Origin of the sequence: Streptomyces graminofaciens, assembly GCF_030294945.1 — a bacterium.
In the GTDB taxonomy this organism is placed as follows: Bacteria; Actinomycetota; Actinomycetes; order Streptomycetales; family Streptomycetaceae; genus Streptomyces; species Streptomyces graminofaciens.
In genome coordinates this window covers 9,099,063-9,155,811 of record NZ_AP018448.1, presented here as the reverse complement: position 1 = coordinate 9,155,811, position 56,749 = coordinate 9,099,063, and the positions used below count along the sequence as shown (strand labels likewise).

Annotated in this window: 53 protein-coding genes and 2 pseudogenes (1 of these 55 running past the window's edge); 35 read left to right on the top strand and 20 right to left on the bottom strand. The window is 69.6% G+C overall.

Annotated features, from left to right (window positions below):
• Positions 1-270 precede the first annotated feature (270 nt).
• The 8 genes and pseudogenes from SGFS_RS40310 to SGFS_RS40275 form a co-directional block, all read left to right on the top strand.
• Positions 271-645: pseudogene (locus SGFS_RS40310) on the top strand (transposase); the annotation flags it as partial.
• A gap of 76 nt (positions 646-721) precedes the next feature.
• A protein-coding gene (locus SGFS_RS40305; RefSeq protein ID WP_286257214.1) for an IS5 family transposase occupies positions 722-1,539 on the top strand; the annotation gives its coding sequence in 2 pieces (ribosomal slippage) (positions 722-1,103 and positions 1,103-1,539; 819 coding nt in all).
• A 14-nt stretch (positions 1,540-1,553) separates the two neighbouring features.
• Positions 1,554-1,784 (top strand): annotated as a pseudogene (locus SGFS_RS40300) (transposase); the annotation flags it as partial.
• Positions 1,784-2,580, top strand: a protein-coding gene (locus SGFS_RS40295; protein ID WP_434025902.1) for an IS5 family transposase whose coding sequence is annotated in 2 segments (ribosomal slippage) — positions 1,784-2,119 and positions 2,122-2,580 — 795 coding nt in all. Because the reading frame shifts where the segments join, the coding sequence is not laid out codon by codon here. The pseudogene SGFS_RS40300 and the gene SGFS_RS40295, both read left to right, overlap by 1 nt.
• Positions 2,581-3,263: 683 nt before the next feature.
• Positions 3,264-4,769 carry a MarR family winged helix-turn-helix transcriptional regulator gene (locus tag SGFS_RS40290; RefSeq protein WP_286257213.1) on the top strand — a complete coding sequence of 502 codons (1,506 nt, stop codon included), beginning with the start codon at positions 3,264-3,266 and terminating at the stop codon, positions 4,767-4,769.
• Positions 4,766-5,338, top strand: coding sequence for a helix-turn-helix domain-containing protein (locus tag SGFS_RS40285; protein ID WP_286257212.1), 573 nt, complete (start codon positions 4,766-4,768; stop codon positions 5,336-5,338). The genes SGFS_RS40290 and SGFS_RS40285 overlap by 4 nt, the downstream gene beginning before the upstream one ends.
• Positions 5,339-5,520: 182 nt before the next feature.
• Complete coding sequence (locus tag SGFS_RS40280) at positions 5,521-6,237, top strand: ParA family protein (RefSeq protein WP_286257211.1); 717 nt, start codon at positions 5,521-5,523, stop codon at positions 6,235-6,237.
• On the top strand, positions 6,234-6,992 hold the full coding sequence (locus SGFS_RS40275; protein WP_286257210.1) for a hypothetical protein: 759 nt from the start codon (positions 6,234-6,236) through the stop codon (positions 6,990-6,992). Before SGFS_RS40280 ends, SGFS_RS40275 begins: the two co-directional genes overlap by 4 nt.
• Before the next feature lie 155 nt (positions 6,993-7,147).
• On the opposite strand, the gene SGFS_RS40270 is transcribed toward SGFS_RS40275, so the two are convergent.
• Positions 7,148-7,918, bottom strand: a complete 771-nt coding sequence (locus tag SGFS_RS40270) for a transposase (RefSeq protein WP_286251627.1) — start codon at positions 7,916-7,918, stop codon at positions 7,148-7,150.
• A gap of 70 nt (positions 7,919-7,988) precedes the next feature.
• On the opposite strand from SGFS_RS40270, the gene SGFS_RS40265 reads away from it, so the two are divergent.
• The 5 genes from SGFS_RS40265 to SGFS_RS40245 all read left to right on the top strand — a co-directional run bounded on the left by SGFS_RS40265 (position 7,989) and on the right by SGFS_RS40245 (position 12,475).
• Positions 7,989-8,291: a hypothetical protein gene (locus SGFS_RS40265; protein WP_286257209.1), complete on the top strand. Its 303-nt coding sequence runs from the start codon at positions 7,989-7,991 to the stop codon at positions 8,289-8,291.
• Positions 8,292-8,631: 340 nt separating this feature from the next.
• A complete protein-coding gene (locus SGFS_RS40260; protein WP_286257208.1) occupies positions 8,632-9,177 on the top strand; it encodes a hypothetical protein in 546 nt (181 codons plus the stop codon).
• A 48-nt stretch (positions 9,178-9,225) separates the two neighbouring features.
• Positions 9,226-11,568 carry a hypothetical protein gene (locus SGFS_RS40255; RefSeq protein WP_286257207.1) on the top strand — a complete coding sequence of 781 codons (2,343 nt, stop codon included), beginning with the start codon at positions 9,226-9,228 and terminating at the stop codon, positions 11,566-11,568.
• On the top strand, positions 11,565-12,302 hold the full coding sequence (locus tag SGFS_RS40250) for a hypothetical protein (RefSeq protein ID WP_286257206.1): 738 nt from the start codon (positions 11,565-11,567) through the stop codon (positions 12,300-12,302). The genes SGFS_RS40255 and SGFS_RS40250 overlap by 4 nt, the downstream gene beginning before the upstream one ends.
• Positions 12,299-12,475 (top strand): hypothetical protein, encoded by a 177-nt coding sequence (locus tag SGFS_RS40245; protein WP_286257205.1) that lies wholly within the window; start codon positions 12,299-12,301, stop codon positions 12,473-12,475. The genes SGFS_RS40250 and SGFS_RS40245 overlap by 4 nt, the downstream gene beginning before the upstream one ends.
• 63 nt (positions 12,476-12,538) lie before the next feature.
• Here the strand turns inward: SGFS_RS40245 and SGFS_RS40240 are convergent, their stop codons facing one another.
• The 3 genes from SGFS_RS40240 to SGFS_RS40230 form a co-directional block, all read right to left on the bottom strand.
• Positions 12,539-14,464 carry a UvrD-helicase domain-containing protein gene (locus SGFS_RS40240; RefSeq protein ID WP_286257204.1) on the bottom strand — a complete coding sequence of 642 codons (1,926 nt, stop codon included), beginning with the start codon at positions 14,462-14,464 and terminating at the stop codon, positions 12,539-12,541.
• Between the two features lie 3 nt (positions 14,465-14,467).
• A complete protein-coding gene (locus tag SGFS_RS40235; RefSeq protein WP_286257202.1) occupies positions 14,468-16,354 on the bottom strand; it encodes an ATP-dependent nuclease in 1,887 nt (628 codons plus the stop codon).
• Between the two features lie 347 nt (positions 16,355-16,701).
• The gene (locus SGFS_RS40230) at positions 16,702-16,920 is read right to left on the bottom strand and encodes a helix-turn-helix domain-containing protein (RefSeq protein WP_286257200.1); all 219 of its coding nucleotides are present in this window, start codon (positions 16,918-16,920) and stop codon (positions 16,702-16,704) included.
• Between the two features lie 494 nt (positions 16,921-17,414).
• On the opposite strand from SGFS_RS40230, the gene SGFS_RS40225 reads away from it, so the two are divergent.
• Positions 17,415-18,437, top strand: a complete 1,023-nt coding sequence (locus SGFS_RS40225; RefSeq protein WP_286257199.1) for a tyrosine-type recombinase/integrase — start codon at positions 17,415-17,417, stop codon at positions 18,435-18,437.
• A 159-nt stretch (positions 18,438-18,596) separates the two neighbouring features.
• On the opposite strand, the gene SGFS_RS40220 is transcribed toward SGFS_RS40225, so the two are convergent.
• Both SGFS_RS40220 and SGFS_RS40215 read right to left on the bottom strand, forming a co-directional pair.
• Positions 18,597-19,604, bottom strand: a complete 1,008-nt coding sequence (locus SGFS_RS40220; RefSeq protein WP_067252051.1) for a M56 family metallopeptidase — start codon at positions 19,602-19,604, stop codon at positions 18,597-18,599.
• A 4-nt stretch (positions 19,605-19,608) separates the two neighbouring features.
• Entirely contained in the window at positions 19,609-20,034 is a 426-nt protein-coding gene (locus SGFS_RS40215) for a BlaI/MecI/CopY family transcriptional regulator (protein WP_067252049.1), read from the bottom strand.
• 140 nt (positions 20,035-20,174) lie between these two features.
• On the opposite strand from SGFS_RS40215, the gene SGFS_RS40210 reads away from it, so the two are divergent.
• Positions 20,175-21,563, top strand: coding sequence for a glycosyltransferase (locus SGFS_RS40210; RefSeq protein WP_286257196.1), 1,389 nt, complete (start codon positions 20,175-20,177; stop codon positions 21,561-21,563).
• Positions 21,560-22,282 (top strand): polysaccharide deacetylase family protein, encoded by a 723-nt coding sequence (locus SGFS_RS40205; protein WP_286257194.1) that lies wholly within the window; start codon positions 21,560-21,562, stop codon positions 22,280-22,282. The genes SGFS_RS40210 and SGFS_RS40205 overlap by 4 nt, the downstream gene beginning before the upstream one ends.
• Before the next feature lie 110 nt (positions 22,283-22,392).
• Here SGFS_RS40205 and SGFS_RS40200 read toward each other — a convergent pair whose 3' ends face one another.
• Complete coding sequence (locus tag SGFS_RS40200) at positions 22,393-24,165, bottom strand: hypothetical protein (protein ID WP_350284050.1); 1,773 nt, start codon at positions 24,163-24,165, stop codon at positions 22,393-22,395.
• Between the two features lie 178 nt (positions 24,166-24,343).
• Between SGFS_RS40200 and SGFS_RS40195 the strand changes: the two genes are divergently transcribed.
• The 5 genes from SGFS_RS40195 to SGFS_RS40175 are packed head-to-tail and all read left to right on the top strand — an operon-like array spanning position 24,344 to position 28,331.
• Entirely contained in the window at positions 24,344-25,012 is a 669-nt protein-coding gene (locus SGFS_RS40195; RefSeq protein WP_286257193.1) for a DedA family protein, read from the top strand.
• A complete protein-coding gene (locus SGFS_RS40190) occupies positions 25,009-25,614 on the top strand; it encodes a phosphatase PAP2 family protein (RefSeq protein ID WP_286257191.1) in 606 nt (201 codons plus the stop codon). Before SGFS_RS40195 ends, SGFS_RS40190 begins: the two co-directional genes overlap by 4 nt.
• Positions 25,611-26,342 (top strand): phosphatase PAP2 family protein, encoded by a 732-nt coding sequence (locus SGFS_RS40185; RefSeq protein WP_286257189.1) that lies wholly within the window; start codon positions 25,611-25,613, stop codon positions 26,340-26,342. The genes SGFS_RS40190 and SGFS_RS40185 overlap by 4 nt, the downstream gene beginning before the upstream one ends.
• A complete protein-coding gene (locus SGFS_RS40180; protein ID WP_286257188.1) occupies positions 26,296-26,958 on the top strand; it encodes a response regulator transcription factor in 663 nt (220 codons plus the stop codon). The genes SGFS_RS40185 and SGFS_RS40180 overlap by 47 nt, the downstream gene beginning before the upstream one ends.
• Positions 26,955-28,331 (top strand): sensor histidine kinase, encoded by a 1,377-nt coding sequence (locus SGFS_RS40175; RefSeq protein ID WP_286257187.1) that lies wholly within the window; start codon positions 26,955-26,957, stop codon positions 28,329-28,331. The genes SGFS_RS40180 and SGFS_RS40175 overlap by 4 nt, the downstream gene beginning before the upstream one ends.
• A 6-nt stretch (positions 28,332-28,337) precedes the next feature.
• Here the strand turns inward: SGFS_RS40175 and SGFS_RS40170 are convergent, their stop codons facing one another.
• The 3 genes from SGFS_RS40170 to SGFS_RS51900 all read right to left on the bottom strand — a co-directional run bounded on the left by SGFS_RS40170 (position 28,338) and on the right by SGFS_RS51900 (position 30,025).
• On the bottom strand, positions 28,338-29,228 hold the full coding sequence (locus SGFS_RS40170; RefSeq protein WP_286257185.1) for a COG4705 family protein: 891 nt from the start codon (positions 29,226-29,228) through the stop codon (positions 28,338-28,340).
• Between the two features lie 154 nt (positions 29,229-29,382).
• Positions 29,383-29,742 carry a COG4705 family protein gene (locus SGFS_RS51905; protein ID WP_434028136.1) on the bottom strand — a complete coding sequence of 120 codons (360 nt, stop codon included), beginning with the start codon at positions 29,740-29,742 and terminating at the stop codon, positions 29,383-29,385.
• A gap of 61 nt (positions 29,743-29,803) precedes the next feature.
• Positions 29,804-30,025 (bottom strand): hypothetical protein, encoded by a 222-nt coding sequence (locus SGFS_RS51900; RefSeq protein ID WP_434028135.1) that lies wholly within the window; start codon positions 30,023-30,025, stop codon positions 29,804-29,806.
• 169 nt (positions 30,026-30,194) lie between these two features.
• Between SGFS_RS51900 and SGFS_RS40160 the strand changes: the two genes are divergently transcribed.
• Positions 30,195-31,271 (top strand): bile acid:sodium symporter family protein, encoded by a 1,077-nt coding sequence (locus SGFS_RS40160; protein ID WP_286257184.1) that lies wholly within the window; start codon positions 30,195-30,197, stop codon positions 31,269-31,271.
• Between the two features lie 27 nt (positions 31,272-31,298).
• On the opposite strand, the gene SGFS_RS40155 is transcribed toward SGFS_RS40160, so the two are convergent.
• Together SGFS_RS40155 and SGFS_RS40150 are read right to left on the bottom strand one after the other, a co-directional pair.
• The gene (locus SGFS_RS40155) at positions 31,299-31,988 is read right to left on the bottom strand and encodes a response regulator (protein ID WP_286257183.1); all 690 of its coding nucleotides are present in this window, start codon (positions 31,986-31,988) and stop codon (positions 31,299-31,301) included.
• Positions 31,985-33,667: an ATP-binding protein gene (locus SGFS_RS40150; protein WP_286257181.1), complete on the bottom strand. Its 1,683-nt coding sequence runs from the start codon at positions 33,665-33,667 to the stop codon at positions 31,985-31,987. Before SGFS_RS40150 ends, SGFS_RS40155 begins: the two co-directional genes overlap by 4 nt.
• Before the next feature lie 233 nt (positions 33,668-33,900).
• Between SGFS_RS40150 and SGFS_RS40145 the strand changes: the two genes are divergently transcribed.
• The 3 genes from SGFS_RS40145 (at position 33,901) to SGFS_RS40135 (ending at position 36,813) form a co-directional block, all read left to right on the top strand.
• A complete protein-coding gene (locus tag SGFS_RS40145; protein WP_286257180.1) occupies positions 33,901-34,761 on the top strand; it encodes an ABC transporter ATP-binding protein in 861 nt (286 codons plus the stop codon).
• Positions 34,758-35,639 carry an ABC transporter permease gene (locus tag SGFS_RS40140; protein WP_286257178.1) on the top strand — a complete coding sequence of 294 codons (882 nt, stop codon included), beginning with the start codon at positions 34,758-34,760 and terminating at the stop codon, positions 35,637-35,639. The genes SGFS_RS40145 and SGFS_RS40140 overlap by 4 nt, the downstream gene beginning before the upstream one ends.
• A gap of 85 nt (positions 35,640-35,724) precedes the next feature.
• Complete coding sequence (locus SGFS_RS40135; protein ID WP_286257176.1) at positions 35,725-36,813, top strand: ABC transporter substrate-binding protein; 1,089 nt, start codon at positions 35,725-35,727, stop codon at positions 36,811-36,813.
• 209 nt (positions 36,814-37,022) lie between these two features.
• On the opposite strand, the gene SGFS_RS40130 is transcribed toward SGFS_RS40135, so the two are convergent.
• From SGFS_RS40130 to SGFS_RS40120, 3 genes are all read right to left on the bottom strand, one after another.
• Positions 37,023-37,187, bottom strand: a complete 165-nt coding sequence (locus SGFS_RS40130; protein ID WP_286257175.1) for a hypothetical protein — start codon at positions 37,185-37,187, stop codon at positions 37,023-37,025.
• Between the two features lie 135 nt (positions 37,188-37,322).
• Positions 37,323-38,708: a sensor histidine kinase gene (locus SGFS_RS40125; RefSeq protein ID WP_286257174.1), complete on the bottom strand. Its 1,386-nt coding sequence runs from the start codon at positions 38,706-38,708 to the stop codon at positions 37,323-37,325.
• A 113-nt stretch (positions 38,709-38,821) separates the two neighbouring features.
• Positions 38,822-39,517: a response regulator transcription factor gene (locus tag SGFS_RS40120; protein WP_286257173.1), complete on the bottom strand. Its 696-nt coding sequence runs from the start codon at positions 39,515-39,517 to the stop codon at positions 38,822-38,824.
• Between the two features lie 155 nt (positions 39,518-39,672).
• Between SGFS_RS40120 and SGFS_RS40115 the strand changes: the two genes are divergently transcribed.
• Genes SGFS_RS40115 through SGFS_RS40100 form a run of 4 tightly spaced genes read left to right on the top strand, consistent with a single transcriptional unit; the run spans position 39,673 to position 44,534 of the window.
• Positions 39,673-40,467, top strand: coding sequence for a hypothetical protein (locus SGFS_RS40115; RefSeq protein ID WP_286257172.1), 795 nt, complete (start codon positions 39,673-39,675; stop codon positions 40,465-40,467).
• On the top strand, positions 40,467-41,147 hold the full coding sequence (locus SGFS_RS40110) for an ABC transporter ATP-binding protein (RefSeq protein ID WP_067252023.1): 681 nt from the start codon (positions 40,467-40,469) through the stop codon (positions 41,145-41,147). Before SGFS_RS40115 ends, SGFS_RS40110 begins: the two co-directional genes overlap by 1 nt.
• Positions 41,128-41,904, top strand: a complete 777-nt coding sequence (locus tag SGFS_RS40105) for an ABC transporter ATP-binding protein (protein ID WP_079079059.1) — start codon at positions 41,128-41,130, stop codon at positions 41,902-41,904. Before SGFS_RS40110 ends, SGFS_RS40105 begins: the two co-directional genes overlap by 20 nt.
• A 5-nt stretch (positions 41,905-41,909) precedes the next feature.
• On the top strand, positions 41,910-44,534 hold the full coding sequence (locus tag SGFS_RS40100) for an ABC transporter permease (RefSeq protein WP_286257168.1): 2,625 nt from the start codon (positions 41,910-41,912) through the stop codon (positions 44,532-44,534).
• 73 nt (positions 44,535-44,607) lie between these two features.
• Here the strand turns inward: SGFS_RS40100 and SGFS_RS40095 are convergent, their stop codons facing one another.
• Both SGFS_RS40095 and SGFS_RS40090 read right to left on the bottom strand, forming a co-directional pair.
• Positions 44,608-46,197, bottom strand: coding sequence for an alkaline phosphatase family protein (locus SGFS_RS40095; protein ID WP_286257167.1), 1,590 nt, complete (start codon positions 46,195-46,197; stop codon positions 44,608-44,610).
• A gap of 282 nt (positions 46,198-46,479) precedes the next feature.
• Positions 46,480-47,796, bottom strand: coding sequence for a HAMP domain-containing sensor histidine kinase (locus tag SGFS_RS40090; RefSeq protein ID WP_286257165.1), 1,317 nt, complete (start codon positions 47,794-47,796; stop codon positions 46,480-46,482).
• A gap of 155 nt (positions 47,797-47,951) precedes the next feature.
• Between SGFS_RS40090 and SGFS_RS40085 the strand changes: the two genes are divergently transcribed.
• Genes SGFS_RS40085 through SGFS_RS40065 form a run of 5 tightly spaced genes read left to right on the top strand, consistent with a single transcriptional unit; the run spans position 47,952 to position 53,495 of the window.
• Complete coding sequence (locus SGFS_RS40085; protein ID WP_286257163.1) at positions 47,952-48,650, top strand: hypothetical protein; 699 nt, start codon at positions 47,952-47,954, stop codon at positions 48,648-48,650.
• 4 nt (positions 48,651-48,654) lie between these two features.
• A complete protein-coding gene (locus tag SGFS_RS40080; RefSeq protein WP_286257162.1) occupies positions 48,655-49,395 on the top strand; it encodes an ABC transporter ATP-binding protein in 741 nt (246 codons plus the stop codon).
• Entirely contained in the window at positions 49,382-50,044 is a 663-nt protein-coding gene (locus tag SGFS_RS40075) for an ABC transporter ATP-binding protein (RefSeq protein WP_286257161.1), read from the top strand. The genes SGFS_RS40080 and SGFS_RS40075 overlap by 14 nt, the downstream gene beginning before the upstream one ends.
• Complete coding sequence (locus SGFS_RS40070) at positions 50,041-52,692, top strand: FtsX-like permease family protein (protein ID WP_286257159.1); 2,652 nt, start codon at positions 50,041-50,043, stop codon at positions 52,690-52,692. Before SGFS_RS40075 ends, SGFS_RS40070 begins: the two co-directional genes overlap by 4 nt.
• A 56-nt stretch (positions 52,693-52,748) precedes the next feature.
• Positions 52,749-53,495 (top strand): response regulator transcription factor, encoded by a 747-nt coding sequence (locus tag SGFS_RS40065; protein WP_286257158.1) that lies wholly within the window; start codon positions 52,749-52,751, stop codon positions 53,493-53,495.
• A gap of 114 nt (positions 53,496-53,609) precedes the next feature.
• Here the strand turns inward: SGFS_RS40065 and SGFS_RS40060 are convergent, their stop codons facing one another.
• On the bottom strand, positions 53,610-53,813 hold the full coding sequence (locus tag SGFS_RS40060; RefSeq protein WP_286257156.1) for an acyl-CoA carboxylase subunit epsilon: 204 nt from the start codon (positions 53,811-53,813) through the stop codon (positions 53,610-53,612).
• 1,060 nt (positions 53,814-54,873) lie between these two features.
• Between SGFS_RS40060 and SGFS_RS40055 the strand changes: the two genes are divergently transcribed.
• The gene (locus SGFS_RS40055; protein WP_286257155.1) at positions 54,874-55,710 is read left to right on the top strand and encodes an ABC transporter permease; all 837 of its coding nucleotides are present in this window, start codon (positions 54,874-54,876) and stop codon (positions 55,708-55,710) included.
• Between the two features lie 54 nt (positions 55,711-55,764).
• Here SGFS_RS40055 and SGFS_RS40050 read toward each other — a convergent pair whose 3' ends face one another.
• Positions 55,765-56,697: a lysylphosphatidylglycerol synthase transmembrane domain-containing protein gene (locus SGFS_RS40050; RefSeq protein WP_286257153.1), complete on the bottom strand. Its 933-nt coding sequence runs from the start codon at positions 56,695-56,697 to the stop codon at positions 55,765-55,767.
• Positions 56,698-56,708: 11 nt separating this feature from the next.
• Positions 56,709-56,749 carry the final stretch of a hypothetical protein gene (locus SGFS_RS40045; RefSeq protein ID WP_286257152.1) on the bottom strand. Its footprint extends 1,447 nt past the window's final position, so the window shows 41 of its 1,488 coding nt (coding positions 1,448-1,488); its start codon lies off the right edge, out of view; it ends in the stop codon at positions 56,709-56,711.

The window sequence follows — 56,749 nt, the reverse complement described above, 5'->3', positions numbered from 1 at the left end:
ACTGAGCCCATGACCATGCCACATGGCAGTCAGATTTTCACACAACTAAAGCCAGCGGTTGGCGAGTTGGCGGCACAAATCGACACAGGACGGGAGGGCACCTCAGTGCTCTACCTGTATCCCGCTCAAGGCAACGCTGCTCAACAAAATGGCGCCCCGCGTCCACACACGCCCAGTGGCTCCAACCCCGAAGACGGACCACGCCCACCTGCTGGGCAGCGTTAGGGCTGTCCTGGCAGGCGAGGTGCACGCCTTCGCCGGCGACGACCGGCTCTTCGCAGACCCCATCGCCAGACCCATCAGCGACTCCAGCGCCAAAAGCGCTTCTCGCAGCCCATGGTCATGATCAGCAAAGGTCCCCGGCCGAGGCCGCTGACCGGGCCGTTCCCGACCACTGGCTGGACGACCTGATCGTCAGTCAGCAGGAAGAACGGCTCCGCCATCGGAATGCTGGTCGAACGCAGCACCCGCTTCGGCATGCTCATCCATCGACCCGCCGACCACACAGCCGTCAGCGTCCGCGACATCCTCCAGGCAACCGTGCAAGCCCTGCCGCCGCATCTGAAGCAGTCCCTGACCTGGGATCAGGGCTCCGAGATGGCCGACAACTACGAGTTCACCATCGCTACGAATGTCCCGGTCTACTTAGGGGTCCTTGCAGAAAGATCGTGTTGTGGCACGGTGGAGATGTACGTGATCCCGTCTTTTGTGGGGTGTGACCATGGCGCGGCGGAAGCCGTGGGAGGTCAGTGACGAGTTGTGGGCGGTGATCGAGCCGCTGTTGCCGAAGCATGAGCGGCGGTTCCGGTACCCGGGGCGCAAGCGGATCGATGACCGCAAGACGCTCCAGGGTGTGCTGTTCGTCCTGTACACAGGTGTCCAGTGGGAGTTCCTGCCTCAGGAGTTGGGGTTCGGTTCCGGTCCTACCTGCTGGCGGCGGCTGGCCGAGTGGCAGGAGGCCGGGGTGTGGGAGGAGCTCCAGCGGGTGCTGCTGGACGGGTTGCGGGCGGCGGACCGTCTCGACTTCTCCCGCGCCACGATCGACGCCTCTCATGTGCAGGCCAAGCGGGGGCGAAGCAGCCCAAAAGTCGGTCCGAGCCCGGTGACCGCGCACGGCCGGGCTCGAAGCATCACGTGCTGACCGACGCCCATGGCACTCCACTGCGGGTGTCGCTGACCGGCGGTCACCGCCACGATGTCACCCAGCTTCTGCCACTGATCGACAGCCTTGGGCCGGTGCGGGGCAAGCGGGGCCGGCCCCGGCGCAAGCCCCGCACGTTATACGCCGACCGAGGCTACGACTACGACGTCTACCGCCGCCGACTCCGCGAGCGCGGTATCACCCCGAAGATCGCCCGACGCGGCCAGCCGCACGGCTCGGGCCTGGGCAGGGTCCGGTGGGTCGCCGAGTCCGCCATCGCCTGGCTCCACGGCCCCCGCCGCCTACGGACCCGCTGGGAAGTACGCGACGACATGCACGACGCCTTCCTTCAACTCGCCCACTGCATGACACTCGCGCGCAAGCACCCGGCTTTCTGAAAGCACCCCTTAGCGACCCGGCCAGCCCCTGCCAACGCGGCTCCAGCGAGAACACGAACGGCCTGCTGCGACAGCACTTCCCCAAGAGCAGCGACCTGTCCACCCACACCCGCCGGGACCTCGACGCCGTCCCTGTCGAACTGAACAATCGCCCACGACAGACGCTCGGCTGGAAAACCCCAGCCGAGCGTCTGTCTAAGACGTCGTCTCATTTGGAGTGCTGGGTAGTCTGCACGATGTGGTGATGGTCGAGCGCATGGTGCCGGACGAGTTGTGGGAACTGTTCCAGTGGGTGGTCCCGCCTGCTCCATCGCGGCCGCAGGGCGGCGGTCGGCGGCGGTACGGGGATCGTGAGGTGCTGGCCGCGATCATCTTCGTGGCCACGACGGGTTGCACCTGGCGGCAGTTGCCGCCGGTCTTCGGCCCCTCGGGGCCGACCGCGCACCGGCGCTTCACCGAGTGGACCGCCGCCCGGGTCTGGGCGAAGCTGCACCGCGTCATCCTCGACGAACTGGGCTCGCGCGGAGAGTTGGACTGGTCACGTTGCGCGATCGACTCGGTGAACATGCGGGCCCTGAAAGGGGGGACCTGACAGGTCCGAATCCTGTAGACCGGGGCAAGAAGGGCTCGAAGGTCCACTTGATCACCGAGCGGACCGGTTTACCCCTCTCGGTCGGGATCTCCGGCGCGAACCTGCATGACAGCCAGGCACTCGAGCCGCTGGTGCGCGGCATCCCGCCGATCCGCTCCCGCCGCGGCCCGCGCAGACGCCGGCCGGCCAAGCTGCACGCGGACAAAGGCTACGACTACGACCACCTGCGCCGATGGCTACGCAAGCGAGGTATCCGGCACCGCATCGCCCGCAAGGGCATCGAGTCCTCCACGCGACTCGGCCGACACCGTTGGACTATCGAGCGCACGATGTCATGGCTGGGCGGCTGCCGCCGTCTGCACCGCCGCTACGAACGCAAGGCCGAACACTTCCTGGCCTTCACCGCCATTGCCTGCAGCCTCATCTGCTACCGCAGACTCGCCAAATGAGACGACGTCTAAACTGCTCGCTGCCTGATCAACCGACTACGTGTTGCGACGATCACTGGAATTCGCCCAGTTCCCCTGGAGCTCGGTGCCAGTACTCATCGAGCCCACCGTCCAGCACCGCGCCCCAGTGCGCACACGTGCACACTTGCGCGGAGCTCCAGGGAACTCTCAGGTAGAAGCAAGAAGCGCCCGAAAACACGAGAAGGGCCCCGACCAGGCAATAAGACCAGGTCAGAGCCCTGTTGGCAGACGAGTCGGGCTATACGCCGGGTATTCCTGAGCACCCTTCTGACCTGCACCTTTACGGGCTGGATCGGTTGTGACCTGCTAGGTCGGGTTGCAGAGGCGATCGGAGGCAGTCAGAGGAAACCGCTCTGATTCGACCCGGGTTCGACCCGAGCTGCTCGGAGCCAGTCAGAGGCAATCGCCCTCTGTTTGGCCCCGAATCGGCCGAGGTCAGGGCGGTGTCGAACGGATCTGGACTCCTCTGGCGACACTCCGAATCGATCTCGGTCGAGCCGCGATGGGGACGCCTGCCTCTGATGCGGGGCCAGGCATACGAAGGCCTCCAGGACGGCAATCCTGGAGGCTTCGCTTGGCACCGATTGGAGGTCGGTTCCGGACACCGCCTGTGGTTTTAGCGGGCCCAGGTGGCGTCCACGTCCTTGCGAGACGACCCCACAGTGCCACACCACACCCACCAGGCAGACTCACCCCGACGACCAATTCACCCGAGCGAGCGACTGGGTCTTCACCGGCTGCCTCCCGCCGCGGCCGATCTCGTCCTGCTCGGCGACCTCACCGGCCGCTACGCCACCGGCAGTTACAGCCGGCTCGGCTCCGACCGTCGGAGCGTGGTCCTGCGTGCGGATCGCCAGGGCGCGGCCGAGCACGGCCACAGGATCACGGCGGCCATCGCCTGCCACGTGGCCCGCGCCGGCGGCACCGTCGGCCAGCTGACGCAGCTCCTGCTGCACCCCGAGCACGAAGGCGGACGTCACGCCCGCAACATCGCACTGCGCTCCGGGCAGTCCCGCGCCCTGGACTACATCCGCCGGGTGTGGGCCAGCGCCTCGGACGCAATCAGCACCACCATCGCGCTGAGTTCCCGGCACGAGGCGTACGAAGTCCTCGCCGCACTGCGCGACCGGATCGAAACGACACCGTGGCGCGGGGAACGGGGCCGGACCGCGCTGCGGGTGCTGCGGGCGCACCTGAACTTCGCCGAGATCGCGGGCGGCCCGCTGCACCACGCCAGTGAGCGGCAGACCGCGGAGGAAGCCGGGGTCTCCCGCACGACACTGAGGGTCGTCTACGAGACGGTCCTGCGACCGCGTGGCTGGCTGCGGCGTCTGCGGGTGGGCCATGGCCGGGAGGGCTCCACCTGGTACCTCGGCGACGGCACCATCCCCGGTCACGGCGACCACGCTCTGCTGTCTCGTTTCCGGTCCACTCGGTTCCCCCCCGACCCGGCACTTGAGGAGTGGACCACCCCTGAGACGGCCACGACGGCCGACATCGACTCCACCGTCCTCGGCCAACTCATGGGCCACGACGCCTTCACCCACCACGCCCTCGGCAGCGCCGCCCTCGTGATCATCAGCGCCCTGCACCTGCGCCCGGACCAGACCGTTGCCGAGCTCGTCGGTACGTCCTCGGTCTCCCGCGCCACCACCTACCGGACCCTGAAGCGCCTGGCCGACCACGGCCTCGTCCAGCACACCGGGGAGACCTGGACCCTCGCGCCACGCGCGCTGGAGGGCTTCGGTATCCACCTCCCGGACGCCGACAACGGCCACACTGCAGCGCCGGCACAGGGCTGGGACAAGGTCGCCGAGCACCACGGCACCAGCGGCATCGCGGCCCGGCGCAAGGCACTGCACGCGGCGGAGCGTGCGGCCTACCAGGAGGCACTGGACCGGCTTTCGGAGCACCGAAGCAGGGCTCTCGTGATCGTCCGCGACGGCCGTCAGGTCCTGGTACCAGTGCCGCGCCCCGACGAGATCCCGCCCACGTGGCACGCCCCCGACGGGCGCGTCCTCGACCCGGTCACGGGACATTCGGCCGCCGACTGGCGGGTCGCCACCGACGGCCGCCTGATCCTCATCACGCCCGCCGACCAGCGCAGTTACGACGAGCTGGCCGCTGCCCATGCCGAAGCCCTCAGCGAATGGGAGTCCGTCGCATGAACCCACGTCCCCCGGTCACCTCCGACGCGAGCGAGGCGGTGACACCTGAAAGCCTGCGCAAGCAGTACGAGTCCGGTGCCACGGTCGACGAACTGGTCACCGCCAGCGGCCTGTCCTACGGCACGGTCCTCAACCGGCTACACGACGCCGGGACCGAGATGCGCACGTCGTGGCAGACCCGCCGAATGCGCCAGGATCCGCAAGCGCGCCAGCGTCTCGCGGCTCACCTGCGCACCCTGTACGAGCAGCGCGGCGCAACGCTCACCGAACTCGCCGCAGCCGCGGGAGAGACGAGGCGCGGTGCCCGGCGCCTGCTGATCGAGGCCGGCGGCAGCGTGCGCGCTACGCAGGAAACCCTGCGGATGCGCGCCGCAGCGCGGGCCGCTGAGCGGCGGAAGCTCGCGGTGTCCCTGCGGGCGCGGTACGAAGCCGGTGCCACGGTCCCGGACCTCGCCAGGGAGCACAGCTACTCCGTCGCCACCGTCTACCGGCTCCTGCACCAAGCAGGCACCCGTATGCGGCCCCAGCACAACCACGTCCCTACTCGCCGTGAGGGGGAACGGCCATGAGCGCACCAGACGGAGCTCTTCATCGCTCCGCCCACCGCATTCCTCAGCTGCGCCACCTGTCCGAAAGCCATCCCGGCTGCAGCCACGGCGCGCGGGCACCTCCCCTGTCCGCATGCAGACGCACCTACCGATCAGCACCGCACGAGACAACACCCCTTCCCCTTTCAGGAGATCAAGCACACGTGAACGAGAACACCCGTCACAAGACCATGGCCGCAGCCACAGAGCACGTCTGGGACGCGTTCGTGATCGTCGTCGGCATGCTCAAGGGCGGCACCGGCAAGACCACCTCGGCCTGGTTCATCGCCCTCTACTACGCCGTCGTCCTCGGCCTGCCCACGTTGCTGCTGGACGCCGACGCGACCAGTCAGTCCGCCTACGACTGGTTCAAGGTCGCCCAGGCCGCCGGCTTCGAGATTCCCGAGAACCTGGTTGTCGAGCGGTACCCGTTCGACGACATCGCCGAGTACATCCGGGTCAAGCGCGCCGAGTTCGGCGCGATCGTGGTCGACGCCGGCGGCGGCAGCGCCCGGATCTTCCACGAGGCTGTTACCGAGGCGAACCTGCTGCTCGTGCCGGTCGCCCCCACCAAGATCGAGCGCCGCAAACTCGTGGCCACCTTCGACGAGGCCGAGCGCGCCGCCGCACGCAACGAGCACGGCGTCACCGCCCACGTCGTCATGGTCAAGGCCGACGACCGCACCAGCCTGCCTCGCAACGCGAAGGACAAGCTCCTCGACCCCGCCGAGGGCGAGGGCATCGGCCCGGACCGCGACGAGGCGTTCCCACTCGCCGAGACCACCATCCACTCCTGGGTGCACTACATGGAGGCCTTCGGCGAGATCCCGACCGAGCTGAGCGAGTACGCCAAGCTGATGAAGGAGCTGACCGCAGCATGACCGAACGCATGAAGCCCCCCGCACGCCGCACCGGCGGTCGTGCCTTGGGCGGAGCAAGGAAGACGACCCCTCCGCCTCCTCCCCCGGCCGCCGAGCTCACCCACGAGCAGTTCGCTGCCGAGGAAGCCGCCGCCCAGGGCGACGGCCGTCCCCCTGCAGGCGAGCCGCAGGTTCAGCCCGCTCCTTCGACGGTTCCCATCGAGCGGTCGGCACGGGGCCGGACCGAGACGGCGCTCGAAGCGGCGCGGCCCTCCACCCAGCCGACCGCCGAGGTCACGCAGAGCGGCCTCGTGTCGGAGCTGGCCACGAGTCAGCCGGTTCGCCCGGCCGTCGTCGCCCCAGACGCGGGGGCCGGGGCCCCTGGCGAGCCGGTGGAGCGGCAAGCCCCGCCTGTGGTCCCGGCTGCCGAGGTGGCCATTCGCCCGGCAGTTCCACCGATGGCAGGCGGCACGACGTTCCCGGTGAGGACCGAGGGCCCGGGATACCAGGAACAGAACGCTCGATCGCAGGAGGCGTCCAGCGTGGGTACGCCGTATGCGCACGGGCCCGGTCGCCCCTCGGACGTTCCCGACGTTGCCGTCCTTCTCAACCAGCGCATCATCGCGCGCGAGAGCCTCGACTCGTCGGTTCCCGCGGCGCTGAAGCTGAAGAAGCGCATCAAGCGCTTCGCGCTGGACAACGAACTCGATCACCTGCCCATCGGCGACATCGTCTCGGTCGCGCTGGACGAGTGGCTCACCGCCCGCGGCTTCTGAACACGACCGCAGCGCGCAAGGTGGCCGCATCCACGCCAGGGCGCGGCCACCTTCCCTGCCGACTATTCCAATAGCCCAATAGGCGGATAGCTATCCGCCTAAGCGTTGTCCCGTAAATGATCTACGACGTGTTTGTTGACCTGCCTGCTTCTGCGTCAGCCGGCGAGGGTGAGGTTGTGCAGGCGGGCGATGCCGAGCATGGCGTGGTGGACGCCGTCGCCCTTGAGTCGGCAGTCGCGGAGGATCTTCCAGGTCTTCATGCGGGCGAAGGCGTGCTCGACGCGGGCACGGACCTTGCGGTGGGAGGTGTTGTGTTCCTCTTTCCAGGTGGGGAGTTCGGTCTGGCCGGGTTCGCGGCGGTGCGGGATGATCAGGCCGGTGCCCCGGTAGCCGCCGTCCGCGATCACCGTGGCGCGGCCGACGGCGTCCTTCGCGCCGGACAACTCCCATGCCTTGCAGTCGTTGCGGTTGCCCGGCAACGGCCGTCCAACTGCTACGACCAGCCGGGTATCGGCGTCGATGACGACCTGGTGGTTGGTCGAGTACCGATAGTTCTTCGACTGCTCGGCGACCGTGTGGTCGCGAGTGGGGACGAGGGTGCCGTCAACGATCAGCACGGCGTCACGGCGGAACCGTTTACGTGGCTGCAGTGCCAGCGCCGGGCCGAGGTGATCGACGATCCGGTCGGCCGCGGACTTGGACACCCCGAACAACGGCGCCAGTTGGCGCAGGGTCAGGTTGGTCCGCCAGTACGCGGCGACCAGCAGGACCCGGTCCTCCAGAGGCAGGCTCCACGGGCGGCCCCTGCGGACCGGATCCGCGCTTTCGCGCCGCAGCGCGGTGATTAGCTTGCCGAACTGACGCGGGCTCAGCCCGGTGAACGGGGCTATCCAGGACGGCTCCGACGCCGTGATCACACCAGACACGACAAGATCATCTCATCCGTGACCAGCAGTTACGGGACAGCCCTTAGGAGGATCAACCGGAGCAGCGCTCGTGCCCAATCACTCCCGTCACGCACGCCTACTACGTGAAATCGCCGACGCTCTGGACACTGAGTTCCAGCCAACCGACGACGCTCTCACGCCACACCCGGACACGCTGGACATCATCAGCAACCGGCACACGAAACGCGGACAACTCAACTACGCCGTCCCCGATGTCCTCCAGCTCCATCGACGCATCCGCCGCTACAACGCCGAGACCGACATCGCCCACGGAGACATCGTCGCCCTGGCCCTCGACACCTGGCTCCGGGCAAAAGGCTACCCACCCGATCCCGATCTCTCTTGCCCATGACCTGCGTCCTGCAAGTCGGCGGCTACGATGCGCCCTTTGCGCCATTCATTCAGGACCGCTTGCACCGTTGTTACCCATGTTCCGATTCTCGAATTGCACCCACCGGACGTGCCACCGTCGGGGAGTTTCAACCTCAGGTGACTCAGCACTTGACTCCCGCCACAAATCGGGAACACCCGTGCGAATTTGGTGCCGCCTCCGGGGGCATGAATTCACCTGACCGAATATGGCAGCTGTATGTTTGGCGCGAATACGCCTTTGTCTCCGCCTCCTGGACGCTCGTAGCCTTGTGGGATCTTGCGGCCTTGCCGTGACCTAAGTTCACCGTTCGGGGGATTCAATGGGAGATCAGCTGTCGCTCGCGACAGTGGCCACGTCAGCCATGCCTCAGGTATTCGCGTTTCTCTTTGGCCGCCTCGGTGCTGTGCTCGACCGCCGTAGCGGAAATGACACCGCGGCCTCGACCGAGCCGGCAACCTGCCCAGTCCTGGTTGAACCGGAAGCTCCCCTGCTCATCCACGACGAGGAGCTGACCGAGCAGCGGATTCGCCGGCTGGAAGCTGTGGCCCGGGAATTGGCCGTCTACCACCGCAACCCCGCTCTGATTCGACACGATGACGAGCACCTGCTGCAAGCGATGAGTGAACTGCGCGACGACCTGGAGGCGATCTACGGGCAGCCTCTGTCCTTCACGGGCGAACGGCGTTCTGCACCGGGCGTGAGGGTCAGGCAGTTCCTTGACGAAGTCGAGGAAGACGGGGTGGCCCGGGCAGTCAAGGTTGGACGGGTGACCGCCGAAGCGTCAGCCGACATCGAACAGCGGACCAGAGTTGTGCGCCAGGGCGGCGAGGTCACTGCACTCGAAATCGACGGCACGCTCGGATAGCTCTCGCAGTCCGAGTGGGATTCCGGGCGGCACACCACGGGGGTACGGGTGAACGATCAGCAGGACTATGGGCTCAGGCCACCTCACGAGAACGGCCAGCGGTCCGAAGGCCCGCGCTGGGGCGAGACCAGCTCTTTCACATCCACGGACACATCGCAGACGCCAGACACCGTATCGCCGGACGCGGATGAGCAACTGGATGAGGAACTGCAAGAGCGCCTCAAATACCTTCTGGACGCGGAGGCAGTTAAGCGTCTCCGGCAGATGGCCCTGCTCAACCTGGGCGAAATGAACGCCCTGAAAGTCACGGCGAGTTTCGAAAACCCACTTGATCACAATGAATTTTCGGACACCTACCTCAATGCGCTGCGCACCGTTTACGTGCGCCCCGATGGAGGTGACTCGTTCGACGAAATCTATCAGCGGTGGAAGAACCCCGGATCTGTCGTGGTACTCGCCCAGAAGCCGAGCACGGGGCGCACGACCACCGCGTGCGCGCTCCTCACGCAATTGCGTCATGAATTCCCGGCCGTGCGTGTGGGACCGCTCAGCTTCGGCGGTGGTCTGGAGTTCCCCTTGCGCCGCCTGCCGCAGGCGGAGAACCGCGGCTACCTGCTCGAACTCCCGCCTGATGAGGAAGGCTTCGAGATAGCCGATACGTTCGGTGCGACGATCGAGCGATTGCAGTACACGCTGAAACGTCGCAGTGCCCGGCTCGTGGTGCTGAGCACACCGGAGCAGTGGCGCCGCGTGGGCGGTGGTGCACCTGAGGGCATCAAACCCTCCCTGGGGGTGCCCTCGCCATTGGAAATCGCCCGCAAGTGGCTGGGCGCGGAGGGTCCACCTGATCTGCCGGTCGACCGATGGTTGACCGATGACGACATCATCGCCTTGCTGAATGGTCAGCCGCCGGTGGAGGCCCTGGAGATCGTCAGTCTCATTCTGGACGCCCACCATGCCAACGACAGCAACCTGCCCAACCTGGAGGCGCTGGCACGGAAACGGAAGAGCGGCGGTGACACACCGTTCGACCGGCAGGTTCTCAGCGTCATCGCGGCCCGCAACAACTGGCGTCCCCAGCTTCTGGCTTGGCACAAGGAGTCCGGCCGTACCAGCTTCCAGCGCAACTTCCTGCTGGCCTGCGCCACCTTGCGCGGAGCGTCCGTTGCGCACGTCTACGCCAGCACGGCCGACCTGGCATCCGTCTTCGGGGACGGTGACCCATCCCTGAGGGGACAGCAGGAACCCGGCGTCATCGAGATGGTCGACTCGATCAAAGCCGAACTGCTGGCCGACGACACCGTCACCTTCAACCGCCCCGAATGGGACGACGCGGCACTGGAGTACTTCTGGGTCGATCGGCCCCTGTCCCGGGTGAAGTTCCTGGAGTGGCTGGCCGACGCCCCCTTGAAGAAGCCCAAAGCCGCGCTCGAAACGCTCACTGACGCAGAACGGCAGACGATGGCCGAGCGCATCGGGAGCTTCGCCCTGCGGTGGGCGGTACGTCATCGTCGACAAGAACCACTGCGTCAGCTGGTCTGGCGCTGGCACAACACCCCGCTGTGGCCATCGGCCGTGGAACTCCTCACGTCAGCCTGTCTACAGACGGCCAGCGCCTCCTACATCCACGAAATGCTGCTGCAGTGGGCCAGGACCGGCAACGCCGCCCAACTACTGGCCACCGTGCAGGTGTGCGCCGGGGAGTTCGGGGTCCTCCACACCGGCAAGGCGCTGCGGCGGCTGCGCCATGCAGCCGGCTCGGGAGACCCGGAAGTACGCCGAGCGCTGCAAGGAGCTGTGCACAGTCTGTGGAGCGATCCCAGCGCGCGCCGGACTCTGTTCGGCTACGTCATCGACTGGTGCAGGGATGGTGGGACCAAGCTGGTAGCCGGGCAGGAAGCATTCAGGGCCCTGGCCGAGTCGACGCATCCCGATGCTCCCACGCTCCCAGCCCTGCTCCCCCACAACGACGAGGCGGAATTCACGGCTCCCGTCCCCGATCTGATCGTCGGCTGGCGAGCACTCCTTCAAGGTACGGAGGGATTCGAGCGGGACGGCCAGGCATCGGCAGTCGTGCGTCTGTGGCTGGAGGCGGCGCTCAGTCATCCCCACATACACGCTGATGTGCTGAAGGTCTTGAGCACAGCGGTGAAGCTCCCGGAGCAGGCCGACACGCCAGGCGAGAGCCCCCGCGACCGGCTGCGGGCAATCGCACGGCAATGGGCCAAGACCGCCGCCCTCCAGCAATCGGCAGGCCGCATCGAGCTCCCGTCTGCCGGGCTGGCTCACCGTGCCGTGTACACGGAGCTCACGCAACTACTCGACGACGGCATCATCGAGACCTTCCAGCAAGCCCTAACTGAGGCCGGCAACGAGGAAGAGCCTGCATGATGCGACGCCGCACGCGCCGCGACAACCCTTCCGAGCTGGCCCGTCAGACGTGGACCAGCGTCTTCCACGACCGCCCGGAAAGCCGTGATGCAGGCCTGTCATTCGATGCAGTCATCCGCGTTGAATGGCGTCACTCACCGCATGGTCCGACGAACCCGGACGCCCGCCATGCAGCAAGCCGTGTCGCACGGCTCATGGTGGAAAAGCAACTGGCCAGCGACTCAGTGCTCCGCATCGCAGCCGCCGAACAGGAACTCGCAGCGGCGCTACGTGACCAACTGCCCCTCCACCGTGACGGCATTGAACTACTCAAGGTCAGCGTGACCCTGCGCGTCGACGACGACGCAGCGGAAGGCGCTCGCCTCATAGAGCGCGCCCGGCATGAGTTCGAACTCGACGAGATGGACCGCCGTCAGGCTCGCGCCCGCGTGGAGTTCCTGCGCGACGAACTCCTCGCGAATCCAGCAGCGGCACGTTTGTACATGCTGCTCCAACACTCCTCCCGCATCGGCGGCCCACCCGAGGGAAGCGATCCCGAAGAGCTGGTTCGGCAGATCCATCAGTGGCATCCGCATTCCCGCTGGGTGCTGATCGCCCAGACACTGCACACGTTCGTCGGCAGGCTCACTGAAGACAACGCGCAGGACTTCCTGAAAATCCTGCGCAGCGCGATGACCACACTCGGCCACCGGCACCTGGCCGAGGAGATCGCGGCCGCCGAGGAAGCGGAGTGAGCCTAAGCCTGCTGCGCTGGGTACTGGACCCGCGCACGAGCCTGCTCGCGCGCCGCATCCGCAAGAACAGAGATTACGAAATGTCCCCGGATGCAGCCTGGCGGCTGGCCCGTTTACGGCTGCACCCCGACGAGGCGCCCTACCGCAACCATGGCCACGGCCCGCCGTCATGACCATCGCCGGCTGACCGAGCTCAGCGCCTTCGCTCGCACCTTGCTGACCGCTTGAGCTCCGAATCACACGGTGGGGATCGCATTGCGCGCGTGGATGTCGTGGACAGACCAGCCGCGGGCCGTGATCGCCTCGACGTACGGTTCGGCTCGTGTGCGGTGCGCGGCGAAGGCGAGCAGGTGAGTGGGGCGGGTGGCGCCCACAAAGACGAGTTGCGCTGCGCGCTGGATCGTGACCAAGGCTTTGGAGGCGTCCTGCTGTCGGCTCAGGAGTCCGAGGACCTCGTGTACGTCGTACTTCTTGCCGCTGCGTTCAAGGCATTCAAGGATGAGCGTCGCCGCATGAGTTTCGCCCTTGGCACTCTGGATCGATCCCGCAACCGACGCCACCACCCCCTGGTCCGCATCAGCCGGCGCCTCAACCACAGCGACTGGCTGGGCGACGTACGGGATGTGAGCAAGGGGATCTGCGAGACGGGCGACACCCTTCAGGGGGCTCTGGGTCAGGTCGGGCAGGAGCCGCAGAAGCCGGGCGGTGAGGACAGCCCATTCGACGTGGCTGTCGAGGGGGCTCGTCAGGAGGTCGTGCAGGAGCAGGCGTGCCCTGCCTCCGGCGGTGGCCGGGTCTCGATCCAGTCGCCTCAGCGGGGGCAGGACGCCGGAACTGGCGAGTCGGGCTACGGCACGGATTGCGTTCCACAGGAGTGTGATCGCTGCGTGGTTGTCGCCGGATTGCCGCTGGGCCTGGGCGGCGCGTGTCGTCGTGATGAGACTGCCGGTTGTCTGGACCGGCGTGGTGGTGAAGCCGGGTACGTAGCAGGAGAGGGATTGTGGAAAGGCCTTGGCGCTTCCCCGCGTGAGGCGGGCGCCCAGGACGCGGGGCGGGTTGTCCAGCAGCAGCTGGCGGGGGACCGTGGCCGCTGCCATCCGTTCGAAGGCCGGTACGACCTCGGCGACGGTGTCGTCGTCGAAGAGCAGGAGGGCGACGGTCCCGTCGTGGCCAGCGCCGTCGATGCGTTGGCTGCGGTGGACCGTGAGGTCGCTGGCGAGTGCTGCGATCTTGCTGCCGAACCGGCGGCTGACGGGCAGTTGAGCGGCCTGCGGCAGGGGGAACGACGAGGGCTGTGCGGCATCCGGTGCGTCGGCGAAGATGCGCTGGTTGACGTCGCCCACGCGCTGAACGACCGCGCCCGGCGGGCCGAAGACCTTGTCGAGCAGGCGTTGTTGGAGGTCGCTGGTGTCCTGCATTTCGTCCAGGAGGACGAAGGGGAAGCGGTGGGCGGCGGCCAGCGCGAGCTGGGGGTGCTGGAAGAGGTGGTGCTCGGCGAGGGCGAACATGTCGTGGTAGCGGAAGATGCCTCGCTCGGTGAGCGCTTCCTTGAGGGCGGCGAACTGTTGGCCGCTGTCGCTGGATGCTTTGAAGGGAGGGGTGCCGTCAGGTCCGGTCGCGACCAGGTCTCCGGCGTCGCAGACGTAGCGGGCCTCGGCGACCAGTGCGGGGCCGTTCGTGCGGTGCCCGAGTGCGGTGTTGAGTTTCCGGAACCGGGGGTGGCGTTCGAGCAGCCGGAGGGCTTCGTCCGCGTAGGCCTGGTCGTCGACGGTCTGGACTTCAATGCCCCGGGACCGTAGGGCCGGCAGGGCGAGAAAGGTGTTGGTGAAGGCCTGGATCGTGCCGATGAAGTGCGGGTACTGCAGCAGGCGGCGTCCCGCCGGTGTGACGGTGAGGCGGTGGGTGATCTCGTCCTTGGCCGTATTGGTGTGAGACAGGACGCAGATGCCGCGTGTGGGCGAGGCCCATGCCTGGCCCAGGAGGGCGAGCTTCAGACCGATCAGACTGGTCTTTCCCGAGCCGGGAGCTGCCTGGAGGTCCAGGGATTCCAGGCTCTGGATGAAGTTCCACTGTTCCTGGTGCGGCAGGTCGAGGCCGAGCTGCTGGGCGAGGGCTTCGACCTTGTCCTTGATGAAGGCGTCGGGCGCGTAGAGACTCGTCATCGCTCAGACCTCGCTGCACAGGTACGTGAAGGCGGCCACGAGGTAGGGCGGCAGATCGTCCTCGGTCACGGAGGTGGTCTGCAGGAGGCGGGCCGCGTGTTGGGCGGCGATCGGCTTGTTGCCCCTGCCCAAGCGCAGCGGCTCATAAATGTCCAAGGCCGCCTTTTCCAGGGGAACGTTGCTCTCCCGCCACTTCTTGACCTCCTCCTGCGCCAGTCGGTCCAGGTCGGCGAGCCTGTCCGCGGTGGGCCAGGTCGTCTTGGAGGCGACGGCGGCACGGACGGCCTGGTGCATGAGGGTCGCCATGGTCCAGGACGCGGCGGCCAAGTCGTACTCCAACGTCCAATGGTCGGAGACGAAGGTACGCACATGGCCGCTGTCCTTTATTTGCAGCGTGGCGACATGTTCGCTGATCTGCTGCGAGGTCATCTCCGCCGAGCATTTGAGCTGCTTGCGCATCTCGTCCGAGGTGCCGGCGGGAACCAAGTCCCTGTCCCGGATGCAGGCCACCGCGACCGGTATCTGCTCGCCCTCGCGCTGGAAGATCCGGCTGTAGCGGAAGAGACCGACGCCGCCGACATTGACGACGCTGACGCCGCATTCGCTGAACGACCGGCCGACCGCCTGTGCGAGGGCGGGCAGGAGAATGGCTTCGGCGTCGCCTTCGACGATGGCGACGCTGCGGGCGAAGAACAGGTTGGCCTTGGTCACGTCGAGGAAGCGGGTGAGGAAGGCGTAGTCGCCCTCATCGAGCTGGGTCAGGCCCGGTGCCAGGCGGAAGGTGGATCCGCGGGCGACGAGGGTGAGATGTTCGACCGGAATGGCCGAAGCCAGGTTGGGGCTGTGGGTAGTGAGGATGACCTGGACCGGCGGCGTCTCCGCTGTGTTCGCGGTCTCGGCACGATCCCGCAGGAGGTCCATGATGCGGGTCTGGAGCTGCGGGTGGAGGTGGGCTTCGGGTTCCTCGATCAGCAGCAGGGGCGCGAAGGCGCTGTTGCCAAGCAGGAGCAGTTCGGCCGCCATGAAAAGGGCGTTGTTGTAACCCAGACCGTGCCTGGTCCACTCCCCCGTGCCCGCGAACAGCGTGAGCTCCAGCCGCTCCAGCGCACGGGCGAGCGTGGCATCACCCGCAACGCCGATCTCACCGCGCAGGACGTCGGAGCCGATGGAGAACTTCTGCAGGTAACCGGTGTTGATGTCGTCCCGAGCCGTCTTGACGGCCTTGTTGTCGCTGATGTGCCGTTCCGCGCGGCGCAGGATGCCGACCAGGGTGGAGGCGCTGCCGCTCTCCTCATCGAAGTCATCCTCACCTTGCTCGCGCATGGCCGGGTAACCGGCCAGGATTTGCGACAGCCGCGATCCCCGCCCGGAGCGCAGCTCCGCCTCGGCATCCCGCAACGGACGCAGGTAGGTGGCTTTCAGCAGTTCACGCGCGGCACCGTCCAGGGCGGGCCCCTGCCCATCGCGGCCGGTGCGCGTGGTCACCGCGACGCGGTGGGGCCGCAGCGGGTCCATCAACTCCGCCTTGACGGTGACGTAGAGGGCGACGTTGCCCTCATCGTCCGTGGTCAGCAACTCAAGGAAGACGGCTTGCTCCGCCGTCGTAAGGTCCCTGAACCCGCAGGTGATCTTGAAGGTGCCCGCGCGGCCGTCCGGTCCGACGTGGAAGTCGTCGCGCGTGATGCGGTAGAAGTCAGCCGCGGTCGTCAGCAGGCACAGGCGGATCGCATCGATGATGGCCGTCTTGCCGCTGTCGTTCTCGCCGACCAGGACGTTCGTGGCGGGACCGAAGTCCAGGCTCAGGCTGGCGTCCCTGTCGCCGTCCTTCTGCGGCACCGCGCCGAAGATCCGGAAGTTCTCCGCATACAGACAGGCAAGGTACACCGACATCCCCCGAGCGATGAGGCCCGCGCCCTCGACGACACAGGCGGTTGTAAACCGCCTCAAGTGCCCCACCCGCATGCGGTTCTGACGCATCATACGATTCATCGCGGCACTCGTGCCTCGTTAGTGGAATCCCTCCCCTTGACTGGAAATGGACACGTCAGGTCGCCAACTCCAGACAGCAGTGCGCGACCGTCATTGCGGCACAGCCGGAAGAGGGAGATGGACCCTCACGACTGGCAGGTGCCACAGCAGGGCACCTCCTACGCACAGGGCGCGTCGACACCGCGCGGAGTGAGCGCCTTTACGGGCACAGCCTTGGAAAAACACGATCGTTTGATCACCGACCCGCATTACCGGGGCTCGGATTTTCCGGATTCTTCCCGTGCGATGTGGTTAACGAGTTCTCCTGGCTGCACGTCGAGTCCAGCTGCAATATCCAAGAGGGTGAGCACACTGGGGCTGCGCTGGCCGTGCTCAATGTAGATGAGGCCGCGAAAGCTCATTCCACTGCGCTCTGCGAGTTCTTCCAAGCTGTAGCCCCGCTCTTCCCGGAGCCGTCGGATCTGCATACCGAGGGACAGGAGTCGGGGGTCCGGTGACGGTTCGCGTGCTGGCACACAGCGACTCGACCGGTACGACTTCCCTCAGGCCATGAACAGCTGTGCATAATCAGGCTCTGGGCTGGAAATCCTGCACGTGAGCACACACGAACAGCCCGGCGGCTACGAAACCCAATCACTCGTGCGACCTACTCGGCACAAACGGATAGCCCACGGCGCGGCAGCGAAGTCCCTAGCCCACAAGCAACGAACGAGAACATATGGCCAGACCGATTTTGCCATTCGACCGATGGCACAAGTCATATCCGAAACCCGACCGGGGTGATACCCCCTGTAAGTGCGGGACAAGAAACCGCCCCCTTTACCCGTCAGCAGATCACGGACGGGGACTCCGCTGGCAGACTCGCCACGTCGATCACCTCGGAAAAGAGCGCAGAGAGTCGTTCGATACATGGCAGGAAGCCCTCGACCGGCTCGCCGAGTTGACCTCCGAGGCTGCGTCCATGACGAGAGGGAACCAACCAGCACACAGTGCGCGAGTAGCCTTCTTCGGCGCGCAGATGATCGACCGAAAGCGTAAGAAGAAAAAGAGAGCGAATACGATCAATACGTACGAGAGTCATCTTCGCAACCACATCCTGCCGTTCGCAGGAAATCGCATACCGACATCGCTACGGCGTAGCGACTCCATGGCCTTCGTGGATCATCTCCTAGAAAAACCCAACCTCAGATCCCCTCGCACAATTGTCCAGATTTTCAAAACCTGGCGCATTCTCATCCACTACATGATGGACGAGAATATTCCGCTGCCTGCAAACATCGTGTCCCGCATCGAGCTTCCCGAGATCAGCGACGGCAGTGGGGACGCCCTCACCCCCGATCAGGTGGCCGCAGCAGCCCTTGCCATGCGGACGATCGAGCCGCGCTACGAAGTCCTGGTGTGGCTCGGCGCGTGCGCAGGACTGCGTGCCGGCGAGGCTCTGGGGCTGACACGGACACGCGTCGGCTGGCAGGAAAATCTCCTGTACGTTCAAGAGCAGCGTCAGCGCGGCAAAGCCGCACCACTGAAGACGAAGGCCAGCTACGCGACTCTGCCCGTGGATCAATTCCTGATCGAGCAGTTGGCGACCCATGCGGCTCACTTCAGCGAGCCGGAACCCGTCACCCAAGCCACCGCACGCAAGCGTCGGGCTCGCCGACACGTCGAGCCAATTGACGAAGACCTTATCGTAACGAACCGATATGGAAGGCCAGTTCAGAGCAGTGATTTCAACGAAAAGTGGCAACGGGTTGTCGCCCTGGCCGGCCTACCCAAAGGCACCCGTTTCCACGATCTCAAGGTGTTTTACACCACCACACTCGGCGGACCAGGCCAGCACGATCCGAAGACGGTTCAAGCCCTTTCTCGGCACGCTCGGTTCACCGAAACATGGGACACCTATGCGCGCCCACCGAGGGCGGCCGAAGGCCTGCGCGTGACCGCATTCGGCGATGCATTCCGTTCAATGCAGCAGAGCAGCGATTGACTGCAGCACGGCCTGCCTGATCGACGAACCTCTCGTCGACTCTCCCCACCGGCGGCGGTTACTTCTTCGCCCTGCCCGGCGTCCGCGACAGCAAGGACTGGTTCGGCCGCGGACTGCGGGCGATCTGACTACGCGTAGCCGACAGGTCCGGCCGCCTCGTTACGGGCGGTGCTCCTGAAGTTCCCGGCGATCGTGTTCCCCGAAGCAGAAGTCGGGCCCATGCCGGTGTTCTCCGGCCGACGGGGCGCTCGCCGTGGCGGCGTACGCCGCGCACTGCGCACTGTCCACCATCTGATCGCTGTCGGATGCAGCGTTGGCGAGGCTCGCGCAGCACGCAGCGAGCAGGAGGCCACCCGCGACCAGGGGGAGGCTCCGGCGCGGGGGCGGCGGGGCCAGCAGGGCCCGCACCCGTTGCGGCACCGCCCCGCCGGTCGCGGCCAGTGCGGCCGGGAACGAGGTACCGGCGGATGCCAGCGCGGCGCGCCCGACGGCGTGCGCGACGATCTTTCGGTCGCCGACGCGCTGCGCGGCCTCTTCGTCGGCCCAGCGTTCCAGGACGAATCCGCCCGCGACGGCCAGCGGCCGCAGCAGCGGGTTCAAGGCCGCCGTGAGCCGCCACAGGATCTGGAAGAGGTGATGGCGGCAGCGCAGGTGAGCACGCTCGTGTGCGAGGAGGGCCTCGCGCTCGCCGTCGCTGAGAGAGCGCAGCATTCCTCGGGAGACCACGATCCGGCCCGGCGACCCGGGCAACGCGAAGGCCATCGGGACGTCGTCGTCGACCACGACCAGCTCCGTGCCCTCCGGCAGCCGGGCGCACTCCCGCCGCGCCCGGACGATGAGGCGGACCTGTCCCACGACGGCCACGCCCAGCGAGACGACGCTCACGGCCAGCATGAGGGCGCTGCCTCCCGCAACGACGAGGTAGACCGGATCCTCGGCTTGCAGGGCGGCCACGGACCAGCGGCCCTCCTCCGCGACTTCCGGAATCTGTGCCACGCCGGTGAAGGCGAGCAAGGCGAGTGCCCCCGCCCAGCCGATCGCGGTCACAAGCGCGGCGCAGGCCAGGGCCCAGGCAGCGCGGCGAGGGGGCAGCGCGTGCGCCAGTCGGGGCGTGAGCACGGCGAGCACAGCCGCGACTACGAAAGGGACGTAGACACTGATCAGCACGGCTTCACGCCCTTCCCGCCGAGCGGTCATCTCCGGTGCGAGCGTCGTGCCCGGACAGGAGCTGATGCAGCACGTGCTCGTCCTGCTCGGACAGTTCCGAGACGAAGCGGGCCAGGACCGCCTCGCGGTCGGAACCACCCTCAAGCAGCGACCGCATGCGCTGGGCGGTGTGCGACGCCTCGTCGCGCACCGGCTCGTACGCGTAGCCGCGGCCCTCGCGGTGGCGGACGAGCATCTCCTTGTCGTACAGCCGGGACAGGATGGTCAGGACGGTCGTGTAGGCCAGGTCGCCCGGCAGCGCCTCCCGGACCTGGCCGGCGGTCAGCGGGCCGTCGGCGCTCCAGAGCGCGGCGAGCACATCGCTCTCCAGTTCGCCGCGGGCTCGCCTGCCGGACGCCTCGCGAGCGCCGCCATCCCCTCGTTCCTGCACCGGATGCCTCCGTTCGCCGACTGTCCGCACAGACTACCCGCCCACCTCCTACTAGTTGTAGGAGGTATGCTCCGGGCTTCGAACCGCGAACTACTACAACTCGTAGAGTTCCATCGCTCCCGTCCCTGCGGAGGAAACCCATGCCCCACCGCGCGAGCACGGCGCCCAGACACACACCCACGGGCGCCCCTCCTCCGCAGTCCGCCGCCACGCCCGGCGCGGGGCGGGTCGCGATCGTCTCCGCGAGCGTCGGGGCCGGTCACGACGGTGCCGCCGCCGAGCTCGCCCGCCGTCTCACCGCGCAGGGGTATGCCGTGGACCGGCTCGACCTGCTGGACCTGCTCCCCGCCCACCTGGGCCGCACGGTCCAGGAGGGCTATCACCGGATGCTGGTGCGGGCCCCCTGGGCCTACCAGCGGATCTACTCCAGCACCGAGCGGGCCGGGGGCGGCGGCCCGGTGGCGCGGGCGCTGCTGCGCACGGCACAGGACCGGGTACTGAGCGCCCTGCCGCCGGGCACCGACGCCGTCGTCTCCACCTACCCCGGGGCCAGCCGAGTCCTGGGCAACCTGCGCCTGGACAGTCGACTGGCCGTGCCGGTCCTCACCTATCTGACCGACTTCTCGGTGCATCCGCTGTGGATCGCACCGGGAGTGGACGTCCACCTCGCCGCTCACGCCGTGCCCGCCGCCCAAGCGCGGGAGGCCGGAGCCCGGGACGTGCGAGTGCGCGGGCCGGTCACGGCCCCCCGTTTCCGGCCCTGCGACGCACGGGAGCGTGGCCGCGCCCGGGAGAGGTTCGGGCTGCCGTCCCACGCACCGCTGGCTCTGCTGGTCGCCGGGTCCTGGGGGGTGGGCCCGGTCCGTACGGTGGCCCGGGAGCTGCGCGACTGCGGCGCAGCCGTCCCGGTCGTCGTCTGCGGCCGCAACGAGGCCCTGGCCGAACAGCTGCGCACCGACGGCATCGACCATGCCTTCGGCTGGGTCGACGACATGCCCTCCCTGATGCACGCCGCCGACGTCCTCGTCCAGAACGCCGGCGGGCTCACCTCCCTGGAGGCATTCGCCTGCGGCCTGCCCGTCGCCAGTTACCGCTGCATACCCGGGCACGGGCTGACCAACGCCGCCGCCTTGGACGAGGCCGGTGCGGCCGTGTGGATACGCGACCCGGCCGACCTCAAGGCAGTGCTGTGCGACCTGATCGACGGCCCGCTCGGACGCCGGCAACGGGAAACGGGATTCGCCCTGTTCGCTCAGTCCCCCGATAGCTGCCCGACGGCGGAGATCGCGCGCGTGCACCGGTCAGGAGCCCCCGGCCGGGGCTTTCGCCCGGTTGCGCAACGGCACCGGACGAAGCGCCGGCTCGCCGCCACGGCCGTCCTCGCGTCCGTCGTGTGCGCCGGCGCCGTCGCCACCGGGGTGGCGACGACCTACGACGGTCCCGACCTCATCCACGCCATCAGCCACCACCTCGACCCGGACGGCTTCCCCCCGGAGCACACCTCCCCGTCGGAAGACGACCACTCGTGAACATCGCCCCGACGCTGCGCACGGCCGCCCGCGCCGCCGTACCCCTCCTCGCCGCCGCCCACGCCGCGCCCGTCGTCTCCACCTTCGGACCGCTGCGCAACCGCCTCATGCCCCGCCTCTCGGGCCGCGGCCGCACCAACCACATCGCCCTGACCTTCGACGACGGCCCCGACCCTGGCTCTACCCCGCACTTTCTGCGGCTGCTCGCCGGGCGCGGAGTGCACGCCACGTTCTTCCTGCTCGGCAGCGAGGCAGACCGCTCCCCCGACCTGGTCCGCGAGATCGCGGCGGCCGGTCACGAGGTCGCCGTCCACGGCTGGATGCACCGCCCCCTGCTGCTGCGTGGCCCGCGCGCCACCTACGACGACTTCCGCCGGGCCCGCGACACCGTCGCCGCGATCACCGGACGGCAGCCCTCGCTCTTCCGGCCCCCGTACGGCGTCATGTCCACCGCGGCCCACCTCGCGGCCCGCCGCCTCGACCTGACCCCGGTGCTGTGGACCTGCTGGGGGGAGGACTGGACGGTACGCGCCACCCCGCACTCCGTCCACCGCACCGTCACCGCCGACCTGGACGGCGGCGGCACGATCCTGCTCCACGACTCCGACTGCACCTCCGCCCCCGGCGCCTGGCGCTCGGCGCTCGGCGCACTCCCCCGGATCCTCGACACCTGCCAGGAACGGGGTTACGACGTCGGCCCGCTATGCGACCACAGCTGACCAGCACGAACGCCGAACAGTCGGGGTACCGGCTCGGCAGCACGCCTCGCCGGCAGCTGCCGCGGCTTCGCCAGGCGCGCCTGCGCGTGTAGGCCCGCCTGGCGCCCTCGCTACTGGATCGCGGGAGGAGCAGCCGGGATGTGGGCCGTGGTGATCGTCATCGGGGTACCGGTGACGGCGATGAGATAGGTCCCGGGACCGTGGCCACCGGGCAGGGCGCGGAACCCTCCCGCGGGTTTCACGTGGTACTCGGCGGAGGCGTGCGGGGCGAGCACTGCGGGGCCGGAGGAGATGGTCCACCAGTTGGAGGCGCCCTGGCCGGTGCGGCTCGCAAAGTGCGGGGTGAGCGCCGTACCGGTGGTGTTGACGGCGCGCACGTCGATGGAGGTGACACCCACGCGCGCGTGGTGCGTGGCGAAGCGCGGCGAGAGGCTCATGCGCAGGGGCGGCGGGCTCGCCGCGGCGATCGCGACGCACACCAGGGCGGGGGCGAGCAATCCGCCCGCCAAGACAGCCTTCGCACGGCCGGTGACGTGGGGAAGTCGCGGCTGCCAGGCGGTGGCGAACGCGGCGGCCGGGACGGTGGCGGCGGCCGCGAGCCACAGTGGGGTCATCATCAGGAAGTAACCGTCCTGCGAGCGGGTGGCGAGGTAGAACACGACCCATGGCAGGACGGTGAGGGCGGGGCCGAGACGCCGGACGAACAGCAGGGTGGCGGCGAGCAGGCCGAGCAGGAGCAGCTGGCTGCCGTAGGAGTAGTAGTCGAGGCGGCCGCTGCCGTCGGTGAAGTAGTAGGAGATGCCCATCAGGCCTTGGCCGTGCAGGATCGCCTTCTGGTCGAGCGGCAGGAGTACGCCCTGCAGCCAGGCGGAGAAGCCCTCGGCGGCGAAGTAGGCGTTGGCCGCTGCGCAGGTGAGAGCGGCGGCAGCCGTGTAGCGGGCGGTCACCGCCAGAGCCCGCCGCGGCCCGAGTTCCCCGCGCCTGACGGCGTACAGGCCGATCAGCAGGAACGGGGCGAGGAACCAGGCGAGCTGCTGGGCCGCGCAGGCAGCGCCCAGGCACGCCGCCCGCACCACTCCCCCCGAGCCGAGACGGCCGCCCTCACCGGTGGCGGGCCAGCGGACCACCACGGGGACGAGCAGGGCGAGAGCCGTGATCGCCGGGTAGCCGGCGTAGGCGTAGTGGGGCAGGAGGCCGAAACCGAGACAGACCGCGGTGGCGGCTGACCTCCAGGGTGCCGGCAACAGGAACCACAGCAGGACCGAGGAGACGAGCAGCGCGGCCGTGGTGACCAGGGTGGCGGCCGCCGTCGAGTGGACGACGGCGTGCACCGGTGCCGCGAGCAGCGCGGTCAGCGGCGGGTAGCCGTAGGCGTAGTCGGCGCCCCCGGACATGGTCTTGGTGATCCCGACGCGCGGCGAGCCGAACAGCCAGGGCCACGGCCGGCCGTAGACGGGATGGCCGTGCAGGATCTCGTTCGCCGCCTGGGCGGTCAGCACTCCCTCGTCGGTGCCCGCGTGATCGAGCAGGTAGCCGCAGATCACCAGGGCGACGGCGGTCATCAGTACGACGACGTCGACCCTGATCAGCGCGCGACGGCTCCGTACGAGGAGGCTGAGAACGGCGCAGACGAGGATCGAGGCGTAACAGACGGAAATGACGCCGGCGACCGCCGGACGTGAGGCCATCGCGGTCGTCCAGGCGGCCCGTGTCCCGATGAACAGGCTGATCGCGGCCACGAGGGTCATCCCGCGATGCAACTGCTGGGGCCCGGCGCCTGGGGCACCGGATACCCGGACCGGGGTCGGGGGCGGCGCCGTCGAGTTCGTGGCCGCACGCCGCAGAGTCCAGGTGCCGGTCTCTGTTCGATAGGTGTCAGCCATGACGCCCGTCTCCTCCGCCTCGTGTTCCGTTTGAGTGGCCGTTTGCATCCGGCCACCCACAGAACATCTACTACATCTTGTAGATGTAGGCTCGGCGAGTGCGGTTCCCTCCAGGCCACGTACACGCGGTTGGGCGAATCGCAGACACCAGATCACCTGCCCGAAAGGCCTCCTCGCCATGACCACACCGTTCCATCCGGCATCACAGCTGGCCGTGAACGTGCTGGACGCTCATTCGCTGCTGGCGGCGTTCGGCGTGCTGGGCGTCGGGGTGGTGATGTTCGCCGAGACAGGGCTGCTGGTCGGCTTCTTCCTGCCCGGCGACTCGCTGCTCTTCACGGCCGGTCTGCTGTGCACGGGCTCGGCGGAGTCGAGTGTGCACCTGTCGCTGGGGCCGCTCCTGATCGCTGCGGCGGCCGGCGCCCTGGCCGGGGCGCAGTGCGGCTATGTGCTCGGCCGGAAGGCGGGCGGAGCGCTGCTGGCCCGTAGCCGCTCGCAGCGTCTGCACCAGGGTGCGAAACGCGCCGAGGAACTGCTGGAGCGGTACGGCCATGCGAAGGCGATCACGCTGGCCCGTTTCGTGCCGGTGGTGCGGACCGTACTCAATCCGGTGGCCGGCGCGCTGGAGGTACCGGTGCGCACGTTCACGTTGTGGCAGATCATCGGCGGCCTCGTGTGGAGCCTCGGACTCACCCTCGCGGGGTACGCGCTGGGCTCGTCGATCCCGAACGTCGACCGCTACCTGCTCCCGCTGGTCGCGTTGATCATTTTCGTGTCGCTGATCCCCCTGGCCGCCGAGGTGTACAGGGCACGGCGGGACGGCCGGCCCGAGGGGGGACACCGGTGATCATGGCTTTCGACGGGTCGTCTGTCGACGGCACCGCGTATCTGGATGTGGTGCGTCTGGCCCGGCATGCGCCGGCCTGGCTGGACGGAGCGGTGTCGTTCTGGTCGACGTACGGGCTCGCGGTCTTCGCCGTGCTCGCGGTCGTGGGCTGGTGGTTCGCTCGACGGGGCGGAGATGCGGCTGCGGTGAGGGCGCTGGCCGTACCAGTGGTCGTGGTCCTTGCGTATGGCGTGGATGCCCTGGTGAAGCTGGCGGTGCGCGAGGACCGGCCGTGCCAGAGCCTTCGAGTGAAGACCCTGGAGACATGTCCGGCGCCCGGCGACTGGTCCTTCCCCAGCAACCACGCGGCGATCGCGGCCGCCGCTGCCGTGGCCCTGCTCTTCGTCTCGCGTCGGCTGGGGGCGGTCGCGGCCGTGGCGGCCCTGGCGATGGCGGTCTCGCGGGTGTGGGTCGGCGCGCACTATCCGCACGACGTCCTGGCAGGCGTGCTGGTCGGTGGCCTCGTCGCACTGATGGCGATGCTCGTGCTGCGACGGTGGTCGCGATCGGTGGCCCGGTGGATCGGCTCCGGCCGCCTGGGGCGACTGCTGAGCGCCTCATGAACCGGCGCGACGCCGCCGACCTGGCCGGGATGGTCGGTCTCGGCGCCTGGGTGGCGTTCGGCGTCCTCACGATGGTGGTGATCGGCCAGGACGGCGCTCAGCTGTGGTCGGACGACGGTTTCCTGGCCTGGTCGCTCGGCCATCGGCCGGACGTCGCCGAGGCTCTGGCCCGAGGGGTGACCGATACCGGCAGCGGTGCCGTCCCATACGTCCTTACCGTGTTGGCCGGCATGGTCGCGGGACGAACCGCACGGCGCCGGATGGGGGCCGCCGCACTGGGCCTTGCCTGTCTGGGAGCCGGTCAGGCGCTGCGCTACGGGGTGATGGAAGCCGTCCAGCGGCCACGTCCCGCCCGTGCCGACTGGGCGGCGTCCGCGGGCGGTTGGGCGTTCCCCTCGGGACACACCACCACAGCGGCCCTCACTGCCGGACTGCTGATCGTCGCGGTCTCACTGCGCGCCCCGCGCGGCGCCACCCCGCTCCGGGTCGTCATCGGGTGCTGGGGCGTGCTGGTGGGCCTGTCCCGGGTCTATCTCGGCGTGCACTGGTTCACCGACGTCATCGGCGGCTGGCTGTTCGCCACCGGATGGCTCGGAGTGTGCCTGTACGCGATGACCCGATGGCTGCCCGCATCGTTCGTCTCCGGTACGCCCCGTGCGCCGGACGATCCAACGGAGGACCATGCGCCACAAGATCCTGGTCGTCGAGGACGATCACGCCCTGCGTGACGTGCTGCGCCGCGGCCTGCTCGACGAGGACTTCGACCCCGTGGCCGCCGCCGACGGCGCCACCGCCCTGCGGCTGGCCACGGACGACATCGCGGCCGTCGTCCTGGACGTCGGGCTGCCCGACGCGGACGGCCGGGACGTGTGCCAGGCGCTGCGTGCGGGCGGGTTCGCCGCCCCGATCATCTTCCTGACGGCCCGCCATCACCTCACGGACCGGCTGTCCGGGTTCTCCGCCGGAGCCGACGACTACCTGCCCAAGCCGTTCCATCTCGCCGAACTCGTCGCCCGGCTGAGGGCCGCACTCAAACGGGCCGCCCCCGCGGCCGTGGCCACCGCCGGAGACCTGGTCCTGGACGCGACCCGGCACAGCGCGCACGTCGGCGACGTCGACATCGACCTGTCTCCCACGGAGTTCCGTCTGCTGGCCACGCTCATGGCCGCAGGCGGGACCCTCGTATCCCGCCGCGACCTGGTCAGGGCCGCCTGGCCGGACGGCGCCCAGGTCAGCGACAACACCCTCGACCAGTATCTGAGCCGACTGCGCCGCAAGCTGCGCGAAGCGGGCAGCGGCCTTGGCCTCACCACGGCACGCGGGATCGGGCACCGGCTGTCATGAACCGGCTCGCGCGCCGTCTGGCGCCCCGCACGTTGCGCGGTCGGCTCTCGCTCGTGGCGCTGACCACCGCCGCGCTCCTGATGACCGTGCTGACCGTCGCGTTCAACACCGCGATGGACCGGCACCTCCAGCACCAGGCTGACGACGAACTACGCAACCGCGCCGCCGCCGTCGCCACCACCGTCGACACCAGCGGGCCCCGAGTGCGGGTCCTGGAGACCGTCAACGACAGCCTGCTCGACGCGAACGTGTGGATCTACACCGGGACACGCCTGCTGGAGAAACCACCGTCCGCCGCAGCCGACAGCGCGCTGACCCAGGCCGCCGACCGGCTCGCGGGGCGGGGCAGGCCGGTCTGCGCGACCGTGCAAACCGACAACCCCCGTTTCGTCCGCCTGTGCTCCCGACCCGTGTCCGGCCTTCGCAGCACCGCCATCGTCGTCACGGCCGTGGATCTCGCCCCGTACCGCAGCTCCGCCGGCACCCTGCTGGCGGGCTCGCTGATCCTGGACGCTGTCATGCTCGCGTGCACCTACGCGCTGACGCGGCTGGCCGTCGGGCGGGCGCTGCGCCCCGTGCGCACCATGACCGACCAGGCCACCCAGTGGAGCGCCGTCGGTTCCGGCCAGCGTTTCGGCGCCGAGGACCAGCCGGCCGAACTGGCCCGCCTGGGCACCTCGTTGGACGCACTGCTGGACCGCATCCGCACCGTGCTGCGTCACGAGCAACAGCTGACCGGGGAGTTGTCCCACGAACTGCGCACCCCGCTCACCCGGATCGTCGTCGAGCTCGACTGGTGGCGGGCCCGCCCTCGCTCGGCGGCCGAGACCGACGCCACCCACGAGGTGATCGCGGAGGCCGCCCAGTCCATACGCACCATCTGCGACACGCTGTTGAACGACGCCCGCGAAGGCGGGCAGACCACCAGCACGGCCGTGGGTGCCGCCGCTGTCGCTCCCGTGCTGCGGCGGCTGGTCGAGGACCTCGACGCACGGAAGCAGCTGAAGACCGTCGTCGACGTGCCGGACCAGGAGCTTGAGGCGGGCGTCGCTTCCGCTCTTCTCGAACGCATCGTCAGCCCGCTGCTGGCCAATGCCGTTCGCTATGCCGACTCCACGGTGACCGTGTCCGCACGGCAGTTGCCCAGCGGCGTCCGCATCGACGTCACCGACGACGGTCCTGGCGTACCGGAGGAGTTCCTCGACCATCTCTTCCAGCCCGGCCGGCGCGCGGACTCCGGCGACGGGCACGACGGGGCGGGCCTGGGACTGCCGCTCGCGCGGCGCCTGGCCCGCGCCGTCGGCGGCGAGGTCTCCCACGACCCCGAGCACACACCGGGGGCACGTTTCCTGGTCGACCTGCCCGCCGGGTGACCGGACTCAGTCGGCCTGCTGGGCGACCGTCTCCCGCTCCGGTGTGCGCGGGACGGCGGTCCTGCGCTCCTGGACCTGTGCATAGGCCATCAGGCCGACCAGAACGGCCAACAGCACGGCCGAGGAGCCCGCGGTACCGAGATCCAGGCCTCCTTTGGCGACCGGCTTGGTCAGGAAGTCACCGGCCGTGGCGCCCAGCGGGCGGGTGAGGACGAAGGCGATCCAGAACAGAAGCACGTTCGGGACGACGGGCACCTTCATCAGGACGACGAGGACGGCGAGCGCCCCGGTCACGAGCAGCGCGCCGCCCGCATAGCCGAGGCCGGAGCTGTCAGAGAGGAAGTCGCCCATCGAGGTGCCGAGGGTGTTGGAGACGAGGATTGCAGACCAGAACAGGGCCTCGCCGCGGAAGGTGACGATGTCGCGGATCTGGAAGGTCATGCCGGTCGCCTTCCAGACGGCGAAGATGATCAGCAGCATCGAGATGAGGATCGCGGCGCCGGTGGGGTAGCCGAGACCCAGGCCCTGCGGTCCCCAGCCGAGTGAAGTGGTGCCGCCCGAGAGGTACTTGGCGCTGGCGTCGCGGTTCATGAAGTCGGACATCGTGGTGCCGGCCATGCTGGTCGACAGGATCACGGTCCAGTAGAAGAACGGGTGGTAGCGGCTGGACCTGAGCTGGACGACCAGCGTCACCACGAAGACGAGGAACAGCGCGATCGTGGTGAGGAAGTAGCCGAGCTTGAGGGTCTGCGCGAAGAGGTCGCCGGCCGTCTCACCGAGGGTGGTGGCGGCGATCTTCATGATCCAGAACGCCAGCGTGACCTCGGGGAGCTTTTTCATCACCGACTTGGTCGTGCTCGCGACGTCGAGATCGGTGAACATTTCCGGTTGCTGCAAGGTGGGGGGCTCCTATGCGGTTGTAACGGCGGGGCGCCCGCCCCGCGATGGGGACGAGCGCCCTGTGCCATGAGGCGACCTCGAAGAGTGATCGCCGCAACCGACCTTGGCAGCGTAAACCTGAACGCATCCTGAACGCCTGCCGCGTGCCTGCTCAGGCCGCGTGCCGCGCGGTGCGCTGAGGCTCCGTCACATCCCTTCGGGTCACGGAGAGATACACGACCAGAGCGAGTATGACCGTCAAGAACAGGGCGCTGGTGATGACGGTGCCGAGGCCCAGGCCGCCGTCGCCGGTGGGCTGGGAGAGGTAGTCGCCGATGGACGCGCCGAGCGGACGGGTGAGGATGTAGGCGATCCAGAAGCTCCACACCGCGTCCAGGCCGAGCTTGAAGTACGCGAGGGCGACTGCGGCGATGGCCAGGCCGAACAGGACCGCGGAGAGCCAGTAGCCCAGGTCCATGCGCTCCGAGACCAGGTCACCGGCCGCGGTGCCGAGGGCGAAGGTGAACAGCACGGCGAGCCAGTAGTAGGACTCGCGGCTCGTGGTGTCGATGTGGTGGATGGACAGGGTCCGCTCACGCCGCGGAACTGCACCACCAGGACGACCGCCAGCAGTGACCGGCCTTCTCGTTGAGCAGGTCGGCCGCGGTCTCGCCGACCGTCGTGCACAGCACCTTGATGACCCAGAAGTAGACGGTGACTTCGGGCACCTTGTTCCAGCCCAGTCGGCGACCGGACGGTGACACCTGGGAGTTGGCCGCCGAGGGCCCGGGCGGCTGTGAGGTCTCGTATGGCATGAGGCCCGACCGTGCCACGGGATACCTGAACGCATCCTGACTGCCGTGCGTCACCGGCTGCCCCATCCGCCTCACCCGAGCACCATGAGTGCCATGACGACTCGTGATCACGGCGCCTGCATAGCGGCGTTCCGCCCCGTCCCCTCCGCCGCCATGGAAGAAGGCCGCCTTGAACCGTCCGCCAGCCTCCCCACCGCCTGCCGACCGGGTGACGGCCTGGCTGCGCCACCGGCTCGGCCGGGCCGTAGTGCTCTCCTACGTCGCCGCCCTCCTCCTGCCCGGCCCCGGCCTGTGGCTGCGCAGCGACCACACCGTGCCGATTGGCACGGTGACCGGCCTGCCCCTGAGCACCGCCCCGCTGCTGCTGTCCCTGGTGCTCTTCTCCGCCGGACTCCAGGTACCGGTCCGCGAACTGGGCCGCCTGCTCCGCAAGCCGACCGCCCTGCTGGCCGGGATGGTCCTCCACCTCGTGATCCCGCTTCTGGTCATCCCCGTCGTCGCGTTCGGACTGCACCGCACCCCTGACAGCGACGGCGGCAGCGGACTGATCACCGCGATGATCCTGATCGTGGCGATGCCTGTGGCCGCCGGAGCCACCGTCTGGACCGGCAAGGGTGACGGTGACCAACCCACCATGGTGGGACTCGTCCTCGCCTCCACCGTCCTCAGCCCGCTCACCATCCCGCTGGTCATCACCACTTTGGTGCCGCTCCTGGACGAGAGCTACGCGGACACGCTCGCAACGACCGGCCGCACGGCCAACGGCGGCTTCGCCCTCGTCACCGTGGTCCTCCCCTGTGCCGTCGGTATCCTGCTCCGACTCGCGCTGCCGACGACGTGGCTCAACCGGGCCCTGCGCGTGATCGTGCCCGTGGCGCTGGCCGGATCGCTCGTCCTGACCTACGTCAACGCCAGTGGCGCCCTGAGCTCCTTCCTCGCCCACCCACGCCCCCTCCTGTTCGCCGCCGCACTGGCCGTGGCTGCGCTCGTCTGCCTGCTGTCCTTCGCGTTGGGCCGGACCGCCGCGCGGCTCCTGCATCTGGACGGCCCCGTCTCCTCCTCGCTGACGCTCGCCTGCGGCATGAACAACAGCAGCGCGAGCGCGGTGCTGATCACCACCACGCTGCCCGACAAACCACACCTGCTCCTGCCAGTGCTCGCCTACGGGCTGCTGCAGAAGACAGCCGCGAGCCGGGTCGTGCAGGCAGCGGGTCGTCGGCACCCGCCCTGCCCCGCGTCACCGTGAACGGGCTCGATGAACAACAACGTCCGCTCAGTGCGTGATGCGGTAGAGGTGCTCGGGGCGGCCGGTGGTCCCGTAGCGAAGTTCAAGCCGGACCATGCCCTCCCTGACCAGGTAGGAGAGGTAACGCTGGGCCGTGGCGCGGGAGACGCCGGTGCGTTCGGCGGCCTCCGCAGCCGACAGAGCGTCGTGCGCGCCGCGCAGGGTCTGGTGCAGCAGGGCAAGCGTCGGCGCGGAGTGGCCCTTCGCAGGGACACGGGGCACGGCCGGCGGCCGGGCGGCGCTGAACAGAGCGTCCACGTCAGCCTGGTCGGTCTCGGGGACCGTACCCAGGGCGTCCATACGGTGCTGGAGCTCCCGGTAGGCGGTGAGCCGCTCGGCGAGGTCGGGCGCGCCGAAGGGCTTGACCAGGTATCCGACGGCGCCGAGCTTCATCGCGATCCGTACCGAGGTGATGTCCCGGTCGGCGGTGATCATGATGGCGTCGGGGCGGTCGCCGCCCTCGTCGCCGCTGAGCCGGCGTAGCACGTCCAGTCCGCTGCCGTCCGGCAGGAAGATGTCGAGCAGCAGCAGGTCGGGGTGGAGGTCGCGCACCGCGGCCAGTGCCTCGGCCACGGTCGCTGCCTGGCCGACCACCTCGAAGCCCCGGACGCGGGACACGTAGTCGCAGTGGATGCGGCTCACTCGGAAGTCGTCGTCCACCACCAGGGTCCGGATCACCAGCGATCACCTCCTGCCACGACGTCCAGTACCGGTGAAGCGGTCGTGAAGAGCGCGCCCCGTGGGCCGGGCGCGGTATCGGGCACCGGCAGCGTCACGGTGAAGACGGCGCCGGGCCCTTCACTGACGGCGATCGTGCCGCCGTGCCGCTGCACCAGCCGGTGGACGAGCGCGAGGCCGAGGCCGCGCCGGGCGGTGCCGCGGTCCGGACGGGTCGACCAGCCGTCCTCGAAGATGGACTCGGCGGTGTCCGGCGGGATGCCGGGGCCGGTGTCGGCCACCTCCACCCGCACCGCGTCGACGGCCTCGATCAGCGACAGACAGACCTCGGCACCACCCGAGGGAGCCGATCCGGTCGCGGACGCGTCGATCGCGTTGTCCACCAGGTTGCCGATGATGGTCAGCAGCCGAGGCAGATGCGGCGGGTCCTCGCCGAGGGCGGAGTCCTCGCTGAGGACGATCCGCACCCCGCGTTCCGCGGCCACCGTGATCTTGGCGACGATCAGTCCCACGAGCAGCGGGTTGCCGATCCGTTCCCGTACGGATTCGGTCAGCGCCTGCTCGGCGCCGGCCGAATCGACGGCGAACTCGTAGGCGGCGTCGTGGTCGCCGATGTCCAGCAGCCCGGCCACGGTGTGCATACGGTTGGTGAACTCGTGCTGCTGGGCGCGCAGCGCGTCCGTCAGCCCGCGCACCGAGTCCAGCTCGCGCAAGAGCCCGATCATCTCGGTGCGGTCGCGCACGGTGACCACGGCGCCCAGTTCCCGTCCGTGGAGGGCGACCGGCATCCGGTTGACGACCAGGCAGTGGTCGTCGGTGAGCACGCTGATGTCGCTGCCCACCAGGGTGCCGTCCAAGGCGCGGCGCAGCCGCCCGTCGGGCAGGACTTCCGCCAGCGTGCTGCCGAGCGCGGTGCCCAGTCCGAGCAGGTCGCGTGCCTCGTCGTTGACCAGCGTGATCCGGCCGTCCGGGTCGAAGGCGACGACTCCCTCACGGATTCCGTGCAGCATCGCCTCCCGGTCCTGCAACAGCCCGGCGATCTCCTCCAGCTCCAGCCCGAACGTCGTCCGCTTGAGCCGTCTGGCCAGCAGGAACGCGGCCGTCGAGCCGAGCGCGACGGCGATGGCGCTGTACAGGCCGAAGGTGGGCAGCTCACGCCACAGCTCACCCAGCACATAGTGCTCGGGGATGCCTGCGGACACCTCGCCGACCAGCTTGCCGGTGGGCCCGTACAGCGGGGCCTTGCCGTTGGCGGAACGCCCCGTCGCGCCCTGGTCGGTGCCGACATGCGTCCTGCCGTCCAGCACCACGATCCGGTCCCCCGTCGGTTCACCGACCAGTGCCGGGTCGGGGTGCGAGTGGCGGATACCGCGCAGGTCGAGCACGACCACGTACGACGCGCCCGACGCCTTGCGGATCCTCTCTGCCACCGTCTGTACGACGTCGCCACCGCCCCCGTACTGCATGGCGCGGCGGATCTGTGGTTCCGCGGCCGTGGTCTCGGCGATGGCCAGGGCTCGCTTCTCGTAGGCACGGTCGATCTCGCCGCGCTGCGCGAAGGCGAACAGCACGAAACCGATCAGCCCGGTCAGCGCCAGGATGGCCAGCTGGTTGGCCAGAATTCGCGCGGAGAGCCGCCCCTTCCCACCGCGGCCGATCGGGATACGGATGCGTCTCACGGGTGTCTCTGCCTGTCGTACGGGGCCCGGGCGCGGCCCCTGCGCCGTACCCGTGGTGGCGTGATTGTGCTCCCGGCACCGGCCTTCTGCCCACCCCCGGCCGCTGAGCAGAACGAGCAAAAGCATGGCTAACACGACTAACGCGGGATACGGATGAAACAGCGACGTAACACCCGCCGGCCCCTAGCGTCTGCCTTCCTCGACCTCCGAGGTCAGGAAGGAGACAGCCTCAGATGGCTTCGCGAAACGATGTTGCGACGAGCCCCGGCGCCGAGAAGACCGGCCGGGACAGCGCACGAGTCGAGATTTCAGGACTCACCAAACGGTTTCTGACTCCCGCGGGTGAGGTGTTCACGGCGCTGCAGGACGTTTCGTTCACCGTGGAGCCCGGCCAGTTCTGCGCGGTGGTGGGCCCGACCGGCTGCGGCAAGTCGACGACGCTGAGCATGGTGTCCGGGCTCGACCGGCCCAGTGAGGGATCGGTCAAGGTCGGCGGCCGTGAGGTGGACAGCGTCACCAAAGGCGTCAGCTTCATGTTCCAGAGCGACGCGCTGCTGCCCTGGAAGACGGTCCTCGGCAACGTGTTGATGGGCCCGGTCTTCCGCAGGGTGCCCAAGCAGCAGGCCCAGGCCTCGGCGCGCGACTGGCTGCGCCGGGTGGGTCTGTCAGGGTTCGAGGACCGCTACCCGCACCAGCTCTCCGGCGGCATGCGCAAGCGCGTGGCGATGGCCGCGGCACTGATCAACGAACCCCGGATCCTAATCATGGACGAGCCGTTCGGCGCCCTGGACGTGCAGACCAAGGCGATCATGTCGACCGAGCTGCTCGGTCTGTGGGAGCAGATCCGTCCGTCGGTCATCTTCATCACCCACGACCTCGACGAGGCGGTGGCGCTCGCCGACCGGGTCGTCGTCATGACGTCCAGCCCCGGCTCGGTCAAGGCGGTCTTCGACATCGACCTGCCCCGCCCGCGCGGCTCGGTCCAGGAGATCCGCTTCCAGCCCCGCTTCATCGAACTTCAGCACCAGATCTGGGACTCGCTGCGCGAGGAGGTGGAGCGCGCCTACGCACGCACCGCAGGAGGTACGGCATGAGCACGACGTCCACCGTCTCCACGGCCCCGGTCAAGGGCGACTCACCCATCTCGGCTGCGGCCGCCGCCAGGAGCGCCGTCCGGCGGCGCACCGCACTGGTGTGGGCTGGGCGCATCGGTCTCGCGGCCTTCGTCCTCGGCGGCTGGCAGGCCTTCACCGCCTGGGGGATCGTCGACAAGTTCTTCTTCGGGCAGCCGTCCGGCATCGCCCAGCGGCTGGTCGACCTGTTCCGGCACGGCACCGAGTTCGGGTCCTTCTACGCCAACATCTGGACCACCATCCAGGAGGCGCTGGCCGGCTTCGCCCTCGGGGCCGTCACCGGAGTGGTCTTCGGCGTCGCGCTCGGTCAGAGCCGCTTTCTCGCCGACGTGCTCGGCCCCTACATCAAGATGGTCAACGCGATCCCGCGGATCGTCCTCGGTTCGATCTTCATCGTCGCGTTCGGTATCGGTGTGCTGCCGAAGATCCTGCTCGCCGCCGTGCTGGTGTTCTTCATCGTCTTCTTCAACGCCTTCCAGGGCGTCCGCGAGGTCGACCGCAACATCCTCGCCAACACCAAGGTCCTCGGCGCCTCGCAGCTGCAGATCATCCGGCACGTCACCGTGCCCTCCGCGCTCACCTGGATCATCGCCAGCCTGCACAGCGCCTTCGGCTTCGCCATCGTCGGCGCGCTGGTCGGCGAGGTGCTGGGCGCGCAGAGCGGTCTCGGCCTGGTCATCAAGACCGCGCAGAACAATTTCGACCCCAACGGCGTGTTCGCCACGATGCTCGTCATCTCGGTCATCGTGCTCGGCGCCGAGTGGCTGATCGGCAAGCTCGAGCACCGGCTGCTGTCCTGGCGCCCGCCGGCCCCGTCCGAGGCCGCCAACACCATCTGACACCTCGCCCTTCCCCCCTCCTTCCCTCAGCACCCTCAGCACCCTCAGCACCCTCAGCACCCTCAGCAAAGGAATGTGATCAGCCATGTCCAGACGACCCGCCGCCGTCGCCGCGTCCGTCCTCGCCGTTCTCGCCCTCGGCACCACCAGCGCCTGTTCCAGCAACTCCTCCGCCTCGACCGGCAGTTCGGGCTCCACGCCGACCGTCAAGCTCATGGCTGGCGGCCTCGACAAGCAGATCTACCTGCCGTACCAGCTCGCCCAGCAACTCGGCTTCTACAAGAAGTACGGCGTCGACGTCCAGCTCAGCACCGAGCAGGACGGCGGTGTCGGCGCCGAGGAAGCCATGGCCTCGGGGCAGGTCGACATGGCGGGCGCCTGGTACAACCACACCATCGAGTTCCAGGCCAAGGGCAAGGCCGTCGAGGACGTCGTCCAGCTGTCCGGTGCACCGGGCGAGCGAGAGATGTGCACCAAGAAGTCGGGCGTCACCTCGGGCGCCGACTTCAAGGGCAAGACCCTCGGCGTCACCGACCTGGGGTCGGGCACCGACACCCTCACCCAGTTCCTGGCCGCCAAGAAGGGCATCAAGACCAGCCAGTTCCACCGGATCGCGGTCGGCGCGGGCTCCACCGCCATCGCCGCGCTGCAGAACGGGAAGGTCGACTGCGTCATGACGACGCAGCCCACGGTCGCCGCGATCCAGAAGAAGGGCGTCGGTACCTCCGCGATCGACCTGGCCACCACGCAGGGTGCCACGGCGGCGATGGGCGGCGCCTATCCCGCGGCCAGTGTGCTCGCCCGCACCGACTGGGTGAACTCGCACAAGGACACGGTGCAGAAGGTCGTCGACGCGCTCGTCGCCACCATGCACTGGATCAACACCCACAGCGCGACCGACATCGCGAACAAGCTGCCCGCGTCGTACGTGTCGAACCAGTTGGTGACCAAGGCCGACTACATCTCGGCCCTGACCGAGGACAAGGGGCAGTTCCTCCCTGACGGCCTCATGCCGGCCGGCGGTCCGAAGACCTCCCTGGCGACGGAGAAACTGGTCGGCAATGTGAAGGGGTCGGTGGACCTCAGCAAGACGTTCACCAACGACTTCGCCCTCCAGGCCAACAAGACCGAGGGCTTCAAGACCACCACGACCCCGGCAGGACCGAACGGCTGAGCCGCACTCATCGCTCAGGGAGCCGCCCAAGCCCAGTCGGCCAGGCGGCTCCGGCCCGTGACCCGCCTCCCAAAAATGATCACCAGGCCACTTTCAAGAGTGGAGAAGGTGGATATAAGCCCCCATACCGTCGAGACGAGAGTGGGGTGGCGTGACGCTCCCCGTCCGCCCCCCGTTCGTCCCCAAATCACCGGCAACGCCGACACTCCTCAGCAGTGGCACCGGGGCATGACGCTGATCGCCACGGTCAGCCTGTTCATCGGCACCCGCTCGGCCCGGACCCAGGCGATGCTCGCGCAACCGTCACCGCCGCGCCCGCCACCCTCGCCCCGCACAGCACCGCTGTGTACGCCGTACGACCACAGGGCTGCCACCGCGCGCTCCCCACCAGCACGGACCAGCACATGTACCTGATCGCCGTCACCGCCAACCCCATGACGATCACCACGGCATCCCTGGGGAACGCCGCCCACCCGGGCTGGCGGAGAGGCACCTACGACACCGATGAATCACGGCAACGCCCCTGGAGGAATCACGGGCAGCCGCACGTGGAACTCGGCGCCGGTCTGAGAATCGGCGACCCACACGCGGCCGCCGTGAGAGGTGACCACGTCGTGGACGATCGCAAGGCCCAACCCGACGCCGCCGGAGTTCCGGTCGCGGGCGGACTGGACGCGGAAGAACCGGTCGAAGACCTGCTCGCGGTGGGTGGGGTCGACCCCCGGACCATCGTCGGCCACGACCAGCTCGGCAGCCGGGTCCGCCTCGACTCGGCCGACGTTCCCGTACCCGCGCCCACTCACATCCCCGACGGGGAACAGACGTACGGCGATCCTGGCGTGCGCGTGCCGTTCCGCGTTGTCGAGCAGGTTGCGCACAACAGCCCGCAGCTGCTGCGGGTAGCCCTGAACGCGGACCGGCGACAGCCCTGACAGGTCGACGTCCACTTGACCGCGGGCACGGATCGCCTCCACCTCGGTCAGCAACAGCTCGTCGAGGTCCACCGACGAGGCGGGAGCAGCGCCGCTACCGTTGCCCGACCGCGACAACTCCAGCAGTTCCTCGACGAGTTGATCCAGTCGCCCCACCTCGCGGTGCACGTCACGGGCAAAGACCGGCCACTCGGTGGCCGCCGGGTGGGCCAGCCCTACTTCCGTACGCGTCCGCAGCACCGCGAGCGGGCTGCGCAGTTCGTGCGAGGCGTCGCTGACGAACTGGCGCTGTCGCTCGCCTGCCTGTTGCAGCCGCTCCAGCATGGCGTTCATCGTCCTTGCGAGCCGCCCGATTTCGTCCGTACCGGGCGGCTCGGGTACGCGAAGGTCCAGTTCGCTGGAGGTGATCTCCGCGACCTGGCGGCGCATGGCCTCGACCGGACGCAGCGCCCGCCCGACCAGCAGCCAGGCCGTACCTCCGGCGACGACCAGGATCACCGGACTCGCGACAAGGAATGCGGAGAGCGCGGCGTCCACGCCTTCTCCGACAGGTTCGAGTGAGGCAGCCGCATAGACGGCCACCGGGCGGCCGGCAAGGTGGGCCGGGACACCGACCACCCAGTAAGGAGCGCCGTCACCTATCGGCAGCCGGCGCAATCGGCTGCCGACCGCATGATCCGTCGGCCGTTGCGGCAACAGGGGGCCCCGGCCGCGCAGTTCGGGGCTGGCGGCGAGCACTGTTCCGTGCTGGTCGACGATCTGCAGGACCGGACGGTCCTCGTTGGTGCCAGGCAGCACCGGCAGTGCACCGGACGTCAGCTGGGACGCCGTGTCCTGTGCCCGCTCCGTGGCCGCCGAGCGGGCATTGCCGTTGAGGTCGTTCCTGACGAGGGCGAGCACGACGACCGAGGCGAGCACCAGACCGGCTCCGACCACCAAGACGGCAAGCAGCGTCAGGCGCACACGAATACCGCTCGGCCGGCGTCGGAGCAGCCGCCCCAACCACCCCAACCGTCCCTGTGGTCGCGACGCTCCGTCGGCAATGCGGCCGGCCACGACGGACAACTCCCCCGGCCCTATCCGCCGCCGGCATCGAGCCGGTAGCCGACACCGCGCACGGTCTGCACCGCGTGCCGAGAGAACGGCAGGTCGACCTTCCGCCGCAGGTAGCCGATGTAGACATCGAGCACCTTCGACTCCTCCTCCAGCGCGAAGTCCCACACCTCGTCCAGGGCCGATCGCCGGGTGACAACCTGCCCTGCCCGAGCCATGAGCAATTCCAGAAGGGCGAACTCCCGGGGGGTCAGCTCGATTTCGGTCCCGTCACGGCGGCAACTGCGAGCGCCCCGGTCGAGTACGAGGTCACCGGCTGTGAGCATCCGGGCGTCGGCCTTCGTCGTACGGCGGATCAGCGCCCGCACCCTGGCGAGCAGCACCTGGTAGGAGAAGGGCTTGGCCAGGAAGTCGTCGGCGCCCGTGTCGAAGGCGCGGAGCTGGTCGCGTTCGGCGCTGCGGGCGGTCAGCACCAGGACGGGGGTCGCCACGCCCGTGTCACGCAGCCGGGCGCACAGCGGCAGGCCGCCCAGCCCCGGCAACATCAGGTCGAGGAGGATCAGATCATAGGTACCGTGCAGCAGCCGGTCCCAGGCGAGCAGGCCGTCCTCCACCGTCTCCACGGCGAAACCGTCCTGGTGCAGGCCCTCGGCCAGAGCCTCGGCGAGCGCGGTCTCGTCCTCCACGACGAGAACCCGGGCCGACCGGCGAGCTGTCATGACGACACCTCCCCTGACTACTTTGCATTGACTTTACCTCGCCCCAGTAAGAGAGCGGCAAGAGACGGCCGTCCCCTCCCGAACGGGCCTTCTCTTAATGGGCGCTTACCCGGGGCCGCACACGCTGTGGGTTCACCAGGCCCTGGGGAGGAGCCATGACCCGCAAACCCACCCTGCTGACCATGATCGGCGTCCTGATCGGCTCCGGTATCGCCGTCGGTGCCTGCAGTTCCGGTGCCGGCCCATCCGGCGGCTCGGCCACCTCGTCCAGCCCCGCTCCGGCCCCCTCCGCTCCGTCATCGACCGCACCGCGTGACCGGGCGTACCACCCCGTGATCGATCCGGCCAAGTTCAGCAACCGCGTCACCAACCGGTACTTCTCGCTCCCGGTCGGCACCACGCTGGTGTACGAGGGGACCCGCGACGGACGTCCCCAGCGCGACGAGGTGGTCATCACCAAGGAGACGCGCGTCATCATGGGCGTGCGCTGCACGGTCGTCCGGGACACCGTGACGAGCAACGGGGCCCTGGTGGAGAAGACCACCGACTGGTACGCGCAGTCCGCCGCCGGCGATGTCTGGTACTTCGGCGAGGCCACCGGCGAGTACACCAACGGCAACCTCACCAGCACCAAGGGCTCGTGGGAGGCCGGCGTGGACACCGCTCAGCCGGGCGTCGTCATGAAGGCGCACCCCAGGCCCGGTGACAGCTACCGCCAGGAGTACCGGCCCGGCGAGGCCGAGGACATGGCGAAGGTGCTGCGTACGACGGCCACGGTCAAGGTGCCGGTGGGGCGGTTCACAAACGTCGTCGTGACGAACGACACCGACCCGCTCAACCCCGACAAGGCCGACCACAAGTCGTACGCACCGGGCGTCGGACTGGTCCTGGCCGACCGGGTCCGCAGCGGCCACCACGAACACATCGCACTCGTCGAGAGGCGCGGCTGATGTCCACCGCGGCGGCCGTCGAAGCCGACGGGCTCTACGTCATCTACCGCGAGCGCGACCTGGAGACCGTCGCCCTGCGGGGAGCGGAAATCGCTCTGCCCGAGGGCACCTGGACCAGCCTGATGGGCCCGTCCGGCAGCGGCAAGAGCACCCTGGTCCATGTCCTGGGCGGCCTGCTCGAACCGAGCGGTGGCCGCGTCGTCATCGATGGCGAGGACATCACCCGCCTGCCGCCCGCGGAACGCGCCCAGCGACGCCGACGCCGCATCGGCATGGTGCTGCAGCGCGACAATCTCCATCCGCTGCTCGATGTGGGGGACAACATCGCCCTCCCGCTGCGCCTGGACGGGCGGCCTGCGCCTCACATCCGCAGTCGCGTACGCGAGCTGCTCGACAGCCTGGGCCTGTCCGACCGCGCGCGACAGCCGGTGGGGCAGCTCTCGGGCGGCGAGGCGCAGCGGGTGGCGATCGCTGTCGCCCTCGCGGCCCGGCCCACCGTGCTGCTCGCCGACGAGATCACCGGCGAGCTGGACGCGCGGACCGCCACCGGTGTCCTCGACATCCTGGCTCGCGTACGGGACGACGAGGGCGCGGCGATTCTGACGGTCACCCACAATCCGTCCGTCACGGAACGGGCGGACCTACGTCTGAGGATGCGCGATGGAATCGTCATCGAGTGAACCGGCGCCCGAATGCCCGCCAGAGTTCCCCTCCGCGTCCTCGGCCAAGGCTCGGACCGAGCCCCCGGCGGTGCGCGCCGAGCGTGTGACCCGCGTCCATCGCGACGGGCGGCGCGAGCTGAAGAGCCTGGACCAGGTGTCGCTGACCGTGTCGGCCGGCGAGGTGGTGGCCGTGACCGGTCCCAGCGGGGCGGGCAAGACCTCCCTGCTCCACATCCTCGGCGGCCTCGACACCGGGTACCAGGGCCGTGCGTGTGTCGCCGGGACGGACTGGCAGACGCTGCACGGGAGTGAACGGGCCCGCTTCCGACGGCGCACCTGCGGGTTCGTCGTCCAGGGGCTGGCCCTGCTGCCGCAGGCGACGGCCGCCGAGAACATCGAGGTTCCGCTGCTGCTCGACGGTGTCGCGCCGGGCGCCCGGCGGACTCGGGTCGCCGAAGCCCTCGCCCTCGTCGGCCTGGAGGACCAGGGCGCCAAACTGCCCGACCAGCTCTCCGGCGGTCAGCAGCAGCGCGTGGCCATCGCCCGGGCACTGGTGAACGGACCGGCCCTGATCCTCGCCGACGAGCCGACCGGCAGCCTCGACTCGACGACCGCCGCGTCCGTGGTCCGCCTGCTGCTGGCTGCGGCCCGGGAACGCGGAGCCGCGGTGGTGCTGGTGACCCACGACCCGCAGGTCGCCCGGCACGCCGATGCGAGCGCCCGCCTCCACTCGGGGCGGCTCGACACCCCCGTACACGAGTCACCCAAGGAGTGAGCGGCATGTTCTGGCTCGTCCTGCAGATCGCGCGCCGCGCGCCGCTGCGACTGCTGCTGGCAGCACTGGCCGTCGCGCTCCCCGTGGCCACGCTGGCCGCGACTCTCCTGTACGTCGACGACGCCTCCCGCGCCATGACGAGGGTCGCCCTTCAGCCAATCCAGGTGGAGATGCGCGCCCTCGCCACGACCCTGGACAGCGACCCCGTACGGCTCGGGCAGCAGCTGCAAACCGTGCACGGGGTGAAACAGGCCGACGTCTTCGCCTCCGCCGACGTCGTGGTGTCCGCGCCGGGCTCGCAGGCCCGGGTGAGCGCGCGGCTGTTCGCCGTCGACCCGGCATACCTGGCGCACCATCCGTGGGTGCACGCGTACGGCGACCTGCGGGCCGGGGTGCTGCTCAACGACGCCGTGGCTGCTTCACCCGGCTTCTCCGGGGCGCGGCGGGTCACCGTCGACCTGCGCGGCGACTACAAGCCGCTCGGGCTGTCCGTGCCGGTCGCGGGCCGGGCCGACCTGCGGGATGCCACGACCTGGTACGCCATCCCCGCCGGAGACGTCCAGGGCGACATCGCCGAGGTGCCACGGGCGATCGTCATGGACTACGCAACCTTCCGGCGGACTGTCCTGCCCGCCGTCCGCCACGCGCTGGGGCCCTCCACCTCCATCACCAACCCGGGGCTGTCCGAACTGCCGCCGGTGAGCCTGGAATCGCATGTCGCCGTCGACCACGGCACCTACCCCGCCGACCCGTCCGCCGCCGAGCGGTGGTCGGGCACCCTGCGCCGGACGCTCGAGCGCCGCGCACCCGGTGACGTCCTCGTCGCCGACAACGTGGCCGAACCACTCCTCGAAGCGGGCACCGACGCCACCAACGCCAGGTCCCTCTTCTTCCTCCTCGGCATCCCCGGAGTGCTGGTGTCGGCAGCCCTGGGCCTGGCCGCCGCCTCCGCACTGGCCGAGGCCCACCGCAGGGAGGACGCACTGCTGCGCCTGCGGGGCGCGTCCGACTCCCACCTCGTGCGGCTGGCCGTCGAGCAGGGGACGCTCGCCGGTTCCGCCGGGACCGTCATCGGTCTCGTGGCAGCGGGCGCCGCAGTGTCCGGCGTCGTCGGACACTCCGCGTGGCGCGACATCCCGGCGGGCTCGCTGACCGTTGCCGTCGTACTGCCGGTCCTCGTCGGCACCTCCGGACGCAAGGCCGCGCTGGTCGTCGACCGGCGCCTGCTCCCGCCGCCACGGCCCCCTCTGTGGCGGCGCGCCCATCTGGACGCCGTAGCTCTCGTCGTCGGGCTGGGCATCCTCGTCGGCAACTTCGCCTCGGGCGGGCTGAAGCCGGTCCCGGTCCAGGGACCGGCCCTGGCCCTGACCTTCTACGTACTGCTCGCACCGCTGCTGCTCTGGCTCGGCACGGCCCTGCTCGCCGTACGCGGTCTGCTGGCGCTGCTCGCCCGTTGGAGCAGGCCCGATCGGCCCCGGCCGCTGACCACCTGGCCGGGGACCATGCTGCGCTGGCTGGGCCGCCGACCGTCCCGTACGGCCGTGGCGTTGACCCTCGGAGTACTCGCGGTGGCGTTCGCCGCGCAGACAGCGACCTTCGCAGCCACCTACCGCACTGCCGCTCACCAGGACGCCCAGGCGTCGTTCGGTGCCGATCTACGGTTCACACCCGCCACCGAGGTGACACAGCCGCCGCCCGACGGAGGGTCGGGAGTACGGGCGATGACACCGATCCGCGCCGTTCCGGCCCGCGCGGGCAGCGACCGTAAGACGATCATGGCCGTGGATCCCGCCTCGTACCGCTCGGCGGCCGTCACCGCGCCGCAGATCACCCGGGGCGTAGGGCTCGACGCCCTGGCCCACCGTGCGAACGGGGTACTGGTCTCCCAGGAGATCGCCCAGGACTTCGGCGTGGCCCCCGGCGACACCATCCCCGTCACCGTCTTCCCGGACGACCTCGACCTGTCCCAGAAGCTCGACCTGCACGTGGTCGGCGTCTACCGTGCCTTCCCGCCCACCGATCCCCTCTCCGAGATGGTCATGAGCGTCTCCGAAGTCCCCGCGCCGGTGCCTCCACCGGACTTCTATCTCGCGGGCGTGGCCCCGGGATTCAGCCCCGGCGCGGTCGCCGACCGGATGCGGCAGGAGGGCAAACCCGCGGGCTACACCGTCTCCACGCTCACCGAACGCGTCCGACAGCAGCAGCGCGGGCTGACCGCGCTCAACCTCGACGGTCTGAGCCGTATCGAGGCCGTCTCGTCCGGCGCGGTCGCCGCGCTGGGGATCGGGCTGCTCGGCGCCTTCCTGATCCTCGAACGCAGAAGGGAGTTCGCCGTCCTGCGCACGGTCGGCGCAGATACCGGACAGGCCCTGACCGGCCCCGTCGTCGAGGGCACCGTCGCCGTGGTCGGCAGCCTGCTGATCGGCATACCCCTGGGCCTTGGCGTCGGCGTGCTCTCCATCCGTGTCCTGGGCCTGTTCTTCGCTCTTCCGCCGCCCCTGGTCACCGTCCCCGTCGATGCCCTCGCCCTGCTGGCCGGCCTGGTCGTGACCCTCTCCGCACTCGCACTGGGCTTGGCGCTGCGCCGCATCGGCCGTATCGAGGTCACCGCACTGCTGCGGGAGCCGTGAGCACGCGCTTCGACAGGGAGGCCGCACACGGCCGGTGCGCCCCGCCCGCGTCGGGCGGGGCGCACCGGACCGGTCAGCGGACCGGCAGCACCGTGGTGTGCTCCTCGCGCACAGCCTGCAGAGAGCGGGGGTTCAGACCGAGCAGGCTCAGGATCGTCGGTGCGATCTGCTTGGTCTGCACGCTCGTGGAGTCGCGCACGCCGTCCGGAACCGAGGCGCCCGACACCACCAGCGGAACGTCGAGGTCGTCAGCGTGGGCGCCGCCGTGCTCGGCGATCTTCTTGGTGCCGCCGGTGTAGACGACGCCGTACTGCGCGAGGCCGAAGATGTCCGGGACACGGGTGTCGCCGGCTTCGACGTGGAAGTAGTGGGCCGCGGCCTTCCCTGCGTAGACCTTGCTGAGCCCGCTGCGGGTGAAGGTCCTGGGCGCGGCGTTGATGTCGGTGCCGGTGCCGCTCTGCGCCAGCAGGTACCTCTTGGCGAACTCGGTGGCGGCTTGCGAGCGGTCGGTCAGCCAGAGCAGCATCGCGTCGTCGTCCACGGAGTGCGCGACCAGATCGCCGGCGGCGGGATGGAGTTTCTTCCAGGCGGCGTTGAGGCCGTCCAGCAGCGGGCCGTCGTCGATCCGGGTGAGCGCGGTGGGGTCGGTGGGCGACTGGCCGTGCTTGGCGGACAGGATGACCGTGGTGCTGTCGGCCAGGTGCCGCTTGGCGATCTCAGAAGTCAGGGCACCGATCTGCGCGTTGACGAAGTCCAGGTTCTTCGCCAGCAGCGGTCCGGGCACGTTCTTGGCGGTATAGCCGCCCTTGAGGCCGTCGGAGGCGGGCAGCTTCTGCGCGGTGGACACCGACTGGAAGTTGAGGCCGAAGATCGCCGGGGTGCCGACCTTGTGGACGCGGCTGTGGTCGTAGCCGTCGATCTCGTTGAGGACGGCCTTCACCTTGTAGCCGTCGTACTGCTCGGTGGCCTGGTTGTCCTTGGTCCAGTCGTCGCCGGCCGGGTAACCGAGGGCGTCGCTGTTGATCTCGGGCGTGAACAGGTCCTGGATGCCGGTGCCCGAGGGCCCGTTGAGGATTTCGTATGCCGCGTGCTTGTCCGACCACGCGGTGCGCAGGCCTGCGCTGCGGGCCACCTCGAAGATGGTGTTCACCTTGAGGTAGGAGTGCGGGTAGACCGGTTTGCAGGTCTTGGGGTCGACCGGCAGCTTGGAGGCGTTGATCAGGCTCGCCGGGTTGCCCGTCATCGACAGGATGCTGTCCGGCAGGCCGGTGAGGCCCTGACCGGCGTCGATGGATGCCTGGTTCTTGTCCAGGTCCTCCGTGAGGTCCACCTCGACACCGGGCTTGACGGCCTTGCAGCTGGTGGTCCCGGCGGGCAGGAGCGCCGCGTTGTAGGTGTCGTCGTAGTAGACGCCGGTGGTGCCGGGGCCGCCACCGGTCGCCTGGGCGACCATGCCGGGGAAGGAGTCGGACGGCGTGGTGGTCCTGGCGTGGGTGTACTCCACGCCGCCGCCGACCAGCCGCGCCAGTGCCGAGTTCGGGTGCCGGGAGACGTACCAGGCCAGGTCCGACTGGTGCAGTCCGTCGACCGAGATCAGCAGGACGTGCTTGGCAGGGGCCTGGTGGTGGGAGGCGGCGAACGCCGAGGGCTGGATGGCAGTCACGCCGGTCAGGACTCCGGCAGCAGCGAAAACGGCTGCGAGTCTGACATGACTTCTGGACATGTGTGCATCTCCCGGCTCTTTGGGGCGATTTGCGAGGCGGGCCCATCAGAGTCGCGTCTTGCGTACCGGAAACGGCGCGTGTGTGAACGCCCACGGAAGAAGCGGTCGCGTCTTCATCAAGCAGGTCTGCTTTTCTTCAAGACCGACGGAAGGCCACAGACCTGTCGAGCAGCCCGGTCCGTGAGAGAGCCACGACCGGGAGGGCGGCGCAGGACGGTCCTCTCATCCAGACGACTCTTGTGCCTCGTCCCGGTCGACGGGAATGAGCAAGGTGAAGGTGGCAGGGCGAGCACTGGCCAGGGAGATCCTGCCGCCGAGCGAGACGGCCAGGTCCCGGGCGAGAGCCAGGCCGATACCCGCTCCCGGTCCGCCCCCGGTGTGCCCCCGGTCGAACAGCCGGGCCGGCTCGCCCGCCACGGCACCCTCGTCGCTGACGTCGATGGCGAGGGCGTCCTCCAGGTCCCGCACGGTGACCCGGACGGTGCCGCGCCCATGCACGCGGGCGTTGTCCAGCAGGATGCCGAGCACCTCCGACACGGGCGCGCCTGGGACCAGGACATCGGTCGGTGTGTCCCGTGCGGCGCACTCCAGGCGTCTGCCGTCCCTGGCGAACAGGCCGTGCCAGCGTGCCTCGGCGTCCCGCAGCAGTTGCCCCACCGCGATTTTCCCGGCGGCGGAGGGGGACACCTTGCTGGCACCCGACAGGCGCAGCACCTCCTCCACCGTGTGGTGCAGTCGGTGGGTGGTGGCCAGTGCTTCGGTCAGGACGGGTCGCAGCCCGGCGTCGTCGTCCTGGGCGAGGCCCGCCTCCAGGGCGAGTTGCAGACCAGTGAGGGGGGTGCGCAGCTGGTGGGAGGCGTTGGCGGTGAAGTCGCGTTCGTGACGGAGGAGTTCGGAGAGGCTGTGCAGCATCTCGTTGTGGGTGCGGGCGACCTGGTCGATCTCGCCGATGCTGCTGGGGGCGGCACGGGCGTTCAGGTCGCCCTCGGTCACGGCCCGGCAGTGGCGGGACAGATCCTCCAACGGGGCTGCCAGGGCCCGTGCCTGACGGCGGGCCACGACCACCGCGACGGCCAGCGCCAGAGCCGCCACCCCCAGCAGCACCGCCCACGCGACGAGGACGCGGTCGCGCACGGAGGCTGCGGGGGACGAGACCCGCACGACGCCGATCACCTGCTCGGCGTGGGAGACGGGCACGGTGACCACCAGGTCGCCACCCGAGTGGCCCCGTACGGCCTCACCGCCCAGGGCTCGACGGACCGGTGCGTCGCCCGAACGGGGGCCGCTGCCCGCCCGCAGCCGCGACTGCGGGTCGTACAGACCGAGGTGGCCGCCTGCCGGGGGCCTCGGCAGTTCCGCCGGGTCGCCGGTCGCGTAGTCCGGGCTCACACGTACGGCCGCGGCCAGGGCGGACCGCTCCAGGGTGTCGCGCTGGTCGGCGTACAGGGACGACCTGATGGCCAGGGCGAGCGGGACGGCGAGGAGGACGACTGCGACCAGAGCGGCGGTCAGGGCGACTCGCACCACACGCTGTCTCATGACCCCATCATGCGGGCCGTTCACCAGGGCGGACGTGCTGCGCCACACGGTTTTGCCGTCCTCTAACCCACGGCGAGCAGGGCGTTAACCGGCCTCTCCCTAGCGTCGGTGCTGTGGATCGTCCGGTCCGAGGACTCCTCTGGAGGGCAGTGGTCATGGCAGCACGCACACGGACGTACGCGGTCGTCGGACTGGCCTTGGTGGCAGCGGTGACTGCGGGCTGTTCCGGGACGGGTTCAGGCTCGGGTTCGGGCTCCGGTTCGGGCTCCGGTTCGGGCTCCGGTTCGACGACGTCCCCGGCCGCTCCCACGGCCGGTTCCTCCTCCGGAGGCGGAGGTGGCAGCCGCGGGCAGAACAACGCGGCGCCCACCGAGTCCAACCCTCCCGGTGACATCCCCGACAACCAGGCGTTCGTCGCCTACCAGCCGAGCGGCGGTGCCTTCACCGGCTTCACGGTCAAGGTGCCCGAGGGCTGGGCCCGCACCGGCCAGGGCGGCACCACCGTGTTCACGGACAAGCTCAACACTGTGAGGATCACGGCGGTTTCCGCCGCCGCCGCGCCGACGACCGGCTCGGTCACCAGCAAGGTGATACCGCAACTGCGCTCCCAGGTGCCGAAGTTCGCCGCTCCCAAGGTGTCGGAGGTGACGCGGCACTCCGGCCGTTTGGTCCTGCTGACCTACCAGGGCGACTCGGCGAAGGACCCGGTGACCGGCAAGGTGGTGCGGGACGCGTTCGAACGCTATGCCTTCTATCGCGCGGGACACGAGGTCGACCTGACTCTGTCCGGCCCGGTCAAGGCGGACAACGTCGATCCCTGGCGCATCGTCAGCGACTCCTTCGCGTGGCGGTGAACCGATGCCAGTCGACTCGTACGACTCCCGCGACTCGTCCGACGATGTGCTGACCGCCCGAGAGCTGTACCGCTTCTACCGGGTCGGCGAGGAGGAGACGCTCGCCCTGCGCGGGGTGTCGCTGACGGTGCGACGTGGTGAGACCGTCGCGGTGGTGGGACCGTCCGGGGCCGGAAAGTCGACTCTGCTGGCATGCCTGGCCGGACTCGACGAACCCTCAGGCGGCGAGGTCCGCGTGAGCGGCGTACGGATCAGCCACCGGCCGGAGACCGAACGGGCCCGGCTGCGCGCCCGGCACATCGGCGTCCTGCTGCAGACCCGCAACCTGCTGCCCCACCTGAACGTGCTCGACAACGTCCGCCTGCCGCAGCGGGCGCAGGGCCGCAGGGCCCCCGTCCCGGCCCGGACCCTGCTGGCGCAGGTCGGGCTGGCCGGGCGGACACGTGCCCTGCCCCGGCAGCTGTCCGGCGGCGAGCTGGCGCGGGCAGGGCTCGCCGTCGCCCTGGCCAACGCGCCCGCCGTCCTGCTTGCCGACGAACCGACCGGTGAACTCGACGGCGAAAACGAACAGTTGGTGCTTTCCCTGCTGCGGGAGCGGGCCGCGGAAGGCTGCGCGGTGCTGCTCGTCACGCACAGCGCGGAGGCGGTCCGGGTCGCGGACCGGGTGATCACCCTGACAGACGGCAGGGCCACCGGTGCCCCGCCGCCGCACGACCGCGAGGAGGCACGCGATGTCGTCGGATGACGTACTCGTCAGCTGCACGGACGCGGCCCTGACTTTCGGCCGGGGAGCCCAGGCGGTGGTGGCCGTGCACGGCGCCGACCTGACGATCCGGGCCGGGGACCGGCTCGCTGTGGTCGGCCCCTCGGGATCGGGCAAGAGCTCGCTGCTCCATCTGATCGCCGGACTCGAACAGCCCACCCGCGGCACCGTCACCCGCGCCGCCTCCCTCGGGCCGTACGACATCGGCCTCGTGTTCCAGGGCGACAGCCTGATCCCCGCCCTGAACGTGGCCGAGAACACCGCCCTGCCCCTGGTCCTCACCGACCGCGCGGAAGACGAGGCCAGGCAGACCGCGCTCGCCGCGCTCGCCCTGGTGGACGCCGCCGACCTCGCCGAACGGCTGCCCGAGGAGATCTCCGGCGGTCAGGCCCAACGGGTGGCCGCCGCCAGGGTTCTGGCCCAGGCGCCTCGCCTGATCCTCGCCGACGAACCCACCGGCCGCCTCGACCACGCCACCGGCGCCCGTGTCCTGGATGCCCTGCTGACGGCTGCCGGCCACACCGGTGCGGCCCTCGTGGTCACCACCCACGATCCGGCCGTCGCCGCCCGGCTCACCGTCCGGCGCAGCATGCGCGACGGACGACTGCTCGCACCCGAGGAGGTGTCATGATCACCGCATGGGCTCACGGCCTGGCCCGCCACCGCACCGGCCGGCTGCTGGCCGCCCTGGCAGGCGTCACGCTCGCGGTCGCCCTCGTCGCCGCGCTCGGCTCCTTCCTCACCGCGTCCAAGGCGACCATGACCCAGCGCGCCCTGCGCTCGGTCGCCGTGGACTGGCAGGTCCAGGTGCAGCCCGGCGCCGACCCGAACGCCGTTCTGTCCCTCGTGCAGAAGACTCCCGGCACCTACACCGCGCTGCCCGTCGGCTTCGCCCACACCAGCGCGTTCACGGCCCGTGTGCAGGGCAGCACCCAGACCACCGGCCCCGGCGTCGCCCTCGGACTGCCCGACGGCTACCGTGCCCGCTTCCCGGACGCCGTCCGTACGCTGTCGGGCTCCTCCACCGGCGTCCTGCTGGCCCAGCAGACCGCGTCCAACCTGCACGCCGCCCCGGGCGACACCATCGGCGTCCAGCTTCCCGGTGCCGGCCTGCGCCGGGTGAAGGTGGACGGCGTGGTCGACCTGCCCCAGGCCGACTCCCTCTTCCAGACCGTCGGTGCCCCCAGCCAGTCGCAGCCGACCGCGCCCCCTGACAACGTCGTCCTGCTGCCCGCCGCCCGGTTCGCCTCCCTCACCCGCGGCGCCACTGCCGTCACCACCCAGATCCACGTCGCCCGCAGCAACACCGGGCTGCCCTCCGACCCGGCCGCCGCGTTCTCCTCGGTCACCGGTGCCGCCCACAACCTGGAGGCTCGCTCGGCAGGCACCGCCCTGGTCGGCAACAACATCGGCGCCGCCCTCGACTCCGCCCGCCAGGACGCCCTGTATGCCCAGATCCTCTTCCTCTTCCTCGGCGTGCCAGGAGCGGTCCTGGCGGCCGCGCTGACGGCGGCGGTCGCCTCGGCCGGCGGCGAACGGCGGCGCCAGGAACAGGGGTTGCTGCGACTGCGCGGGCTGCGGCCCCGTCAGATCACCGGCCTCGCGGGCCTGGAAGCCGCCCTCATCGGTCTCGCCGGGGGCCTCGCGGGGCTGGGTGTTGCCGCGCTCACCGGCCGTCTCGCGTTCGGTGCGGCCTCGTTCGGCGCGAGCGCGGGGCATTGGGTCGTCTGGTACGCGATCGCCTTCGCACTGGGAGCCGCGGTGGCCGCCGGTGCCGTTCTCGTCCCCGCGCTGCGGGACCTGCGCTCGGTCACCGTCGCCGACACCCGCAAACAGGAGGGCGTACGCCCCTCCCGGTCGCCCTGGTGGCTGCGGTGCGGCCTGGACTTCGTGCTCCTGATCGGCTCGTGGCTGGTCTTCCGTGCCTCCTCCGGCAATCAGTACGCGCTGGTCCTCGCCCCCGAGGGCGTTCCCAGCATCTCCGTGTCGTACTGGGCCTTCCTCGGCCCCGCCCTGCTGTGGATCGGCGCGGCCCTGTTGCTGTGGCGCCTGACCCTGCTGGTCCTCACCCGTGGCCGTCCCGTTCTGACCCGGCTGGCCCGCCCACTGACCGCGACCTTGGCCGGGACCACCGCGGCCGTACTGACCCGGCGCCGGCGACCGCTCGCCCGCTCGGTGGTACTGCTCGCCCTGGCCGTCTCCTTCGCCGTGTCCACCGCCGTCTTCAACGCCACGTACCAGCAGCAGGCCGAGGTCGACGCCCGGCTCACCAACGGCGCCGACGTCACCGTCACCGAACCGCCCGGGGCCCAGGTCCCACCCGCTTCCGGAGCGGCCCTGAAGATCTCAGGTGTACGGCACGTCGAACCCCTCCAGCATCGCTTCGCCTATGTCGGCTCCGACCTCCAGGACCTCTACGGCGTGCGCCCGGACACCATTGCAAGGGCCACCTCACTCCAGGACGCCTACTTCGCCGGCGGCGGCGCCCGGCAGCTGATGCGACGCCTTGCCCAGCACCCGGACAACCTGCTGGTCAGCGTCGAGACCGTCAACGACTTCCAGCTCTCCCCCGGCGACACCGTCAACCTGCGCGTCCAGGACGCCCGCACCAAAGCCCTGCATACGGTCCCCTTCCACTACGCGGGCATCGCCAAGGAGTTCCCCACCGCCCCCAAGGACAGTTTCTTCGTCGCCAACGCCTCCTACGTCGCCAACGCCACCGGCAGCGACGCGGTGGGCGCCTTTCTCCTCGACACCGGCGGCAGCCACCAGAAGCAGATCGCCGCACAGCTGCGCGGGCAGCTCGGCACCGGGGCCACCGTCACCGACCTCACCCAGACCCGCGGCACCGTCGGCACCAGCCTGACGTCGGTCGATCTGGCGGGCCTGACCCGCATCGAACTCGCCTTCGCGGTGCTGCTGGCCGCGGGAGCCGGTGGGCTCGTCCTCGCCCTCGGGCTCGCCGAGCGCCGCCGTACCTTCGCGATTGCCACGGTCCTCGGCGCTCGGGCACATCACCTGCGGGGCATGGTCCTCACCGAGGCCCTGCTGCTGGCCGCCGGCGGTCTCGCCGGAGGCGCCCTGATCGGCTGGGCCCTGTCACAGATGCTGGTCAAGGTCCTGACCGGCGTCTTCGATCCGCCACCCGCCGGCCTCTCGGTCCCCGGCACCTACCTCGCACTCACCGCCACTGCCGCCGTCGCCGCCATCCTCGCCGCGGCCCTCAACGGCATCCGCACCACCCGACGCCCCGCCGTGGAGGAGCTCCGCGACCTGTGAACACTCCCCGCGCGCAGGACGAGCTCCCCACCCTGTGCACTCCTAGGCTGTGGTCCATGCGCACGCCCGCCGCACCGGACCGCTACCGTCACCGTGTCCTTGTCGTCGAGGACGACGACACCATCGGCCGCCATCTGAATTCCGGCCTGCGCGGCCACGACTACGCGCCGACCTGGTGCCGCACGGGGGCGGGCGCGCTGGCCGAGGCCGCGCGGGCACCGTACGACGTGCTGCTGCTGGACCTGGGGCTGCCCGACATGGACGGCCTGGACGTGGCCCGGGATCTGCGGGCCCGCCTCCCCGATCTGTTGATCGTCGTGCTGACCGCACGGACCGAGGACATCGACGTCATCGCCGGACTCGATGCCGGGGCCGACGACTATCTCGTCAAACCGTTCAGCATGACGGTGCTGCTCGCCCGGCTGCGAGCGCATCTGCGGCGGCAGGCAGTGACTGCCCCGGTCCGCAAGCCCGTGCGACTGGGCGATCTGGTCGTCGACGTCTCCGCCCGCCGATGCGCGCTGCACGGTGTCGAGATCCCCCTGCGGGCCAAGGAGTTCGACCTGCTCGCGGTGCTGGCCGAGCGGGTCGGCGAGGCGGTGTCGCGGGAGTCGTTGATGTCCGAGGTGTGGGACGAGAACTGGTTCGGACCCACCAAGACTCTCGACGTGACGATGGCGGGCCTGCGACGCAGACTGACCGAGGCGGCGCAGGCCGGGGGCGGTCCTGTCCGCCTGCCGGAGATCGCCACGTTGCGGGGGCACGGATACCGGCTGGAACGGCCGCCGGATCCGGTGGATTGAGAAGCGGCTGACGTGTCAGCGAGCGAGAGTCGCTTCGGGGGCGTCTGCATGATCAATGTCGGTGGAATGGTGTCACCGAACCAGTTCCCGGCGGGTCAGCCGGACCTGCCTTGGTCAGTGCTGCCAGCTGTGCGGGGCACGGAAGCCGGGAGTGCGCTCAAGACGACGCCAGCCGGCCTTGGAGCGGGCGCACTGGGCCGGGTCGGCTGCGGTCTGGGTGGCGGCACGAGCTATCAGGACCACGGTGATGGCGGCCAGCTCTTCGGGCTCGGCATGGCCCTTCTCAAGGCGGAGCAGCTTTTCGCAAGGAGCGCTCATGGTTGTCTTCTCCGTTCGATGGACTGCTCAGCCGGATTCCGACTGCTCGGGACGCCTTCCTCCGCGGTCGAGGGGCGGGAAGAGGTAGTCCTCGAATGCGTCGAGGGTGATCACCGTCAGCAGCCCCATCGGGATAAAGAGAGCCATGAGGAGAACGGGGCCTTCCGGACGGAGCGTGATCACACCTGAGGCGTACCGGCAGTGGAGTTCAGCGTGCGGCCGGACGGGTCGCCTCGCACGCCAGGCCACGGGAACGTGCGCCGTTCAGGTGGTGTTTGCGCCGAGCCGCCGGGCTACTGGCTCACAGAGGGGCACCGCCGGAGCTGGTGGGGCAGTCGGGCAGTGCGCCAACGGACAAGGGCCGCTCGTGCCTGGAGCGGTTTCGCGGTCCCTTCCCTTGCTCCTGCCGCCGCAGTCGCGGGTAAATGGCGGCGGGTGCCGGATAGCTGGGTGGCCAAGGCGTCAGATCGTGCTGCCCTGCTGGTGGTGGCTGACCGGCAGGTGGCGGTTGATGTGGCGCTGGGGGAGTTCTCCCTTGCGGGGGCGCCACAGTGGGGCGGTGTGCTGCGGGGTGTTCCGGTGTGGGTGAATGCCGAGCTGCCCTCACGCGGCCAGGCGTGGCTTTGCTTTCCGGACGGCCTGCGACGGCGGATCCGTCCGGCCAGCCAAGCTCGCCTTGATCACCGGGGGTGTCTGCGGGTGCCGTTCTTGGGCGAGGGCACCTCGCCGCCGGAGGGAGGCGAGCGGGTCGCATGAGGTGGAGGTAGGCAACACCGGTGTGCGGCGCGCAGACGACGACTTCCCCATCCGGCCACCAACGATAGAAGCCCGCCCCACCGCAAGCCCCAGGTGACGCCAGAACAAACCGATACCCCAAACTCGGTCAGAAGCCGACGCCCACAGTCACCGCCGAACGACTCCCACCTTCAGTCAAAAAGCCGGGCACCCGGACCGCGGCGGCACGGCGTCGACGTAGACTGCCTCGTTCACATCAGGTGCGTGGTCTGGCTGATTGCACGGCATCACTCGGCCCAGGCAGCGGGTCCTTGAGGTGGGGAACGTGACGTCGAGTGCGGCATCCCTCGTCCCGGTCAACATCACCCTCGGCGTCCTGCTCGCCGCTCTGCTCCTGGCGGCGGCGGTGGTCGCCGGGCGGTTCCATCTCGACCCCCACCCGTACAAAAGCCGAGCCCGGGAGATCCTCGTCGCCGGACTGAGGGCCGCGGCGCAGCTGGCCGTCGTGTCGGTGGTCATCACGTGGGCCGTCAAGTCCGTGCCAGGGCTGTTGGCGTTTCTTGTCGTCATGTTCTCGGTGGCGGTGCGTACGGCTGGACGGAGAGTCACCAGCGACCACACCTGGTGGCTCACGGCCGCCCCGATCGCCGTCGGCGTGGTGCCGGTCGTCGCGGCACTGCTGCTGACGGGGCTCGTCCCGCTGCGAGGCATCGCACTGATCCCGATCACGGGCATCCTCATCGGCGGCGCACTCACCGTGACCGTCCTCGCCGGACGTCGTGCCCTGGACGAACTGACGCAGCGCCATGGGGAGGTGGAGGCCGCGATGGCCCTGGGTTTCCTGGACCGGGACGCACGGTTGGAGATCGCCCGCCCTGCGGCATCAGAGGCACTGCTGCCGGGCCTCGACCAGACTCGGACGGTGGGGTTGGTCACCCTCCCCGGTGCTTTCGTCGGCATGCTGATGGCAGGGGCGAGTCCCGTGATGGCCGGGGCGGTGCAGTTGTTCGTCCTGATCGCGCTCATGGCAGTGCAGTCCGTCGCGGTCGCGGTGACGCTCGAACTCGTCGCCCGCCATCGCCTGCACCGCCCGGTGGCCAGCGCGCCAACGGGATCGCCGCGCAAGGCGAGGTGGCCGATGAAACGGCTGCCGCGTCGCTGAGGACAGGGACGTGCGGGGCCGCTGGAGGCGACCGTGTGAGGGCGTTCCGCCGTCTCAGAGCGCCGACCGGCGGGCGAGCAACCCCAGGACCAGCAGTCCCGGTGCCATCGGCAGCCAGCCGGTGAGCAGGCGGTAGCCGATGACCGCCGAGATCGCCGTCTGCCCCGGTGCTCCGGCGGCGGTGAGCGCGAAGGCGAGCGCGGCGTCCAGCGACCCCAGTCCACCGGGCGTGGGAAGCAGGGCCGCCGCCCCACTGGCAACGAGGTAGGCCATCACCACATGGCTCGTGGGCAACGCGAGACCGAGCGCACGGACGACGGCCACGACCACACCCGCGTGCAGCAACGCGAACGCGACCGAGCCGCCCCACAGTGCGCAGGCCCGCCCTCGGGAGCGATGCACCTCCCGCACGTCGGTCACGGCCCGCCCCACCACCCGCCTCAACCGACCGCTGGCCACCACCGCCAGCACGACGGCCGCCGCCACGACCGGCACCAGGACCAGCACGTGGGGGACCCGCACCGACAGCGGGACAGTGCCCGCTGACGCCACCAGCAGGACGACACCCAGCACGCACCGGACGATCCCGCCGACCGACGCCTTCACCGCCAGCGCGGTCGCCGAGCGCCGGGTGGACAGGCCGCACCGCGTCAGGAACCGCAGGTTGACCAAGCTCGCCCCGGCTCCTGCGGGCAGGATGTGGTTGGCTGCGCACGCCGCGAACTGAGCGGCCACCAGCCGTCCCTTCGGCAGCCGTTCAACGACCGCCCCCTGCTGCGCCACAGCAGCGCACACCCACGTGGCGAGAGTGGCGAAGCAGGCGAGCACGAGCCATTCCCCGTCGGCGGCGGCCAGTTGGTCGGTACCGGTGTCGAGGGTGGCCCGGTGCGCCACGAGCATGGCGCCGGCGGCGACGAGCACCACAAGAGTGATGCCCAGCCGGACGTAGTGGCGTCGGCCCGCGGTCACGGTCACGCTGTCGGACACGGTCGCCACGGTCACCGCCCCTGCCGGACGAAGGGAGCGACGTAGGCGTGCA

Coding starts and splice junctions, on each gene's coding strand:
- SGFS_RS40180 (WP_286257188.1), top strand. CDS start 26,296: ATGCGCCACAAGATCCTGGTCGTCGAGGACGATCACGCCCTGCGTGAC.
- SGFS_RS40080 (WP_286257162.1), top strand. CDS start 48,655: ATGCCAGTCGACTCGTACGACTCCCGCGACTCGTCCGACGATGTGCTG.
- SGFS_RS40075 (WP_286257161.1), top strand. CDS start 49,382: ATGTCGTCGGATGACGTACTCGTCAGCTGCACGGACGCGGCCCTGACT.
- SGFS_RS40060 (WP_286257156.1), bottom strand. CDS start 53,813: ATGAGCGCTCCTTGCGAAAAGCTGCTCCGCCTTGAGAAGGGCCATGCC.
- SGFS_RS40260 (WP_286257208.1), top strand. CDS start 8,632: ATGGGAGATCAGCTGTCGCTCGCGACAGTGGCCACGTCAGCCATGCCT.
- SGFS_RS40105 (WP_079079059.1), top strand. CDS start 41,128: ATGGAATCGTCATCGAGTGAACCGGCGCCCGAATGCCCGCCAGAGTTC.
- SGFS_RS40200 (WP_350284050.1), bottom strand. CDS start 24,165: ATGGCTGACACCTATCGAACAGAGACCGGCACCTGGACTCTGCGGCGT.
- SGFS_RS40140 (WP_286257178.1), top strand. CDS start 34,758: ATGAGCACGACGTCCACCGTCTCCACGGCCCCGGTCAAGGGCGACTCA.
- SGFS_RS40090 (WP_286257165.1), bottom strand. CDS start 47,796: ATGAGACAGCGTGTGGTGCGAGTCGCCCTGACCGCCGCTCTGGTCGCA.
- SGFS_RS40240 (WP_286257204.1), bottom strand. CDS start 14,464: ATGACGAGTCTCTACGCGCCCGACGCCTTCATCAAGGACAAGGTCGAA.
- SGFS_RS40285 (WP_286257212.1), top strand. CDS start 4,766: ATGAACCCACGTCCCCCGGTCACCTCCGACGCGAGCGAGGCGGTGACA.
- SGFS_RS40100 (WP_286257168.1), top strand. CDS start 41,910: ATGTTCTGGCTCGTCCTGCAGATCGCGCGCCGCGCGCCGCTGCGACTG.
- SGFS_RS40115 (WP_286257172.1), top strand. CDS start 39,673: ATGACCCGCAAACCCACCCTGCTGACCATGATCGGCGTCCTGATCGGC.
- SGFS_RS40070 (WP_286257159.1), top strand. CDS start 50,041: ATGATCACCGCATGGGCTCACGGCCTGGCCCGCCACCGCACCGGCCGG.
- SGFS_RS40275 (WP_286257210.1), top strand. CDS start 6,234: ATGACCGAACGCATGAAGCCCCCCGCACGCCGCACCGGCGGTCGTGCC.
- SGFS_RS40195 (WP_286257193.1), top strand. CDS start 24,344: ATGACCACACCGTTCCATCCGGCATCACAGCTGGCCGTGAACGTGCTG.
- SGFS_RS40185 (WP_286257189.1), top strand. CDS start 25,611: ATGAACCGGCGCGACGCCGCCGACCTGGCCGGGATGGTCGGTCTCGGC.
- SGFS_RS51900 (WP_434028135.1), bottom strand. CDS start 30,025: ATGCCATACGAGACCTCACAGCCGCCCGGGCCCTCGGCGGCCAACTCC.
- SGFS_RS40145 (WP_286257180.1), top strand. CDS start 33,901: ATGGCTTCGCGAAACGATGTTGCGACGAGCCCCGGCGCCGAGAAGACC.
- SGFS_RS40225 (WP_286257199.1), top strand. CDS start 17,415: ATGACGAGAGGGAACCAACCAGCACACAGTGCGCGAGTAGCCTTCTTC.
- SGFS_RS40235 (WP_286257202.1), bottom strand. CDS start 16,354: ATGTCGGTGTACCTTGCCTGTCTGTATGCGGAGAACTTCCGGATCTTC.
- SGFS_RS40110 (WP_067252023.1), top strand. CDS start 40,467: ATGTCCACCGCGGCGGCCGTCGAAGCCGACGGGCTCTACGTCATCTAC.
- SGFS_RS40210 (WP_286257196.1), top strand. CDS start 20,175: ATGCCCCACCGCGCGAGCACGGCGCCCAGACACACACCCACGGGCGCC.
- SGFS_RS40120 (WP_286257173.1), bottom strand. CDS start 39,517: ATGACAGCTCGCCGGTCGGCCCGGGTTCTCGTCGTGGAGGACGAGACC.
- SGFS_RS40065 (WP_286257158.1), top strand. CDS start 52,749: ATGCGCACGCCCGCCGCACCGGACCGCTACCGTCACCGTGTCCTTGTC.
- SGFS_RS40250 (WP_286257206.1), top strand. CDS start 11,565: ATGATGCGACGCCGCACGCGCCGCGACAACCCTTCCGAGCTGGCCCGT.
- SGFS_RS40135 (WP_286257176.1), top strand. CDS start 35,725: ATGTCCAGACGACCCGCCGCCGTCGCCGCGTCCGTCCTCGCCGTTCTC.
- SGFS_RS40230 (WP_286257200.1), bottom strand. CDS start 16,920: ATGCAGATCCGACGGCTCCGGGAAGAGCGGGGCTACAGCTTGGAAGAA.
- SGFS_RS40085 (WP_286257163.1), top strand. CDS start 47,952: ATGGCAGCACGCACACGGACGTACGCGGTCGTCGGACTGGCCTTGGTG.
- SGFS_RS40175 (WP_286257187.1), top strand. CDS start 26,955: ATGAACCGGCTCGCGCGCCGTCTGGCGCCCCGCACGTTGCGCGGTCGG.